This is a genomic window from Streptomyces sp. NPDC048349 (assembly GCF_040651925.1).
Lineage (GTDB): Bacteria > Actinomycetota > Actinomycetes > Streptomycetales > Streptomycetaceae > Streptomyces.
On sequence record NZ_JBEZLA010000040.1, the window covers coordinates 29926 to 71402 of the forward strand.

General features: G+C 68.6%; 39 protein-coding genes, 3 pseudogenes and 2 CRISPR repeat arrays. Of the genes and pseudogenes, 19 read left to right on the top strand and 23 right to left on the bottom strand.

The window, feature by feature from the left end; all coding sequences use genetic code 11:
• Positions 1-231 precede the first annotated feature (231 nt).
• Both AB0D44_RS21870 and AB0D44_RS21875 read left to right on the top strand, forming a co-directional pair.
• On the top strand, positions 232-1527 hold the full coding sequence (locus AB0D44_RS21870; protein WP_362593502.1) for an ISL3 family transposase: 1296 nt from the start codon (positions 232-234) through the stop codon (positions 1525-1527).
• Positions 1467-1886, top strand: coding sequence for a transposase (locus AB0D44_RS21875; RefSeq protein ID WP_362593504.1), 420 nt, complete (start codon positions 1467-1469; stop codon positions 1884-1886). Before AB0D44_RS21870 ends, AB0D44_RS21875 begins: the two co-directional genes overlap by 61 nt.
• Before the next feature lie 82 nt (positions 1887-1968).
• Here the strand turns inward: AB0D44_RS21875 and AB0D44_RS21880 are convergent, their stop codons facing one another.
• The 5 genes from AB0D44_RS21880 to AB0D44_RS21900 form a co-directional block, all read right to left on the bottom strand.
• Complete coding sequence (locus tag AB0D44_RS21880; RefSeq protein WP_362593506.1) at positions 1969-2310, bottom strand: hypothetical protein; 342 nt, start codon at positions 2308-2310, stop codon at positions 1969-1971.
• Between the two features lie 188 nt (positions 2311-2498).
• The gene (locus AB0D44_RS21885) at positions 2499-2873 is read right to left on the bottom strand and encodes a hypothetical protein (RefSeq protein ID WP_362593509.1); all 375 of its coding nucleotides are present in this window, start codon (positions 2871-2873) and stop codon (positions 2499-2501) included.
• 306 nt (positions 2874-3179) lie between these two features.
• Positions 3180-4289: a glycosyltransferase family 4 protein gene (locus AB0D44_RS21890; protein ID WP_362593512.1), complete on the bottom strand. Its 1110-nt coding sequence runs from the start codon at positions 4287-4289 to the stop codon at positions 3180-3182.
• 87 nt (positions 4290-4376) lie between these two features.
• Positions 4377-5672, bottom strand: a complete 1296-nt coding sequence (locus AB0D44_RS21895; RefSeq protein WP_362593515.1) for a hypothetical protein — start codon at positions 5670-5672, stop codon at positions 4377-4379.
• Positions 5673-5716: 44 nt separating this feature from the next.
• Complete coding sequence (locus AB0D44_RS21900; RefSeq protein WP_362593518.1) at positions 5717-6973, bottom strand: nucleotide sugar dehydrogenase; 1257 nt, start codon at positions 6971-6973, stop codon at positions 5717-5719.
• Positions 6974-7039: 66 nt separating this feature from the next.
• On the opposite strand from AB0D44_RS21900, the gene AB0D44_RS21905 reads away from it, so the two are divergent.
• Positions 7040-7813: a glycosyltransferase family 2 protein gene (locus AB0D44_RS21905; RefSeq protein WP_362593521.1), complete on the top strand. Its 774-nt coding sequence runs from the start codon at positions 7040-7042 to the stop codon at positions 7811-7813.
• Between the two features lie 142 nt (positions 7814-7955).
• Here AB0D44_RS21905 and AB0D44_RS21910 read toward each other — a convergent pair whose 3' ends face one another.
• The 5 genes from AB0D44_RS21910 to AB0D44_RS21930 all read right to left on the bottom strand — a co-directional run bounded on the left by AB0D44_RS21910 (position 7956) and on the right by AB0D44_RS21930 (position 11434).
• Positions 7956-8858 carry a TauD/TfdA family dioxygenase gene (locus AB0D44_RS21910; protein ID WP_362593524.1) on the bottom strand — a complete coding sequence of 301 codons (903 nt, stop codon included), beginning with the start codon at positions 8856-8858 and terminating at the stop codon, positions 7956-7958.
• Positions 8859-9211: 353 nt separating this feature from the next.
• Positions 9212-9787, bottom strand: a complete 576-nt coding sequence (locus AB0D44_RS21915; protein WP_362593527.1) for a hypothetical protein — start codon at positions 9785-9787, stop codon at positions 9212-9214.
• 355 nt (positions 9788-10142) lie between these two features.
• Entirely contained in the window at positions 10143-10727 is a 585-nt protein-coding gene (locus AB0D44_RS21920) for a class I SAM-dependent methyltransferase (RefSeq protein WP_362593530.1), read from the bottom strand.
• Positions 10724-10897 (bottom strand): hypothetical protein, encoded by a 174-nt coding sequence (locus tag AB0D44_RS21925; RefSeq protein WP_362593533.1) that lies wholly within the window; start codon positions 10895-10897, stop codon positions 10724-10726. The genes AB0D44_RS21920 and AB0D44_RS21925 overlap by 4 nt, the downstream gene beginning before the upstream one ends.
• Before the next feature lie 147 nt (positions 10898-11044).
• Positions 11045-11434 (bottom strand): hypothetical protein, encoded by a 390-nt coding sequence (locus AB0D44_RS21930; protein WP_362593536.1) that lies wholly within the window; start codon positions 11432-11434, stop codon positions 11045-11047.
• Positions 11435-11917: 483 nt separating this feature from the next.
• Here AB0D44_RS21930 and AB0D44_RS21935 point away from each other — a divergent pair, with 483 nt between their 5' ends.
• Together AB0D44_RS21935 and AB0D44_RS21940 are read left to right on the top strand one after the other, a co-directional pair.
• Positions 11918-12760, top strand: coding sequence for a helix-turn-helix transcriptional regulator (locus AB0D44_RS21935; RefSeq protein WP_362593538.1), 843 nt, complete (start codon positions 11918-11920; stop codon positions 12758-12760).
• Complete coding sequence (locus AB0D44_RS21940) at positions 12757-12969, top strand: DUF397 domain-containing protein (protein WP_362593541.1); 213 nt, start codon at positions 12757-12759, stop codon at positions 12967-12969. The genes AB0D44_RS21935 and AB0D44_RS21940 overlap by 4 nt, the downstream gene beginning before the upstream one ends.
• Positions 12970-13044: 75 nt before the next feature.
• Here the strand turns inward: AB0D44_RS21940 and AB0D44_RS21945 are convergent, their stop codons facing one another.
• Both AB0D44_RS21945 and AB0D44_RS21950 read right to left on the bottom strand, forming a co-directional pair.
• Positions 13045-14160: a methyltransferase domain-containing protein gene (locus AB0D44_RS21945; RefSeq protein WP_362593544.1), complete on the bottom strand. Its 1116-nt coding sequence runs from the start codon at positions 14158-14160 to the stop codon at positions 13045-13047.
• Positions 14161-14169: 9 nt separating this feature from the next.
• A complete protein-coding gene (locus AB0D44_RS21950; RefSeq protein ID WP_362593547.1) occupies positions 14170-14322 on the bottom strand; it encodes a hypothetical protein in 153 nt (50 codons plus the stop codon).
• 222 nt (positions 14323-14544) lie between these two features.
• Between AB0D44_RS21950 and AB0D44_RS21955 the strand changes: the two genes are divergently transcribed.
• Positions 14545-15828 (top strand): helix-turn-helix transcriptional regulator, encoded by a 1284-nt coding sequence (locus tag AB0D44_RS21955; RefSeq protein WP_362593550.1) that lies wholly within the window; start codon positions 14545-14547, stop codon positions 15826-15828.
• A gap of 487 nt (positions 15829-16315) precedes the next feature.
• On the opposite strand, the gene AB0D44_RS21960 is transcribed toward AB0D44_RS21955, so the two are convergent.
• Positions 16316-16531, bottom strand: coding sequence for a hypothetical protein (locus AB0D44_RS21960; protein ID WP_362593553.1), 216 nt, complete (start codon positions 16529-16531; stop codon positions 16316-16318).
• A 933-nt stretch (positions 16532-17464) separates the two neighbouring features.
• Positions 17465-18646: a CRISPR direct-repeat array (repeat unit 22 nt; unit sequence CACCTCCGCTCGTGCGGAGAGG).
• 202 nt (positions 18647-18848) lie between these two features.
• On the opposite strand from AB0D44_RS21960, the gene AB0D44_RS21965 reads away from it, so the two are divergent.
• The 8 genes from AB0D44_RS21965 (at position 18849) to cas2e (ending at position 28337) form a co-directional block, all read left to right on the top strand.
• A complete protein-coding gene (locus AB0D44_RS21965) occupies positions 18849-21608 on the top strand; it encodes a CRISPR-associated endonuclease Cas3'' (protein WP_362593557.1) in 2760 nt (919 codons plus the stop codon).
• Between the two features lie 225 nt (positions 21609-21833).
• Entirely contained in the window at positions 21834-23516 is a 1683-nt protein-coding gene (gene casA / locus AB0D44_RS21970; RefSeq protein ID WP_362593560.1) for a type I-E CRISPR-associated protein Cse1/CasA, read from the top strand.
• Between the two features lie 34 nt (positions 23517-23550).
• A complete protein-coding gene (gene casB / locus AB0D44_RS21975; protein WP_362593563.1) occupies positions 23551-24285 on the top strand; it encodes a type I-E CRISPR-associated protein Cse2/CasB in 735 nt (244 codons plus the stop codon).
• 57 nt (positions 24286-24342) lie between these two features.
• The gene (gene cas7e / locus AB0D44_RS21980; protein WP_362593566.1) at positions 24343-25521 is read left to right on the top strand and encodes a type I-E CRISPR-associated protein Cas7/Cse4/CasC; all 1179 of its coding nucleotides are present in this window, start codon (positions 24343-24345) and stop codon (positions 25519-25521) included.
• Positions 25518-26372 carry a type I-E CRISPR-associated protein Cas5/CasD gene (cas5e, locus tag AB0D44_RS21985; RefSeq protein WP_362593569.1) on the top strand — a complete coding sequence of 285 codons (855 nt, stop codon included), beginning with the start codon at positions 25518-25520 and terminating at the stop codon, positions 26370-26372. Before cas7e ends, cas5e begins: the two co-directional genes overlap by 4 nt.
• On the top strand, positions 26369-27037 hold the full coding sequence (gene cas6e, locus AB0D44_RS21990; protein ID WP_362593572.1) for a type I-E CRISPR-associated protein Cas6/Cse3/CasE: 669 nt from the start codon (positions 26369-26371) through the stop codon (positions 27035-27037). The genes cas5e and cas6e overlap by 4 nt, the downstream gene beginning before the upstream one ends.
• Before the next feature lie 65 nt (positions 27038-27102).
• Positions 27103-28029 (top strand): type I-E CRISPR-associated endonuclease Cas1e, encoded by a 927-nt coding sequence (gene cas1e / locus AB0D44_RS21995; protein WP_362593610.1) that lies wholly within the window; start codon positions 27103-27105, stop codon positions 28027-28029.
• Positions 28026-28337 carry a type I-E CRISPR-associated endoribonuclease Cas2e gene (gene cas2e, locus AB0D44_RS22000; RefSeq protein WP_362593575.1) on the top strand — a complete coding sequence of 104 codons (312 nt, stop codon included), beginning with the start codon at positions 28026-28028 and terminating at the stop codon, positions 28335-28337. Before cas1e ends, cas2e begins: the two co-directional genes overlap by 4 nt.
• Before the next feature lie 18 nt (positions 28338-28355).
• Positions 28356-29421: a CRISPR direct-repeat array (repeat unit 29 nt; unit sequence GTGGTCTCCGCGCGAGCGGAGGTGTCCCG).
• Positions 29422-29463: 42 nt separating this feature from the next.
• Here the strand turns inward: cas2e and AB0D44_RS22005 are convergent.
• A pseudogene (locus tag AB0D44_RS22005) lies at positions 29464-29637 on the bottom strand (IS5/IS1182 family transposase); the annotation flags it as partial.
• Positions 29638-29914: 277 nt separating this feature from the next.
• Complete coding sequence (locus AB0D44_RS22010; RefSeq protein ID WP_362593578.1) at positions 29915-30409, bottom strand: ATP-binding protein; 495 nt, start codon at positions 30407-30409, stop codon at positions 29915-29917.
• 289 nt (positions 30410-30698) lie between these two features.
• On the opposite strand from AB0D44_RS22010, the gene AB0D44_RS22015 reads away from it, so the two are divergent.
• Together AB0D44_RS22015 and AB0D44_RS22020 are read left to right on the top strand one after the other, a co-directional pair.
• Complete coding sequence (locus AB0D44_RS22015; protein WP_362593581.1) at positions 30699-30935, top strand: DUF397 domain-containing protein; 237 nt, start codon at positions 30699-30701, stop codon at positions 30933-30935.
• A gap of 192 nt (positions 30936-31127) precedes the next feature.
• Positions 31128-31925, top strand: a complete 798-nt coding sequence (locus tag AB0D44_RS22020; protein WP_362593613.1) for a helix-turn-helix transcriptional regulator — start codon at positions 31128-31130, stop codon at positions 31923-31925.
• Positions 31926-31944: 19 nt separating this feature from the next.
• On the opposite strand, the gene AB0D44_RS22025 is transcribed toward AB0D44_RS22020, so the two are convergent.
• From AB0D44_RS22025 to AB0D44_RS22055, 7 genes are all read right to left on the bottom strand, one after another.
• Positions 31945-32793 carry an SAM-dependent methyltransferase gene (locus AB0D44_RS22025; RefSeq protein WP_362593583.1) on the bottom strand — a complete coding sequence of 283 codons (849 nt, stop codon included), beginning with the start codon at positions 32791-32793 and terminating at the stop codon, positions 31945-31947.
• 129 nt (positions 32794-32922) lie between these two features.
• Positions 32923-33360, bottom strand: coding sequence for a hypothetical protein (locus AB0D44_RS22030; protein WP_362593586.1), 438 nt, complete (start codon positions 33358-33360; stop codon positions 32923-32925).
• A gap of 118 nt (positions 33361-33478) precedes the next feature.
• Positions 33479-34453 (bottom strand): helix-turn-helix transcriptional regulator, encoded by a 975-nt coding sequence (locus AB0D44_RS22035; RefSeq protein WP_362593589.1) that lies wholly within the window; start codon positions 34451-34453, stop codon positions 33479-33481.
• 306 nt (positions 34454-34759) lie between these two features.
• Complete coding sequence (locus AB0D44_RS22040; protein WP_362593592.1) at positions 34760-35026, bottom strand: hypothetical protein; 267 nt, start codon at positions 35024-35026, stop codon at positions 34760-34762.
• 766 nt (positions 35027-35792) lie between these two features.
• Entirely contained in the window at positions 35793-37283 is a 1491-nt protein-coding gene (locus AB0D44_RS22045; protein WP_362593594.1) for a helix-turn-helix domain-containing protein, read from the bottom strand.
• 580 nt (positions 37284-37863) lie between these two features.
• Positions 37864-38076, bottom strand: a complete 213-nt coding sequence (locus tag AB0D44_RS22050) for a DUF397 domain-containing protein (RefSeq protein ID WP_362593597.1) — start codon at positions 38074-38076, stop codon at positions 37864-37866.
• A complete protein-coding gene (locus AB0D44_RS22055) occupies positions 38073-38945 on the bottom strand; it encodes a helix-turn-helix transcriptional regulator (RefSeq protein ID WP_362593599.1) in 873 nt (290 codons plus the stop codon). Before AB0D44_RS22055 ends, AB0D44_RS22050 begins: the two co-directional genes overlap by 4 nt.
• A gap of 291 nt (positions 38946-39236) precedes the next feature.
• On the opposite strand from AB0D44_RS22055, the gene AB0D44_RS22060 reads away from it, so the two are divergent.
• The 3 genes and pseudogenes from AB0D44_RS22060 to AB0D44_RS22070 form a co-directional block, all read left to right on the top strand.
• Positions 39237-39746 (top strand): recombinase family protein, encoded by a 510-nt coding sequence (locus AB0D44_RS22060; RefSeq protein WP_362593602.1) that lies wholly within the window; start codon positions 39237-39239, stop codon positions 39744-39746.
• Positions 39747-40085: 339 nt separating this feature from the next.
• Positions 40086-40754 (top strand): class I SAM-dependent methyltransferase, encoded by a 669-nt coding sequence (locus AB0D44_RS22065; protein ID WP_362593605.1) that lies wholly within the window; start codon positions 40086-40088, stop codon positions 40752-40754.
• A gap of 172 nt (positions 40755-40926) precedes the next feature.
• Positions 40927-41259: pseudogene (locus tag AB0D44_RS22070) on the top strand (DUF2637 domain-containing protein); the annotation flags it as partial.
• A 6-nt stretch (positions 41260-41265) separates the two neighbouring features.
• On the opposite strand, the pseudogene AB0D44_RS22075 reads toward AB0D44_RS22070, so the two are convergent.
• Positions 41266-41477, bottom strand: a pseudogene (locus tag AB0D44_RS22075) (IS5/IS1182 family transposase); the annotation flags it as partial.

Genomic DNA, 41477 nt, shown 5'->3' on the forward strand with positions numbered 1-41477 from the left:
CCCGACGGGCCCCGCGGGCGCGACCGGTGCCACCGGAGCCACGGGCGCGACCGGTGCCACGGGTGCCACCGGAGCGACGGGTGCCACCGGCTGGCCTTGACCGGCTCCTCGGCTCGGGCTCGGGCGCTGGCGAGGCGGTAGGAGTATGGACGATCGCGTAATTCGGCTCTGTCGGGGATCTTGTGATGTCGCAGGGTTGAGCTGGGCAGTCTTCGGGTGTGCGGTTCAGGGGTGTTGGGGCGGTTGTTGCCGCATTTGTCCGGTGTTGTCATCGAGTCGATCAAGAGAACGGGCAAGGTCATCACGCTTCGGGCGGGGTGTCAGACCCTGCCAATGAGATGCCCACAGTGCGGGATGCCGTCGTGGCGGGTGCACGGCCGGTACGTCCGCCTGCTCGGCGACGCTCCGGTTGCCGGCAACGCGGTGGTGATCGAGCTGGTGGTGCGGCGCTTCAAGTGCCTGAGCGATCGGTGTCCGTCCGTCACGTTCGCCGAACAGGTCGAGGGACTGACCAGGCCGCATGCGCGGCAGACCACGCTTCTGAGATCGATGCTTGCCTCGATCGCCCTGACACTGGCGGGCAGGCCGGGTGCCCGGTTGGCCGCGATGCTTGGCATCCGCATCGCCAAGGACGCGATGCTGGACCTGCTCCGCTCTGTTCCGCAGCAGCCGGCCGGCCAGGTCAGGTATCTGGGAGTGGACGACTTCGCTCTGCGCAAGGGCGACTCCTACGCGACGATCCTGGTTGATCTGGAAGCCCGTCGGCCCATCGATGTCTTACCCGGCCGGGACGCCGAACCGCTGGCCGCATGGCTTCGCCAGCACCCGGAAGTGGAGGTCATCTGCCGCGACCGGGCCGGCGCTTATGCCGAGGGAGCCAGAACCGGAGCCCCGCAAGCGATGCAGGTCGCTGATGCCTGGCACCTGTGGCGAAACATCGCCGAGGCCCTGGAGAAAACGGTCGGCTCGCACCATGGATGTATCCGGGAGGCGTTCGCCGAGTCCCTGGTCACGGCGGAGAAGATCGTCCAGGCCCCGGTCGCGACGGAGCAGCCCGAGCCGGTGCCCGTGCCGTTCGTTCCGCCTGACGGCACGCTTGACGTGCTGGGCCAGCCCCGGCGCCTGGTGGCCCGCACGGCCGAGCGTTACGCGGCGGTCCAGAAGCTCCTGACCGAAGGGAAATCGCTGGGGGCGATCCGCAGGACGCTGCGGCTCGACCACTCCACCGTCCGCCATTCGCCCGCGCCAGCAGCCTCGACGAGCTCTTGGTCAAGGCAACCGGACGCCATTCGGTACTGGACGAGCACAAGCCGTACCTTCACGCCCGCTGGCTGGACGGCTGTCACGACATTCCCCAGCTCCACCGGGAACTGCGAGAGCGTGGATTCACCGGAAGTGTCCAATGCGTCCGCCGCTACTTCCGCTCCTTCAAGCCGCCCCGCCAACCAGGGCGGAAGCACCAGCGGGTGTCCCGACCACAACCGAGGCCGGCGCCGAAACCCCGACGCGTCGTCCGGTGGATCCTGACGAACCCGGAACACCTCACCCCCGCAGACGCCGCGGAACTCAAGGAGATCCGTACCGCCTGCCCACATCTCGACGCCGCAGCCCGTCACGTCCACGACTTCGCCGAGATGCTCCACCACCTCCGGGGAGACCAGCTCCCCGACTGGATGAATCGGGTCCTGGCCGACGATCTCCCAGCACTTCACTCCCTGGTCATCGGCCTGCGGCGCGACTTCGACGCCGTCACCGCGGGGCTCTCCACATCATGGAGCTCGGGCCAGGTCGAAGGCCATGTCACCCGCGTCAAACTCCTCAAACGCATGGGCTATGGCCGAGCCAACCTCGACCTCCTACGCCAGCGCGTACTCCTCAGCCCATGACCTTGCGACATCGCAAGATCCTTCAGGCGGAGCTCGGCTTGCCCCGAAAGCCCGTCTGGCTAGGAGCTCGTGACTCGTCTCGTCAGAGGTCGACGCGATGCTCCCCAGCCGATGGGTCATCGACGGAGCCGTAGCGCAGGACGACGTGCGCCGGCCGGAACGGCAGGTCCTTCAGGATGGGTGCCATGACGGCGAAGAGTGCGTTGGCGTCCGATCCGTAGGCGTAGAGGACCACCTCGCCGTCTCCGTACTCGTTCCCGTCGAACTCGCCGACGTCAGCTTGCTCGATCGCCTCGCTCAGAAGGGACTGGGCCTGGCGGACGGCCTCTCGCTGGGCTGGATCGCCGAGGCCAGCGTCGGCCAGGCGGTAGTGAGCGATGACGGCATGCTCAACGTCGTTTTCTGCTTCGTCTGTGTCGGCCATACGGGAAACGTTCTCATCCCGGACCGACGTCCTCGCCGGCCTGGGCCGCCCCGCACGACACGGAGACCTCGATCTCCTACACCAACATGTACTTCCCGGCCCGTGACCCTGCGACATCATAAGATCCCCGACAGAGCCCGTAATTCCCCAGGGCTGCGGTCACATAATTCCCCAGGTGCTGCCGTCTTCTATCTGTCGACCAACCACGTTGTGTCGCCCGGTGGGGCGCCTGCTGCGAGGATGTGGTCGACGATCCGCAGTGCTTCGGGCAGCGGCACTGTGTCCTCGTCGAGGTACTCGTCGTGCTGGCCGTTGGCCAGGATGAAGCCCTTGCTCCGGCCGGCTGCTTCCGGTGTGACGGCGTGCTCGCCGGGATCGCCTTCGTCATCAAGCAGCATCACCATCGCGCGCTTGGTGTTCGTGATGACGGCCAGAGAACGACCACGTGAACTGGTGAGCCATGTTTCCAGCTGCCCAGCATCGATTCGCTCTCGAAGCACCGCCAGCGCCGCCGCGGGCGACGCTGGGACGGTGCCATCGCTGAAGATCCAGGACTCGGCCATGCGGATGACCTTCTCATATGCCGCGAGCGGCCTGGCCTAGCTGGTCGACGTTTTGGCAGCAGGGGTCCTGGGCCGCTTGTTGGGGCGGTAGCTGGGGTCGTTCATGATGACTGGTGGCTGGTGTTGATGAGTCGGTCCAGGGGGGACTCGGCGACGACCGGGTTGGGGAAGAGGGGATACCAGTCGCTGGGCGCCCGGTTGCTGGTGATGATCAGATCTCTATTTGAGTGCCCCGGGTCATTCCTGTAGACGTAGTGACCCCGTCAGGCGTTACACACACCCATGAGGTGGCTTGCGTCACGGCGGTCAGGAGGCAACGCGGAGCGTTAGTTCGCGAAGCCGACGGCCGGTGGTTTTGATGTCGTATCGGCGCGCGTTGATCAGAGCCGCTTCTGACAGCGCCTTGCGGTGGTGGGCGTCACGGCCCAGCTCGTCCATGGCCGTGGCTAGCGACTGTGGGTCTCCGGGGGTATAGGGGACGCCGGTGTTTCCGAGGATCTCCCTCACCTCGGGAAGGTTGGAGTAGGCCACCGGCAGTCCGTGGGCTTGGGCCTCGATGAGGACGAGCCCAAAGGCCTCAAGGCCCCTGGTCGTGCCGACGAAGGCGTCGAAGTGTGGCAGGCGGCGCCACAGCTCAGCGCGGGGCAGGAACGGCTCGAACTGGACGCGATCCCGTACCCCGAGCTCCACGGCTTGTTGTTCCAGATGTCCCCGTAGAACTCCGTGGCCGATCACGGTCAGGTGGTGCGGCTGGTCGGTCAGGGCGAGGGCTTCAACGGCGGTGATCGTGGATTTGTTGTCGTCGAGTCGGCCGGCGTGTACCAGAGCCAGGGGTCCGCCTCCGCTCGCCGGGTGATCGCGTACCCGGGCATCGCTCAGATGGATACCCCACGGGATGACGGTGAGCCGGTCGGTGAACTGGTGTCCCGTGAGTCGGTCGATGCGGTCCGCGAGGGCGAAGGTCGGTGCCACGATCGCGGCGCTGGCAGCAGCGACTTCGTTCAGGCCTTCGCGCTCCCACGCGCTGCGCTCGGCGACCATCACATCAGGGCCGTGCGCGATGGCGATGATCGGGATGTTGCTGGCGGTTCGCGTGAAGGCCTGGCTGAGAGCGAACCCGAGGTACTGAGCGTGAATGACGTGCGGCTGGATCTTCTCGATGAGCGCACCGACCTCACACGTCAGCTCGTCCATGTACGCCTCGAAGTGGGGGCCATGGGGGCGCTTTATCGTGGAGAGGGCAATCAGCTGCCCGAACACCGCCTGCCAGGCCTGATCGACCGGTTCCCTGCCTAGGAAGGTCGTGTGGGTCTCAGGCATTACGCCGTAGAGATCGTTGACGAGAATCATGCTTCCGGACGAAGGCGCGGAAGGGCGGTTGATGCCGGTCAGGATGTTCAGGAATTTGGCGGTCATGCGGAACCCCAATCTACGGTAACCGTTGGGTTGGAATTGGAGATCGCGCCTCATGGCCGACTCGGCTCGTGAACCGTTCGGCCGTGCCTAGATCGTGTCCTGGCGGGGAGGTGCCCACCAGGACGCCAGGTGCGGTGTGACGACGGCCATGACTTCATCGACCGGATGTAAGCGTCCCTTGCCGTCCTGCTCTGCGATCCAGACCCTGACCGATGATCGGGGGTAGACGGGATGTATCCCGATCTCTCCCTTCGGGAGGACTCCATTGAATGGTGTGGGTATTCCTTCGCCGTTCCAGTATTCCCACGCTTCAAGAGCCTTGGATTTCTCGAAGCAGTGGTACAGCTGGCCGTAGCGCTTCATGTACCGGATCTCGCGGAATACCATCTGGCCGATCAGTGCCGGAGCGGCCTTCTGGAGCGTATCGAGCTCAGCGCCCTGGAAGGTGAGCGATGACGCGTCCTGGGACGGGTCCAGTGCAGTCCGGGCGAGCAGGTGGGACAGCCTTCGCCGGACGTACTCGGCGACCCCCGGACCGAGATCCGCTTCCAGGCCTTCGATGAGCTGGACGAGCCGGTGGTGGCGCGGATTGAAGCGGGCCAGGTCGAACAGCTGGTCCATGCCGTCCACGGCGGCGAATGCGAGTCGCTTGTAGAGCCAGTTGTTCAGCTCCCCCTCCGCAGCGTAGGTCTTGGTCTCGGGCGTGGTCGAGTGGAGCATCAGGTATTCGGACAGCACCTCGAAGTACAGGTAGCCGAGGAAGGGCACGTGGGGGACGGCGTCGGCCAGCTGGTCGATGAACTCGGGTGATGGCGTGGCGTGGCCGGTGGCGTTGCGCAGGGCGAGGTCGAGGAACGGGGCCGCAGCGAGCAGGCCGGCCAGGACGGCGTGTTCGAGCTGGTCGGTCTCGGCGGGGGTGAGGAGGTTTTGGTAGCGCAGGTAGGTGCGCAGGTGGATGGCGCCCAGATGCAGGTAGTCGATGCCCTTGGGCCGCACCGGGGCGTCCGGGGTGACCTCGAAGACCAGGGGGGTGGTGGACGGCTTCGTCTGCATTAGGTAGGCGCCGAGGTTGTGGGGGCGCAGCCCCCCGCGGTGAGGGGTGAGGGGCGAGCAGTAGAGGGCCCCGACGAGGCAGCCGGCGGAGACGTGCACCTGCCCGCTGGTGCGGATGGCGTCGATTCCTCTGGTGAGGTGCATCAGGTGCAGCGGCTTTCCGCTGACGAGCGCTTCGGTCATGGCGCTGTTCCGGATCAGCCAGCCGTTGCGGGTCGAGTGTTCCAGGTAGTGGCGCCAGTCGGTCTCGCTGTCGGCCAGCGAGGCGGGGCTGCGGCGCTGCGCGGGCAGGGTGTAGGCCGTGTGGGCGTGCTCCCATTCGTCGCGCAAGGAGAACTCCTGGGGTGGAGGGTCGGGGCCGGTCAGGGAGAGTGCTAGAGGACTTCGACATTCGTGCCGGCCATGCGGTTGCGGCAGTCGAGAACCCAGGTCGCGTGCTGCTGGATCATGGGGAGGTCGAAGCGTGCGTGGTCCATGAGGAGCACGACGGCGTCGGCGGCCGCGACCTCCTGGGGTGTCGCGTCGACCCTGCGGACTGGCAACTCGGTGTCGGCGCCGTCCGGGATGTTGGGTTCGGCGCCGCGGACGTCGGCGCCGAGGTCGGTCAGGAGTTCGGCGACACGTGCCGAGGGTGAGTTGCGGAGGTCGGTGGCGTTGATCTTGTAGGTCAGGCCGAGCAGCAGGATCCGGGCTCCGGCCACGGGCACGCCGCGGTTGTCCAGCGCGGCCACGATGCGCTGGACGACGTAGTCAGGCATGTGGTGGTTCACGTCGGCGGCGAGTTCCACGAACCGGAAGGGGACGCCGAGCTCTTCCTGGATCTTCCAGGCGAGGAACAGCGGGTCGACGGGCAGGCAGTGTCCGCCGACTCCCGGCCCGGGGGTGAATCGGGTGAAGCCGAAGGGCTTGGTGCCGGCGGCATCGATCGCCTCCCAGATGTTCACGCCGAGGCGGTCGGTCAGCGTCGCCAGCTCGTTGATCATGGAGATGTTGACGAGCCGGAACGTGTTCTCGATCAGCTTGGCCAGCTCGGCGACCTTGGGCCCGGACACCGGCACCGTGGTGTGGAAGATGCCGTCGTAGAACCCCTTGATCACTTCGAGTGATGTGGCGTCGATTCCGGACACCAGTTTCGGCGTCCCTTCGAACGACCAGCGCCTGTTGCCCGGGGCGATGCGTTCGGGGCTGAATCCGACCCGGAAGTCCGCCCCGGCCTTGAGACCCGAGGTCTTCTCCAGTTTCGGCAGCAGCAGTTCCTCGGTGGTGCCGGGATACGTCGTGGACTCCAAGACCACGGTCGCGCCGGGGCGCAGGTGCTCGCCCAGGGTCCGGGCACAGGCCTCGATGCAGGTCAGGTCGGGCACGCCATTCCGCAGCGGGGTCGGCACCGTGATCACCGCGATGTCGTAGCCGGCCAGCGCGCTGTCGTCGGCGGTCACCGAGTACGCGCCGGTCTCCAGGACTGTGCGCAGCCGCGAGGAAACCACGTCCTCCACGTACGGATCGCCGGCGGCGAGCTGCTGGACGCGCCTCGGATCCACGTCGTATCCGACGACACGGTGACCCACCTCTGCGGCGCGTACGGCCAGGGGAAGCCCTACGTAGCCCTGACCAGCGACGACTATCTGCATGGCAGCTCCTACTCGATTGCGGTGCTTGAATGGACCGTCGTTCCTGGTCTGGCAAGGAGAAGCGCTGTGCCCCTGGTGTCTGTCGTGATGCCCGTGTACAACTCGGCAGCGACGTTGAGCGCAGCGGTTCGGTCGGTGCTCACGCAGACCCACAGCGATCTGGAGCTGCTGGTCACCGACGACCAGTCCACCGATGGCTCCATGGACCTGCTCCGCGAGTTCGCCGAGCAGGACGAGCGGGTTCGGCCACAGTCGGCACCCGAACGGGGTGGTGCGGGCCGGGCCCGCAACCTGGCGATGGAACGGGCCTGCGGGGACTACATCGCCTTTCTCGACAGCGACGACATGTGGCTTCCGGAGAAGACCGAGAAGCAGCTCGCCTTCGCCGCGGAAGGCGATGCGCCGCTGACGTTCACCTCGTACTTCAAGATGGACGCCGACTACGACGGCGAGAGCACCGACTGGCTACCGAACGGTCGGGTGGTCCGCGCGCGGGGGCACGTGGACTACCGCGCGATGCTGGTCCGAGACCACATCGGTGCTCTCACTGCCATGTACGACCGCAATGCCCTGGGCACGAGGCTGATGCCGGAGATGCGCAAGCGCCAGGACTACGCCCTCTGGCTGTCGATCATGCGGGACGGCGCTGCCGCCCGGGGTCTGGCTGAGCCGCTTGCGGTGTACAGGGCCGGCCAGGCGGGATCGCTGTCCTCCAACAAGCTGTCGCTCGTGCAATACAACTGGACTTTGTACCGCGAACACGAGCAGCTGTCATTTCCGCGGGCGACCCGGGCGCTGACCGGCGCTGTGTGGCAGTCGCTGCGCAACTCGCGCATCTAGATCCGTACGCGCGTCCGCAGAGCCCGGTGCGCCTCCCGTTTCTGGGGGTGCCCGACCGGGTCCGTGCCCCGTGGCAGTGCCGCGTGCTCAGCCCTGGACCTGGGGGCGGCACTCGGTGGGGCACCGGTGCCGCCGGGCCCCGCTACGCGGCCGAGCCGTCGCCAGACGGCGCACGCAGAAACAACTGGAGGAGCAGCCGTCGCTCGGCGACCGGGATGGTCTCCTGACCGCTGTGGAGCGCCTCCCGGCCGTGCAGGAAGCGGCGCTGGTTCACGATGAGGTAGTCCCCGGGCTGGAGCATGAAGGAGACATGCCCCCGGACGAGCTCTTCGGAGAGCTCCCGGGCGGCGTTGGCGTGTTCCTGGCCGAGCTGGGACCTCTCCAGCATCTTGGCCGTGAACCGGACGAACCTCTCACCCGGGCCGGAGCCGTCCAGGATCGGGAACGGCTTGCACTCCTCGCCCACGCCGTGCAGGTCGAAGAAGGTCCCGTAGTGGTAGGCCGACTCGGCCAGCAGTGCGCGGCTGTCCTCCGACAGCCGCGCCACCGCCGCGTGTGCGTCGGAGAGGATGCTGGGGCCGCCGCCGAGCGGGTCGGGACGGACGCACAGGAGCGTGGTGTATTCCGGGGGCAGAGTCGCGTTCACCAAGTCCATGTGGAAGGCGTTGTACCCGATGCCGCTGGACTTGCCGGGGTCCTTGTCGACCTTGACCCCGATGTCCTTCCACAGGGGCCACCACGGGAAGGGCGAGAAGGGGACCGCAACCTCAGCCGCGAAGCCCGTCGCCAGCCGCAGGAACCGGTCGCCGTCGGTCCCCAGCGTCTTGGCGAGGTTCCCCAGGCGCAGTACGGCGTAGCCGCCGCCCTCCCCGGTCAGCGCGTGGCGCAGCGTGGCGGCGGTCTCCTCGAATCGTGGGGTGGCCGTCAGCTCGGTCCGGTACCGCTCCATGGTGGACTTCGCCAGGAACGAACCGTCCAGCTCCCACTCAGGGAGAGGGAGGTCGATCAGAGCGGCTTCGAGTTCGCTCGGGATGTCGATGAACACGGGAGCTTCCTGTCTCTTGGGGGTTTCCGACGTTCGCTGCACGAGGTGGTTTCGGTCGTACAGGTGGGTGCCTTTGGGGGACGGCCGGCCGCGCGAACGGGCGGCCGGGGCGCCTGCGTACGGCTGGACACGGGCGCCGGCCCTTCCGGAGGAGGAGCGGCACCGCACCCTCGCGCGGCGGGGCCGCGGGATCGACGGGCAGCACGGAAGGGCCCCAGCATGTGAGCACCGGCGAGTTAGGTGCCGCTGGCCGCGTGCCGGCCGGCTGGTGCAGACCGGATTGCAGGAGACTGCCTTACGCGGAAGGTGCCTCTTCGGCGCGGTGCAACGGGGCCGAGCCCTCGATGTGGGTGCTATGACGCACTGCCCCGTTCCGCTTCCAGGTCCACGGGGGTGGCACCTACAAGCTCGGCGCGGATCTCGCCGACCAGCATCCACGGCAGCCGCGGATCGGTGTACGCGATCGTGGCCGAACGGTCGAGTACCCGAATTTCGCCTGGGTGGTGAGGCTGGGGGTCTGCCGCGCAGAGCACTCCTGTGACCCCGACGAGGCGGACCTCGGGGACCCGCAGGGCGACATAGCCCTTGCTGAGTTCCGGACAAACCCTGACAGCGATTTGGGCACAGGGCAGGCAGACGGGCGGCTGCCTGAACCCGACGTCGAACCCCTCGGCGGCCACTGCGGCGTACGAGGGGGTGTCGATCACCCACAGGGTGCCCGCGGCGGTGCGGCCAGCCGGCTGGCCGCACACCTGGCACAGCAGGTAGCGCATCGCGCGCCGCTGCCGCCGGTTGTTGACGCGGGCGAACAGAGGCTTGCCGCGGCCGCCGTGGGGGGCGGGCCCGAGGCCACGCAGCAGGAGTTCCCCGTGCGGGCCGCGGTCGGCGAGCAGTTCGTCGGTGTAGGCGAGCCCGTGGGGGCGAGCCACGACCTCTCCGAGGATTCGTGGCTGGCCAGTCCAGGGCACGATCCACGGAACTCCGGGCACTTGTCCCTCGGAAGGGCGCGCCCTGACGGCAGGGGGGCTGGTCCTCACGTCGGATCCCTTCGCCTCGAATGAGGGGTTGGACGGCGGCCCCGCGCGGTCAGCGCGGGGCGGAAGCCCGCCCTCTGCCGGGCCTTCCGATGTTGATCCACCGGCAGAGGGCAGGCGTTCAGTGACGGTCCCCGCCGGTGATCAGAGTCCCGGCGGGGACCGTTCGCGGAGCAGCCGTCCCCGCCCTGGGTCACCTGGCCGCCCGCGTACTCACCCCCCGCACATCCATCCGGACCGGGGGAGACCTTCAGTAGCCGACAGGCTCGCGCAGCACCATCACCCAGTGCATGCCGACCCGGTACGGGCTGGCCGAGCACCAGCCCTCGACGAGTTCGTCGAACTGGTCCGGGTTCAGCCCGCGCTCCAGCGGATCGAGGGGATCCTCCTCGGTGACCTTCGTCATGACATAGGCCAGCCCATCGGGCCGCAGGATCCGTCTCACGTCGCCCATCAGCCGGTACCGGTCCAGGTGCTCCAGGCTCATGCGCATCGACACGATGTCCACCGAGCCCGGTTCAACGGTCACGGGAATGCCCTCGGCGTTGAGGTCGCACCGCTCGAAGGAAACCTGCCCGTAGTACGGGCCGCCGGCGCGCGCCGCGGCCAGGGCGACCGGGCTGTAGTCGTAGCCCACCGTGCGGATCCCGTACCGGCCCATCTGACGCGTCCACGCGCCGCGGCCGCACCCCAGGTCGAGGGCCTGCATGCCCTGCCGGGGGCCAGCGTGATCGAAGAACTTCTGTATCTCCGCGTTCCCCAGGATGCGCGCCGAACGGCCCTCCTGGTGGTAGCGGTCCCAGTCCTCGACGCTCACGGCACTGCGGCCCTTCATCGGGCGTTCTCAGGGAAGTGCAGGAGGCGGTCCCGGCCGGTCCCCTGGCCGGACGGTGCGGCGCCCGCATCGGCAAACAGGTCCGGCGTCTTCTCGTGCTCCTGGTCCGGCCCGCGGTCCTCCACGGGGTTGGGCGGCCGGCTGTCGCTGTACGCCTCGAACATGGTCATCCTCTCCGTTGTTCAACACGGCCACCGCATAGGCGGCCGTCAACGCCAGCACGCACAGGACGATCAACAGCTGGAGCACCCACTGGCGCCAGCCAAAGCCGTCCCGGTCGACCGGCCGTTCCTTCAAGATCCAGTCCACTAAGCCGGTCACAGCCCGGCCGTCGTCTCCGGGTCGCTCAGCGCCACGAACCATCGGCGGTGAGCCGTCGTTCGCAGCACGCGCTCGTACTCATCCAGATGCGGGCTGATGTGTTCGAAGGCCGGGCACAGCAGGCCATCCACGAACCCCTGCCTTACCTGCTCGAGGGCCTTCAGCAGACCCGTCCGCTGCGCAATCGCGGTCGGCCCGTTGCCGTCGGTGAACTCCGCCCCGGCCCGCATCCCCCGCTGACTCGCGACGGCGTACAGCAGGTCGAACTGCTCTGCCGGGTCCGGGTCATACGACCGGGTGCAGAGATACAGCGCGACCCGGGGTGTCCTTCCGTTACGGCGCAACGCGTGCGTCGCCTCGTTCAGCATGTTCTGACGCAGGTACATCAGCCGTCGGTGAGGATCGGCGGCACCCGCCGCCCATCACCCCCGGCGAACCAGGACTGCCAGGCGTACGCCGCGTTGTCGCGGTCCATCCACTTCTGAACAGCGCTGTGCACGACATGCCTCCATCCGTCTGAGTCCGTGCGGGACCTGGGTCGCTCTGGGCAGGGAGGAGCCCGGGTCCCGCACGGTGGGGCCGCCCGGAGCCGGTGCGCGGGGGGTTGGCCGGCGCCGTTGGGCGGTTCGACTACGGTCCTACCAACGGGAGTTCACGTGCAACCGACTGTGCCGACTCAATTGCCTAGGAAAGTGAATTGGTATATGACGGGAAGCGCACAGGGGCCCGTAGAGCACCAACAGGAAGCACGAGCGGACAGACAGGGCCCTCGATGAAGCGCGCAGGGGCTGTCACCATCGGAACAGACAGCCCGAATCGGAGGGGAGGATCACTTGGCGGCACACGTAGGGCCAACGTTCCTACGCATCATGCTCGGCGCCGAACTCACCCGACTACGGGAACAAGCTGGGTTGACGGGTGATCAGGCGGCGAAGGCGATCGGACTCCGGTCAGCCTCGATGATCAGCAAGGTCGAGTCCGGGCATAGCGGGTTCGAGCGCATAGACCAGCTGATGAAGCTCCTCGATGAGTACAAGGTGCCGTTCGAGGGCCAGGAGATGCTCGCCGACTGGTACCGCAACGCCAAGGGGGGAGACTGGTGGAGCCCAAAGTCGTCGACCATGCCATCCGGCATGAACCTCTTCCTCGCATTCGAGTCCGGGGCCAAGGGTGCCAAGGTGTGCACTACGCAGGTGGTGAACGGCCTCCTCCAAACCGAGTGGTATGCGCGCGCGCTAATCGAGTCTGCGCGGATCGCGGATGATCGCACGACCGAGTTCGTGGAGAACGCGGTCGAGGTCCGAATGACCCGAAAGAAGCGGATCACCGAAGAGGGCATGGAACTCGTCTGCATCATGGACGAATCCGCACTGCGGAACATGGTCGGCAGTGTGGAGATCATGCTGGAGCAGTACGAGGAGATTGGGCGTCTCGCCTCACTGCGCAACGTCACCGTGCGGATCATCCCGTTCTCCGCGCCCACCTACCGAGTTTTCGGAGAGTTCCACGTTCTGGACTTCGACCGGAAGGAACTTCCTGACCCGGTCGTCGTCGCGAGCAGCACCGTCGACCAAGGCGTCAAGTGCCTGTCGAAGCCGAGGCCGGTCAAGCAGTTCGTCCGGCGCTTCGACTACCTCGCCCAGGGCGCCCTGCCTGCCCACGAGACCCCGGCCTTTCTCCAACGACTAGCCCGAGAGGTAACAACAGCATGACCAGCACCGATACCAACCGCCCGTACGGGCAGTGGTTCAAGTCCTCCCACAGCGGCGACCCCAGCGGAAACTGCGTGGAGGCGTGTCCGCAGCCGGGCGCCGTTCACGTCCGGGACTCCAAGCGCCTCGATGACCCGCAGGCGCCTGTCCTCGGCTTCTCGAACGCTGCCTGGGCTGCGTTCACTGGCCACGTCGGCAACCGCCGCTAGTTCCGTGGGTGTCCTCCTCGCTCACATCGAGGAGGCCACCCCCCCGGCCAGCTTGCCGTAGGGCACCGACAGCCGTCAGGGCATGTACGGTCCGGCCTCGGCGGTACCGGACCAGACGTGCTGCCCGTCGGGTGTGACGGTCATTCCGAAGTCCCACAGCTCCGGGGAGCCACGTTCCTCCCAGTGCCGCCGCCCGGCGTCGACCTCCGCCAGCAGGTGGCGGGGGCCGCCTTCGTACGCCGCCAGGGTGCCCGTCTGGTCGGTGGTGACGGTGGCCCAGGAGCTGACGCCGTCGTGTAGCCGGACCGTGAGGCTTTCCTCCGTCTGGCCGGCGGCAATCCGGATGTCCGGGTGGGACACCCTGAGCGCAAAGAGCAGATGCGCTTCGGTGAGCGGCCGAAGGTCTTGTTCGGCGCGGACCGTGCGGTCAGGTGGGCCGTCGCCACGGATGGCGTGGTAATCACGGCCCTGGTCGATGCCGCGGCGGGGCATGAACATCCCCAGACCCTGCACCCAGCCCGTCGCCGACTTGCCGTCATTGGCGACGGTGAGCGCCACGTGCCCGAGCCGGCCCCAGGGGATGACGAGTCGGCCGCCGGGCCTGGTCTGCTCGATCCAGGTCCACGGGACCTCGTCAACGGCATAGGTGGCGATCACTCGGTCATACGGCGCGGCTGTGGGCCAGCCGGCGTTGCCGTCTCCGGTGTGCACGGCGACATCTAAGCCGGCCGCGGTCAGACGCCGATCGGCGGCCGCCGCGAGTCCGGCGTCGACCTCGACGCTGGTGACCAGCCCGGCCCCAGCGCGCGCAGCCAGAAGTCCGGCGTTCCAGCCGGCGCCGGTGCCGACTTCGAGGACCCGGTGGCTGGGCTCCAGGATGAGGGAGTCGAGCATGTCCGCGACGACGGCGACGCAGGACAGACTGGAGCTGGGCAGACCGTCGAGGATCTGGGTGATGGCCGAGTCCTCTGGGGCCGCGTACACGAGTCCGGCCCAGGCCTCCGGGTCGCGGCCGCGTTCGACGGGCACGTACTCGTCGTGGCCGTTCCACGTCCACAGCCGGTCGGGAGCGAACTTGTGCCGGGGTACCGTCTCCAGGATGGCGCGGCGGACCCACGCGGAGTCCGCCGGCCACAGGCCCTGGCTGTCCATGGCCTCCGCCAATCTGCGCTGACGGTCATCAAGATGCATGTCGTCGCGCTACTTCCTGCGCTTGCCCGAACCGGAGCCGGGGTTGGGAACCTGGCCGTCGCTGTTGCCGGGCGGCGGGGTACCACCGCTCAGCGGCGGGTTCGGCTTGGAGTGGCTCCCCCCACCACCGTTGCCGCCGTTTCCGCCCTTGTCCTTCGGCATGATGCGCTCCCCTCACATTCGAGTGATGGTGCTCGAGGCGGCGGCCGAGAGGCTGCCTGCCGCGTGTGCTGGTGACCACGACACCACGCCGGGCGACCCCCGCCGACGACGTTGCCCACGTCCTGCATCGCGTATGCAGATTCTGCATACGCAGTGCGCATGCCCGATCACAGCCGCTAGAGTTGCGGCGCCAGACCGAGCGCTTACCCGACGGAGGGCGCCGTGAGCACTGACCCGCTCTGGAGCTCCCGCCGCGTTCTTGAGCTCGCCGAGCGCCGGCATGCAGGCTCACTCATTCGTGTCGGCCGTCAGGCCCGCGGCTGGCGGCAAAGCGACCTCGGCGTCCGCCTGGCCTGCTCGCAGTCCACCGTCTCGAGGCTTGAACAGGGGCGGTTCCACGACCTGCCTCTGCTCAAGCAAGCCGCGGCTGAGGTCGGTGTCCCCTTGTCACTCCTCAACACGTCTTTAGGCCTAAGTCCCCCACCAGCCTCTACAGTTGTCGTTGACAGGACATTGGCCGAGGAGGATCCCATGCGCCGCCGCCCCCTCATCACCGCAGCGGCGCTCGCCGTCCCCCTCAGCCTGCTGACCCGGCTGGACTCCGCGCTCGCCTCGACCCCTGAGCCCAGTGGCGCCCCCGCCCGCACGCTCGACGCCCGCCTGGCTGCCGCCCGGGGGCAGTTCGACGCCGCCGCTCACGCTGGACTTCTGCGCACGCTGCCGACCCTGCTCGCCGACGCCCACCAAGCCGCATCCGAGACTCGGCGCGACCTCGACTACGCGCGCCTGTCTTCGGCCTACACGCTCGCCGCCCAGCTCCTGAACAAATTGGGCCAGTACAAGCAGTCACGGCTGACCGCGGACCGCGCCACCCTATACGCCGAGGTTTCCGGCTCCCCGCTCGCTGCAGCCGCCGCCACCCGTGAACTTGCCGCGGTGCTCCGCCACCAGGGCCAGGAAGCCGCAGCACAGGGGCACATCGAAGCCGCTGTCGCCCGCGTGGAGGCCACCGGCCTCACCACGGAAGCGCAGGCCTCCGCCTTCGCGCAGATGCTGTGCAGCACCGCATACACGGCGGCCATCGCCGGAGACCGCGACCAGGCGCTGGTCATGATCCGGGAAGCCGCCCGCGCGGCCCGCAATCTACCCGACGTCGCCCCCGCCGGACGCCTCTTCCCGGTCACCCCGGCGGCCGTCGATCTCTACGCCGTCGGCGTCCACTGGGCCCTTGGCGACGCCGGCACCGCGCTCGAAGCCGGTCGGAACCTGCACGCAGATCAGTTTCCGACCATCGAGCGCAAGGGCCGCATGCACACCGATCTCGCACGCGCCTGGTGGCAGCGGTCCAAGCCCGAGCAGACAGTCGGCGAACTACTCGCCGCAGCGCGGCTCGCCCCTGGCGAGGTCCGCGACCGCCCCGCCATCCGGAAGATCGTGGACGACCTCTACATCAAGCACCCCTACATCAGCGGAGTCCGTGAGCTCGTTGCCGTCAGCGCCGCTTAGCTGCCCCGTCTACGCCGGTCACGAAGCCTCCGAAGTGGCCTCGTCGGGCGGGGCGGCGGACCGGGCCTGCGCGACTGCGGCGTGGGCGGGGTCCGCCGTACAGCGGCACCTCGGCGAGGGGGTCGCGGGCGCCGGGCTCGGTCGGGTCCTACCAGCCGTCGGCGGCGGCCGCGTGGGCCAGGCGCTTCTCCTCCTCACGCGCACGGAGAAAGGCCGTCCAGCCTGCGGGCGACGTCACGGGTTCGTTCGCCTTCTTCTGATATTCAGTGGAACACGCGCCCCGGCCGGGCCGGACGCACCGGTAACAGCGGAAACGGAATGTGCGGCGGGAGCTGCGAGGACGGGAAGGGCGCAGAGGGCGCGCCGGCAGACGGCGCAGTATCAGGTTCTTGATCACATGGGTGGGTCTAGCGGGTCCGTCACCCGCGCCGAACAGGCCCTCGGCGGACATCTCACCCGTGCGGGCGGCTGGACCGCAGAAACGAGCCTACGCCTTCCGGCCCGTCAGTTCCAGAAAACCGCCCTCGCCGACGGCCCTGTCGACGTCCGCGTGAACGAGGACCCGTACTTCGTCCTCGCCGGGTGTACGCCGCAGCAGGCAGGGCCCACTGGACAGGAACAGGGTCGAGATCCGTTGGGCCGCTTCGAGGACGGCCTTCTCGTGGCCTCGAGTTTCGATGGTGATCATGCTCTCATCGCTCATGACCAGCCAACCTCCGTGCTGGTCGCCCGGTTCCGCGACGGGGTGAGGTCCACTCAATCGAGTACCGGTGGGCCTCGCGGGCTTGGGGCTGAGGGGGACGTTCGACGACGGGACCGGTGTCCACCATCAGGCGGCTCGCCTCCACTCGCGCGGAGAGGACGTCTTTCTGGCTCAACCGCGCCTCGTCCTCGACGGCTCACTTCCGCTCGCGCGGAGAAGTTCTCAGGGCGCGAGCTATGCCCGTGCGCTTCGCGGTTCACCTCCGCTTCCGCGGAGAAGATGAAATCCTATTGCGCGGGATCTTGAGCGTGCGGGGGTAAGGCTCGGTGCCGGCGTCCGTGAGTAGCCGGCTCACCTCCATCCACGCGGGGAGGACGTCTGGGCCAGTGAGCGATGACGGATACAGGCGCGGCTCACCTCCGTTCGCGCGGAGAAGGCCTGGCTTCTCGGTGTTCGCGGTGATACCCAGCGGTTCACCTCCGCTCGCACGGAGAGGACAGCACGCTCACGCGTGCGACGTAGACGATCGCCGGCTCCCCTCCGCTCGCGTGGAGAGGACGACGACACGGACACCCTGATCGACACGGAGTCCGGCCTTCCTCCGCTCGCGCGGAGAGGACACCTTGGGGGTGCCGTTGTTGTACTCGGCGTACGGCTCACCTCCGCTTGCGCGGAGAGGACGAGACGAGCCTCGACGTCAATCTAGGCGTGATCGGCTCACTTCCGCTCGCGTGGAGAAGACATCACGCGATAGACGCGGCGGTCCTGCTCCAGCGGCTCACCTCCGCTCGCGCGGAGAGGGCGCCCCCGAGCCGTTGGTCGTGAACGTCATGAACGGCACACCTCCGCTCGCGCGGAGAGGATGGAGCTGGTCCTCGTGCTGCTTCTCGATGTCCGATGGTTCCGCTTCGGCCTCAAAGCGAAAGCTTCCTCACCCTCCGCTCGCGCGGAAAGGACGTACACACTCCTCAGTCCGGCTTGCCCGAAGGCGGCTCACTCCGCTCGCGCGGAGAGGACGGCACAGCGGTCGGTGCTCACACATGGCACTCCGGCACACCTCCGCTCGCGCGGAGAAGGCGGGGCGGGGTTCCGCCATAGGACGCCGTAGGGCGGCTCACCTCCGCTGGCGCGGAGAGGACGTGCAGCGTGGTCGTCGACTTGCCCACGCCGCCGGCACACCTGTGCTCGCGCGGAGAGGGCGCGGCCGTGCTGCAAGCTACCTGACAGCAGACCGGCTCACCTCCGCTCGCGCGGAAGGGACGACTAGGACCGGGGGCCGACGGTGGAACAGGCCGGCTCACCTCCGCTCGCGCGGAGAGGACATGATTCCGCTCTTGGCCTGGACGGCCGCGGGCGGCTCACCTCCGCTCGCGCGGAGAGGACTTCCCATGTGGACGGCATGAACTGCGAGATTCCGGCTCACCTCCGCTCGCGCGGAGAGGACCCCATCGACCGCGCCACAAGCTTATGCTCGGCCGGCTCACCTCCGCTCGTGCGGAGAGGACGTGGTGCCACTCCTGGCGGGAGCCGATGATTCCGGCTCACCTCCGCTCGTGCGGAGAGGACCACTGCCAAAACGTGGACGCTGCGGGTTGACACGGCTCACCTCCGCTCGTGCGGAGAGGACTACGACGCAAAAGCCGTCCGTTGAACCTTGCCCGGCTCACCTCCGCTCGTGCGGAGAGGACTGGTTCTCGCAGGCCGGGACGGCGGTCCCCTGCGGCTCACCTCCGCTCGTGCGGAGAGGACGCACCCCCAGCGGCTCCATCCACGTCGAACAACGGCTCACCTCCGCTCGTGCGGAGAGGACGCCATCCCGCTGGCGCCCGGCCGACGCCAGGCCGGCTCACCTCCGCTCGTGCGGAGAGGACCCCCGCGCCGAAGGGGACCCACAGCACCTTGGCGGCTCACCTCCGCTCGTGCGGAGAGGACCGTCATCGCGAAGTCGACGACAGCGCCGCCGGCGGCTCACCTCCGCTCGTGCGGAGAGGACACCGGATCGGCCGCCCGTGCCCCCGGAGCAGGCGGCTCACCTCCGCTCGTGCGGAGAGGACCTCGGGACGCAGACGCGCGCCGACGCCAACTACGGCTCACCTCCGCTCGTGCGGAGAGGACCCTTCGCGACCTGCTGTCTTGTCAGGGCTTTGCCGTTGCTTTGCTGTTGGCAGTGCTGGGTGTGTGGTGCTGGCGGGGGTGGTTGTCAGTGGTGCCTGCTATGTCTGTGGGTGTGATGGATGGTGAGCGCATAGTAGTGGGGTCGGGTTGTCCTGATGGGCGGCTTTGGGGGAAGGCCCGGGGCTTGTCGGGGGAGTATCCAGTGTTGTGTCATCTGCTGGATACGGCGGCGATGTGCGGGGTGTTGTGGGATGCGCTGCTGGGGGCGGGGACGCGGGCCCGGATCGGTGGGGCGTTGGGGTTGCCTGTGGGGGATGCGCGGTCGGTGGTGTCGTTCTGGGCGGGGCTGCATGATTTAGGGAAGATCACTCCGGGGTTTCAGGCACAGGTGCCGGGATTGTTTTCACGGTTGAGCTCGGATCCGGTGTACGCGCTCGCGCGGGGTGTGGAGCATCTGCCGGTGTTGCGGCATGAGGCGGCGTCGCATTGGGCGGTGGCTGCACTGCTGGCGGAGGCGGGGTATCCGCAGGGGCGGCGCAGGTCGGGAGGCCGCCGGTCGTTGCAGGGTGCGGTGAGTCATCAGGTGGCGCAGTTGCTGGGCGGTCATCACGGCCTGTTCGCCGGGGTGCTGGCGGCGAGGGAGTTGTCGCAGGCTGCGGCGTATCAGCCGGGCCTTGGGGGTGGGGGCTGGCAGGAGCAGCGGCGGCTGCACTTCGAGGAGTTGCGGCGGGTGACGGGGGCGGGGCCTGTTCCGGCCGGGGGGCTGCCGGCGGAGCTGGCAGTGGTGGTGTGGGGGTTGGTGGTGGTGTCTGACTGGCTGGTGAGCCAGTCGGCTGCGGTGGAGTCGCTGATGCCCTCGCGATGGGGTGGCTCGGCAAGTGAGGTCGACGGGCACTGGCGGAAGACGCAGGCTGCCGCCGGGGGAGTAGCGCGTGCGGCGGGCGTCGGGCGAGCGCGGTTCGCGACCGGGGAGTTCGAGGGAGTGTTCGGGTTCGCCCCGAACCCTTTGCAGCAGGACCTGATCGGGGAGCTCCCGGCCCTGGTCGAGGAGGGCGGGCCAGGGCTGGTGCTGGTCACGGCGCCGACGGGGGACGGGAAGACGGAGGCGGCACTGTTCGCGGCGTCCGTGCTGGGACGGGCGGCCGGCTGCCGGGGGCTGTATGTGGCGCTGCCGACGATGGCGACGGCGGACGCGATGTTCCCGCGGGTGGAGCGCTTCGCCCGATCGGCGCTGGCGGGGGAGAGGGCGCTGGCGCTGCTGCACTCTATGGCATGGCTGCGCCCTGCGGCCGCCGCGCCCGTGTCGGGGGCGTCTGAGGTGCGCGCGGATACCCCGACGGTCCTGGAGGCGGAGGCCTGGCTGCGGGGCCGGCACCGGGGGCTGTTGGCGCCGCTTGGGGTAGGCACCGTCGACCAGGTGCTGACCGGGGTGCTGCCGGTGAAGTACGGGCCGCTGCGGCTGTTCGGACTGGCGGAGAAGGTCCTGGTCGTGGACGAGGCGCATGCATATGGGCCGTGGATGCATCAGCTGATGGTCCGGCAGCTGGAGTGGCTGGGGGCTCTGCGCGCGCCGGTGGTGCTGTTGTCGGCCACGCTGACGGGCCGCTCGGCCACCTCGCTGGTCGATGCCTACCGCAGGGGAGCCGGCTTCACCGACGGCACAGTGGTCGAGCCCCGCTATCCGGGCTGGCTCTTCGTGAGCGCTGCGACCGGCACAGTCTGCAGGCCGCGGCAGGTCGCCAGCGGGCGCGAGCGGACCTTGGAGGTGGCCGTGCGGCCGGTGGCGTGGGACACCGCCGAGCAGGGGAGCGTACGGGCGGGCGGGCGACGGCAGGCGCTGCGGGAGGAGCTGGCGCCCGTCGTGGAGCAGGGCGGCACCGCCATGGTGTGCTGCACCACCGTGGCCGAGGCGCAACGCACCTTCCGCGACCTGCAGGCCGCCTTCCCCGATCTCGCGGTCAGCCCGGGCGGCTTGCGTCTGCTGCACGCGCGCTACCCCGCCCGGGTGCGGCAGACCATCACCGCCGAGTGCGAGGAGGCGTACGGCAAGCCGCCCGCCGGGCAGGTGCCTGGTTCGCGTCCCGCTTCGATTCTGGTCGCGACGCAGCTGGTCGAGCAGTCCCTCGACCTGGACTTCGACCTGGTGATCAGTGATCTGGCGCCGCTGGCCCAACTGCTGCAGCGGGCGGGCCGCTGCCGCCGCCACGTGCGCGGAGCTGACGGCCGGCCGGCCTGGGCCGCCCGGGAGGACACCCCGAGACTGGTAGTGCTCGACCCGCTGGCCGGCCAGGGGGCGGGCAGCCGGCCCCCGGCGACGTGGGGTCGTATCTACGACACAGGCCTGCTGAAGCGGACCTCGCTGCTCCTGGCCCGCCACGGTGCCGGGATCGCGGTACCGGGGGACGTGCAGAAGCTGGTCGACGAGGTGTACGCGCCGGAGTTCGTCGACACTCTGCAGGAATCGGTACGCCGGGAGCTGGCCCGGCTTGATGGTGAGCGGCAGGCCGGTGAGGCCGCCGAGGCCTGCCTCGCGGAGCTCACGGCGATCTGCGCCCCGGCGGACGTGCGGGGGGACCTCTCTGCGCTGAGCCGCCGCGAGCCCGGGGTGAGCGAGGAACTGCTGGTGACCCGGCTGGGGGCGGACTCAGGCCGGGTGGTGTGCGTCTACCCCCGGGGCGACGGCTCGGTGACATTCGACGAGGCCGGGACGATGCTGGTGCCGGTGCCAGCCGGGGCACTGTCACGGCAGGACGTCGCCGAGATCATGTCGCACGTCGTGCCGGTCCCCGGCCGGTGGCTTGCCGCAGCCAAGGAGCATCCCCAGCCGGCCGGCTGGAGCAAGCACGCGGTCCTGCGGGACGTCGTGCTGCTCCCCATGGAGCTGGCCCCGCAGGGCCTGCGCCTCTGCCGTCTCGACGGGCGCACCCTGACGCTCGGCGACGCCGGCCTCGAAGAGATCTGACACCGGCTTTCCGGACTGCCCCACCACCGGTGACGAACTTCGCTACGGTGCAACTACCGCAACATAAAGGGTAGTTAGGCATTTTCCAGGCCTGGTTGGTGCGGCAGCTCGTCATGTCCGCGCGAAGCCGAGTCCCTGGGGATGCTCGTGAGCAGCAGGTCGGCACACGCTCGCTCGCGCGGGCCTGCGTCCCCCGCTTCAACATCTACGGATCGGATGGATTCCATGCCAGAGGGCATCTACAGCCTGATCGAGGAGCCGTGGATCCCCATCCGCTGGCGCCCCGACGCGGCCGGGGGACCCTTACCGGAGCGGCTCGGCTTTCAGGAGCTGCTGCTGCGGGCCCAGGACATCGCCGGGCTGGCCGTCGCGGACGCGCCCGCGCACGCGGCGCTCCTGCGGGTGCTCTACGCACTGACGGCCAGGGTCACGGGCCTGGATGCTGGCGGTGCCGACTGGAACGAGCGGCGCGAGGACGTCCTCGATGAAGGCCACCTCCCCGCCCGCCTCGCCGGCGGGCAGGGCGGAGTGGAGGGGTACTTCACCCACTGGCGACAGCGGTTCTTCGTCTTCGACCCGGCCGGCGGCCGGCCGTGGATGCAGGACGCACGCCTGGCCCGGCAGTGCGACCCAGCGAACACAGCCGGGGTGAACAAGCTGATCGTCACCCGGCCCGCTGGCAACAACCACGCCTGGTTCCGGCACGGCAGCGATGCCCGCCCCGACCTTCCGACCGTCCCCGAAGCCGTGCTCAACCTGCTGGTGTGGCACTACTGGGGACCGTCCGGCCGGTGCTCGTCCCGCGAGGTCGCCGGAGTCAAAACCGCCAGCGGCACAGCCGGCCCCCTGCGCACCGCACTGTCCTACCACCCCGAAGGCGACAGCTTCTTCGAGACTCTTCTGGCCGGGTTGATGCCGCCCCGGAGTTCCGATCGTCCAGAGCGGGACCTGTGTCCCTGGGAATGGGAGGAGCTCCCGGACCCCGATGCGCTGCCGCCTCTGCTGCAAGGGCCGTGTTCGCGCCTGACAGCCCGCTCCCGCCACGCACTCCTGCTGGTACCCCTCGACAACAGCCCCGCAGCAGGCACGCCGTCCCCCTCAGCTTCCACTAGACACACCGCGGCACCCTCCCCACCGGCGGGCCTTCCGTCCGGTCCGGCCCCAGCCCCGGAGCTGTTGGTGGCCGACGCCTACATCACCTGGGCCTACCGCCTGCCTGGTACACCGCGCGACGACGATTTCCTGATCTGGCAGACCAGCCAGCAGGGCAACCGCTACCCCCGGCCCGCCGACGCCAGCCGCGGCCTGTGGCGGGACCTGGACGCTCTCCTGCTCCTCAAGCCGGCCGGGAGCGCGCAACCGGTACGGCCCGCGGTGTTTCACACCGCCCAGGAAGTCACCGACCGGCTGCGTGTACGCGCTCTCGGCTTCGACCAGGACGGCCAGGCTAAGGACCACCAGTTCATCGACGCCTCCACCCCTCTGGTCTTTCACTTGGTCGAGGAACGTGCCCCGCACACAGCCCCCGCCGTGGGCCAGCTGCGTCAGCTGGGCGAGACCTACGGATGGCGCCTCGAACGCGCGGTGCGGCGCGCCTGGACCGCCTACATGAACGACCTGAAATCCGATGCCACCTCCTGGCTTACCGACGCGGCCGGACGCTACTGGCCCCGCGCCGAACGGGAATTCTGGGACCGCTTTGCCGGCTTGGACCGCGGTCAGAACCCGCAGGATCCCGGCCTGGACACAGCCCAGGCACGCAAGGCGTTCCTGCGTCTGGCCGAGGAGGCCTACGACGCGGTCACCGCGATCGTGACCCGCACCCAGCGCGGAGCCAAAGCCGTCAGCGAAGCACGCATCGAGCTCTACGGCGGCACCCGCAAGACCGGCAAGAAGAAGCAGCCATGACGCCACCGAACAGCAGGGCGAACGGAGCGACGCGATGACGACCACCACCCCAGCAGACCTTCCGCCCGACAGCCACGAACCGCTACCCGCGTCCGTACCGGGACAGCGCACCGCCGAGCGGGCAAGCCGCGAGAGGAACTTCGTGCTCTGGGTCCAGCAGCTGTGCGCCCAGGACCCCGGCGCACGGGCCGCCCTGCGCAGCGGCCTGCGCAAGGACCTGGACGCCGTACCGCGCATGCACCGCTTCATCGCGCCCTATCTTCCCGACGACCGCACCCCGCGCGAGGTGCAGCAGGCGTACTACGCGATCGCCTCGATGATCGCCGCCCAGCCCCGGCCCGCCCCGCCCGGCAACCCGACCCCCACCGACGACCAGGACGTCCCCGCCGGCCCCAGCGACCCTGGCCCAAGCGCCGCGACGGCCCCCGCCGGCTCGTCGGGGTGGGGCACCAGCCTGGGCGCTGCGTTCGCGGCCGCCGTCGGACCGGGGCGAGAGGGGCGCATGCGGGAAACCTCGGCCGAGAGCCGCCTGAACCTGCTCACCCGGCAAAGTCTTCCGGGCCTGCACCGCCACCTGCCCGCCGCGGTCGCGCACCTGCGGTCCCTCGACGTGCCGGTGGACTTCGCGCAATTGCTGTCCGACCTCGCCCACTGGCCCCGCCACTCGGGCCGCATCGCCCGCCGATGGCTGCAGGACTACTACCGCATCCGCGCCCGCGACGACCGCGCCGACGCCGAAGCCCTCACCGACCCCACACCCACCACCTAACCCCCCAGCCACCGGCACACAACCCGCCGCACCGCGGCCCCGCCAAGGAGACCAGCCATGCCCACAGCACCCGCACGCTTCATCGACATCCACATCGTGCAGTCCGTACCATTCGCCAACCTCAACCGCGACGACACCAACTCCGTCAAGACCGTCCAGTACGGCAACACCCTCCGGACCCGCGTCAGCAGCCAGTCCTGGAAGCGGGCGATCCGCACCGTCTTCCAGGACCACTCAGGCGACAGCGCCCTGCGCACCCGCCGCATCGCCGAACGCGTCACCCACCTGCTCATCGAACGGGAATGGCCCGAGCAGCTCGCCGCCCGGGCCGGCGGGCACCTCGCCGCCGCGTGCAGCAAGTTCGAACTGGCAAAGGACCCCGACAACCCCAAGCAGACCCTCCCGAACAAGGTCCTGACCAACGCCATGGTCTACGTACCCGAAGCAGCTGTCGCCGACCTCGCCGACCTCGCCACCCGCCACCGCGACCAGCTGCAAGCAGCGAAGGACATCACCAAGCCCACCGACAAGAGCATCCTGCCCAAGCCAGACGTCGACACCATCCTGCGCAGCCGCAACGGCGTCATCAACCTCTTCGGCCGCATGCTCGCCGAAGTCGACGACGCCGGCGTCGACGGCGCCGTCCAGGTCGCCCACGCCATGACCACCCACGCCACCGACGTCGAACTCGACTACTTCTCCGCCGTCGACGACATCACCGCCGCCTGGGCCGACTCCAGCGGCAGCGGCCACATGGGCCACGCCGAATACAGCGCCGGCACCTTCTACCGCTACGCCACCCTCGACCTGCGCGACCTGACCACCAACACCGGCGGCACCCCCAGCGAACTCCGAGACCTGGCACACGGCTTCCTCCAGGCCTTCATCACCTCCCTGCCCCAGGCGAAGAAGAACTCCACCGCCGCCCACACCATCCCCGACCTCGTCCACGTCAGCGTCCGCTCCGACCGCCCCCTCTCCTACGCCGCCGCATTCGAGCAGCCCGTCACCGCCGCCAACCAAGGCGGATACGGCGCCCCCACCCGCGAAGCCCTCGCCGACTACGCCCGCGCCGCCAACACCATGCTCGGCACCCGCCACATCGTCCACGCAGGCTGGACCAGCCTGGAATCCAAGACTCTCCAAGGCCTCGGCACCCGCCTCGACTCCTTCGACGAGCTCCTGACCACCGCCTTGGACACCGCCCTCACCCAGCCCGACGGACCCCGAGCATGAACACCCCCACCCGGCCCGCGCCCGAGCACGGCATCCTCCTGCGCCTCACCGGCCCCCTGCAGTCCTGGGGACGCCTCAGCCACTTCAACGAACGCGACACCGCCCCCTTCCCCACCCGCTCCGCCCTCATCGGCCTCCTCGCCTCCGCCCTCGGAAGACACCGCGCGGAACCCATCGACGACCTCGCCACCCTCACACTGACCGTCCGCACCGACCGCCCCGGCATCCCCCTACGCGACCTGCACACCGTCGGCGGCGGCCTCCCGGCCCGCTCCACGGTCACCACCGCCGAAGGCAAAAAACGCAGCGGCGACACCACCACCCTGCTCACCCACCGCACCTACCTCGCCGACGCCGCCTTCACCGCCGCCCTCACCACCACCCCACAAACCCCAGACACGCTGCTCGAAGACGCAGCCGCAGCCCTCACCCACCCCAAGTGGCCCCTCTACCTGGGCCGGCGCTCTTGCCCGCCCGAAGGGCCCCTCCTGCTGGGCACCAGCGACGACGCTCTCTACCACCTCGTCCACCTGCCCATCGCAGCCCCACCACCCCTCGCCCACCAGCACCCCCCCACCGCCTTCACCTCCGACCAGCCCCTGAGCCGCCTCCCCGCCCCCACCCATCAGGACGCCGCGGACCACGCAGACGGAGACACCCCTGCAGGGCAGATCAACGACCAGCCCGCAACCTTCCACCCCCGCCGCCGCAGTTACCGCGCCCGAGCGGCCTACCACCGGAGCCTGCATCTGCCCCCCGCCCAGTACGCAGGCCTCGGCACCCCTCAACTCCACACCCTCGCCGCATACACCACCACGCACCTGACCCACCCGGAAGGCAGCATCCGATGACCGCCGCCTACCTCACGCGCATCGTCCCCGACCCCCGCTCACCCGAAGCCCGACGCGACGCCCGCACCGCCGTTGACCTCCACCGCCGCCTCATGTCGCTGTTCCCCGACAACGCCGGCCCCGACCCCCGCGCCCGCTTCCATGTCCTGCACCGCACCGAAGACACCCCCACCGGCCCCCACCTCCTCCTGCAAAGCAGCCACCAGCCCGACCTCACCAAACTCCCCACCACCTACGGCACCGCCACCACCAAACCCCTCGACGCTCTCCTCGGCGCCCTGCGCCCCGGCCTGACCATCCGCTACCGCTGCGTCGCAAGCCCTGTACGCAAACCCGGAGCCACCACCCGCGCCGCCTACAACCTGCCGGCCGTCGTAGCCCTCACCGGTACCGCAGCCGACGAATGGTGGTACCGCCAAGCAGACACCGCAGGCCTGAAGATCATCAGCCTGCACGCACAACCCCTCGACAACGCCCGCGGCACCCGCAACCCCAACACAGGCGACCGCCAGCGCATCCACCATGCCCGCACACGCTTCGACGGCACAGCCGCCGTCCTCGACCCCGGACAGCTCCGCACCGCAATCCTCGAGGGCATCGGCCGCGGAAAGTCCTACGGATGCGGCCTCCTCAGCATCGCCCCCGCCAAGCCGGGGCCGACATGACAACAAGCCGCACCAACCGACCGGCGTCCGACGCCCGTCGGCGACTGGCCAAGCCCACCGTGGCGATGCTGCCACGCATCGCCGACTCCCTCTCCTTCCTCTACCTCGACGTGGTCCGCATCCACCAAGACGACACCGGCGTCCGCGCCGAAGTAGCCACCGAACGCGGACCAGAGACCGTCTACCTCCCCACCGCAGCCCTCAGCTGCGTACTCCTTGGCCCGGGCACATCCATCACCGCCCGCGCCCTGACCACCTTCGCCCGCCACGGCACCACCGTTCTCGTCACCGGCTCCGGCGGAGTCCGCTGCTACGCCGCCGCCCTACCCGACTCCCTCAGCACCACCTGGCTCGAACGCCAGACCCGCGCCTGGGCCGACGACACCCAACGCACAGCAGTGGCGACCGCCATGTATGAGAAAAGGTTCGGAACCGGCACCGCTCCCACCGGAAGCTCCCTCGCACAGCTACGCGGAATGGAAGGCCAGCGAGTCAAGGCCCACTACCGCCTCCTCGCCCAGCAATACCGCATCGGCCGCTTCCGCCGAACCTACGACCCCGCCGCCTGGGACACACAGGACCCAGTCAACCTGGCCCTCTCCGCCGCCAACACCTGCCTCTACGGCATCGTCCACGCCGCCATCCTCGCCCTGGGCTGCTCACCAGCCCTCGGCTTCGTCCACTCCGGCAACCAGCAAGCATTCGTCTACGACATAGCCGACCTATACAAGGCGCAACTCACCATCCCCCTCGCCTTCTCGCTCCACGCCTCAACGAATCCCGAAGCAGCAGCTCGCAGGTCATTCCGCGACGGCCTACGCCTTTTCCGCCTCCTACCACGGATCGTCACCGACATCCAGGACCTGCTGGCGCCGGACGCGCAGGGTCCCGTGCCGGACCTGGACGAAGAACTTGTCGACCTGTGGGACCCGGTCACCGGAGCAATCCGTGGCGGAACGAACCACGGCTTCTTCACCGGTGAGGCCAAATGACCTCGATGATCGTTATCGCCGCCACAGCAGTACCACCCCACCTTCGCGGGGCACTGAGCCGTTGGCTTCTCGAGGTCACCCCAGAGCTCTACGTCGGGACGGTCTCCGCCCGCGTCCGAGACGAGTTGTGGTCTTCAGTAAGCGCCGCCTGCCGGAACGGGTCCGCAGTCCTCGCCTACCCAAGCGACAATGAACAAGGGTTCGCGTTGAGGACCAGTGGTAGCCAACGCCGCGCGCCGGTCGACTACGACGGGTTGACTCTGATCAGCTTCCGGCAAGACGGTCAAGAAGATACAAAGATGTTCTAACGCTGCAGCTCAGAAAGTGTGGTCTCCGCGCGAGCGGAGGTGTCCCGGCCCGCACCTTCCGGTACGGGCCTTGGCCTGGGTGGTCTCCGCGCGAGCGGAGGTGTCCCGCCGCGGAGCTCCTGCGCCGCGCGGAGGCCGCCGTGGTCTCCGCGCGAGCGGAGGTGTCCCGGCGCCACCGGACACCAGCACCCGCGCGCGCCCGTGGTCTCCGCGCGAGCGGAGGTGTCCCGTCCAGGCCGGCCAGCGCGCCCTCCGGCTGGACGTGGTCTCCGCGCGAGCGGAGGTGTCCCGCGACAGGTCCGGAGCCAAGCGCGCGCCGGAGAGTGGTCTCCGCGCGAGCGGAGGTGTCCCGCGACAGGTCCGGAGCCAAGCGCGCGCCGGAGAGTGGTCTCCGCGCGAGCGGAGGTGTCCCGGCTGCAGTGCCAGCCGTCTCGCTCCGCAATGGGTGGTCTCCGCGCGAGCGGAGGTGTCCCGCGCCCCAAGGTCTTCTGCTCCGAGGCGTGCAAGTGGTCTCCGCGCGAGCGGAGGTGTCCCGGCTCCGGCCAGTCCGCGGATCTTTGTCAGGGCGTGGTCTCCGCGCGAGCGGAGGTGTCCCGCCCGTCTGCTCCTCGCACTCCTGGGCGTTGCCGTGGTCTCCGCGCGAGCGGAGGTGTCCCGGTTGCCGGGGGAGCGACTATTCTCCGCTGGGCGTGGTCTCCGCGCGAGCGGAGGTGTCCCGACAGCCTCACCCATCGACAGTCGCTCGCGTTCGTGGTATCCGCGCGAGCGGAGGTGTCCCGGAAGCGGCGCTGCGGCTGGACCCGTTCATCGGGTGGTCTCCGCGCGAGCGGAGGTGTCCCGCCCAGGGGCTCGCCGACGCCCGTGCCGGACATGTGGTCTCCGCGCGAGCGGAGGTGTCCCGCTGAGGGCGTCGAGGAGCCCGTTCAGCTGCTTGTGGTCTCCGCGCGAGCGGAGGTGTCCCGCACGTTCCTTGCGAAGAGCCGCAGCCCCATGAGTGGTCTCCGCGCGAGCGGAGGTGTCCCGTCTTTGAGCTTCCGGGCGTTGCCGAACCGGGGGTGGTCTCCGCGCGAGCGGAGGGGTTCCGTACAGGGACTTGACGGGGGTCGGCTAGGTTCTGTCTCCTTGGTTAGCGTCGGGTCCGGATGAGGATGCCGGCGAGGTGGAGTGCGGTCTGGTAGGCGATGGCGAGTTTGTCGGTTCGTGTGGCCAGGCCGCGCCACTGCTTGAGGCGGTTGATGCAGCGTTCGACGGTGTCGCGCTGCTTGTGAGCCTGACGGTCGAAGCCGGGTGGGCGGCCGCCTCGGGGCCTCGCCGTTGGCGGTGGCCGATCTCGGCCCATCTGATCAGCCGTTTGTGGGCGGTCTGGAACGATCCGAGCTCTTCGGGCAGGTCCCGCCAACCAACGACCGGATGTGATCGCGTCTCGTCGGGGTGCGAATCTTAGGGGTTCCTGCCGTAGAGGGGGCGCATGACCGCCCGGGGTTCATCAGGCGGTTGACGCGAATGCGGCGCGAAGGAAGGGGTAGGGCACAGACCGGTGGGCCGTCTCCTGAAGGTGGCGATGCCAGGCGGCCTGGTCAGTGTTCTCTCTCTCGCAAGCGTGGGGTCATTGCGGGTTGTGAGGGGGCGGGGATTTTGGCCCAGACGGTTTTGCCTTGGGGGGTGGGCTCGGAGTAGCCCCAGGCGGAGCTGAGGCCGTCGATGATGATCATGCCTCGTCCGTGTGGTTTCAGGAGGTTGGCGTAGGTCAGAGGCGGAGGGATGGTTGGGGGGTGGGGACTGGGGTCGGAGACGGCGCATATGACGGCTTCGTCTTTGCGTAGGAGTCCGAGCCAGGCGGTGGTGCTGCCGGTGGTGAGGCTGTGCATGACGGCATTCGCGGCTAGTTCGGCGACTACGGCGATGACTGCGTCGGCGTGTTGGGGCAGGTTCCATTCGTCCATCACCTTGCGGGTGAAGCGGCGGATCCTGTGGAGGATGTCGGGTTCGTTGGTGATCGCGCGGGCGGTGAAGCCGGCGGCGCTGATACCGAGTTCCAGTCCCCAGTCGATGCGGGTACCGGGGTGGCTCATCCTCATTTCGAGTGGAGCTGTTTCGGCCACTGGTGGCGTGGCCGTGCCGGTTTCTTCGTGACCGTCGGTAGTTGGTGCTCGTCGTTGCATCGTACGTCCCCCCGCAAGGCATCCAGGAGCGCGATTCCTGGTGGCTTGATGCCGGTTAGTATCCTCGCCGCCCGCCGCTTCATGCAATTGCATCGGGTGGTGGCGACTCGAAAGAAGAAGAATTCGAACGTGCATCCAATTCGGGATGTTTCGGCGTGTCGTGGGCGGTAGTGGAGCGGCGTGAGTTAGGGGCAGTGCGGTGGAGCGTAAGGGCAGTTCGGTTGCGGCGGATTCGATCGAGGGTGTGGTGTGGGTGAAGAGCGGTCGAAGTGCCGCGGACGGGAACTGTGTGGAGGTCGCGGGGTTGCCGGGCGGGGGTGCGGCGGTGCGAAACTCGCGTGACCTGCGGGGCCCCGTTTTGTTCTACACGAGCGGGGAGTTCGCTGCGTTCGTCCAGGGCGTGAAGGACGGCGATTTCGATCATTTGATCGGCTGATCGGGATAAATCCGATTGTGGGCTCGTAGCGGGCTCCGGGAGTGGGACACTCGCGGTGAGTAGCCGCACCGTCCTCTGCAGGAGCCTGCCTTGTCTCACGACGATCCCCCTCCGGTCCCTGTCCGGGTTCCGTCGGTTCAGGAGTACCTGGGTTTTCCGGGCCGCCGCAGTCCCACGGCGCTGAACCTGGTGGTGGGGCACAGGCTGAGGGAGATCCGTCAAGGGGCGAGGCTGATGCAGAAGGACAGTCGGCGGCCTGCGATCTCCCCGTCGAAGCTGAGCCGGATGGAGCGGGGCGTGCATCGGGTGCGGGTGGAGGACATGGTGCGGCTCGTGGAGGGCTACGGGGTCGGGGAGGCGGAGGGCGAGCAGCTGGTGCAGCTCACCAAGCTTGCGAATGAGCCTGGCTGGTGGGCGCGGCACAGGAGAGTCGTCCCGCCGTGGTTCGATCGGTTCATCGGCCTCCAAGAGGCCGCGACATGGATCCGCACCTACGAATATCAGATCGTGCCCGGGCTCCTGCAGACCGAGGAGTACGCCCGCGCGGTGACCGAGGTGAAGTACCTCCTGGCGGGCGCGGCCGAGGTCGAGGCGCGTGTGCGGCTGAGGATGGAACGTCAGGAACTGCTGGCGTCGCCCGCTCGTCCCCACCTCCTGGCCATTCTGCATGAAGGTGTGCTCCACAGCCGGTTCGGCGGACCGGGGGTGATGCGCCGCCAGGTCGAGCACCTGATCGACATGTCCGCCAGACCCCACATCACGATTCGTGTGCTCCCGTTCACCAACCCGTGTGTCCTGGGCTCGCCGGTGACACTCCTGAGGTTCGATCAGTACCGGTTGCCCGACCTCGCCTACATCGAGCGGGGGAGTCGCTCGGAGTACATCGGGGAGCCGGGGGAGAGCGACTACTTCTCCGCCCAGATGGCCCAGCTGGTGGTGCATTCTGCTTCCGTCGAGGAGTCCCTGGCCATCCTGAAGTCCGCTCTCTAGAGCCGAATCCGCCCCGTGCCTACGCAAGCCGGGCTAGACCTCCGTACTCGCACCAGCCCCGGTCCACGGGCGGGGTAGGACGTTTGCCTGCCGGGTGCCAGGCGGTGACGTCGCACAGGCCGGGGGCGTGGACCTCGAGGCCGACGAAGACAGCGTCGATCTCCTCGCGGGCACGTACCCTGCCCCATCCCGCCGCCTGCCGCAGGTATCCGCTCAGCTCCTCGCCGGCGGCCGGGTCGTCACAGATCAGGTGGCTGACCGCCAGGAAGCTCCCTGGCGCCAGGTGCGACAAGAGCTCGCGTACGGCCTGGGCAGGGGAGTCTTCGTCGGGGACGCAGTGCAGCACCGATACATACAGGCACGCGACCGGACGACCGAAGTCGATGACAGAGGCCAGCCGTTTCTGACGTAACAGGGCGGAAGGGTCGCGCAAGTCGCCTTGGACGACCGCAGTTCGGCCGTTGCCTTCCAGCAGCGCCTGCCCGTGCGCGACGACCAGTGGATCGCTGTCCACGTACACGTACGCCACCTGCCCGCCCGCGGCCGCCTTGGCGGCGATCCGGTGGGCGGGCTGAGGACTGGGGAACCCGCATCCGACATCCAGGAACTGCCGTACCCCCAGCCGGCCCGCCAAGTGCGCGACAACCTGCCCCAAGAACTCGCGCTGGGCGCGGGCCAAAGCCCGTACAGGCGCCCTCGCCATCAACTCCGCGCATGCTGCGCGGTCGACGGGATAGTGATCGCGCCCGCCCAAGAGGAAATCGTGCATCCGGGCCATGCTGGGCCGCTTGAAGTCGACGGACCCGGCGAGCGGGTAATCGCGGTCCATGATCCCCTCACCGCCGTCGGCAACGTCCTGCGGCAGCATCCCATCTCGCAGACCCCGCGCGGACCAGGAACCGCACACCCCTGCAACGCCCGGGGCGCACGTGATATAGCCCGCATGCACCGTGCCGGGAGCACGCCCGGCGCGAACCTCACACGATCGAGGCGATCTTCACGCCCCCTGGCGAATGCAGCGCTCGACGGGGGCGGCGAGCCGGGGCGGAAGACTGCGCCCGGCGCTGCGCAGTCTTACGGCCACGGTCGGCTCTTCCAGCCCCATCACGTGGGCTGTTTGGCCGGCGGTCAGCGCCATCCGGCAGCGCAGGACGACTACGTCGGCCTGCGCGGCAGGCAGCTCACGGTAGACCTCGTCCTCCTCGAAATCCGTGCAGGAGTGCACGCCGTGCAGCGTTGAGTCGACCAGCCCGCCCAGCACAGCCCAGGCGACTGCCTCGGGACGGGAACTGCTGATGACCGAAGGCCAAATGGCTGCCAGCGTGGCGAACGCGGTCGCGGCGATCGCTTTACTGAGTTCGGCATCGCGGACACGGGCCTGGATGTACCGGCTGTAGGCCTCACAGTGGAGCTCACGGAAGGCGGTGTACTCCATCGAGGGCATTTCATAACCGTCAGCATGCGTCATGGAAGACAGGCCAAAGCAGCTCGAGGACGGACGATGGGACGGCGGCCGCCGGCGGAATAGCTCCGGCGGCCGCCCCGGGTGAGCGTCACCCCTGCCCGCCCGATGGGCGGGGCACGACCGGCGGGTCATCGGGACGCTCTCCCACCGAAGGGTCCCACTGGTTCAAGAACCCGTAGTGCACCGCCTCCCACAGCGGACGCACATCTGCGGGATGCGCGCCTACCGACTTGACGAAGGCACCCGTCATCTCCCACGTCGGCACCAGCCGCTCCTGCAACAGATCGATGATGTCCTGCCCGTCGACACCACTGATCGCGGAGAGCCGCTCTACGGGTGGGCTGCCCGCCGCCAGGTACAGACCTCGAAGCGCTGCGTGCAGACGGGCCTTGGCCACGTCGAACGAGGGCCGGCTAGCTGGGATGCGGCCCTGCGAGAGATCCCACAGAACGCCCAGGTCGTCCACGGGGTGCTCGAAAACCGCGGCCAAGGCCGCGACCACATCCCAACCCGGTGAGCGCTCACCGCTGAGAACACGCGAAAGGTAGGAGGGCGACCATCCTGTCCGCTGGGCGATGTCCTTGATGGCCATGCCGCTGCGTGAGTGCAGATGAGCCAGGGCATCGGCCAGCAGGGACTGTGCCCGACCGGGCCCGTCGCGCAGCGGTCCCGACTCACCCTGCCTGCCGGCACGGCCCTCCTCAAAGGGGGCGCCCTTGGGAGGCGCATTGCCCAGATGGGTAGCCGCTGAATGCTCCCTGGCCCGCCGCTCCATCTGCCGCTGGACCTCTTGCTCGCCCCAGCGCGAGCGGGCCGTGGGAACGCTGACCTGCGCCGCCTTGGCCACTGCTGCCCAGTTCTGGCCCGTTGCCTTCGCGTCCCGTACTGCAGCAGCCACGTAGTAGTCGATCTCCCGGGCCAATTCGCGAGCCCGCTGCAGCAGTGCGGTCAACTCCTTGCGGTCCTCGTACTCCGCGTTCAGCAGCCCAGTCGCCATCAGCTGCAGATCCTCAGCGATGTAGCGGCCAAGCGGCAGACCGGCCCGCGGGCGGGTCAGGTCCACCTGTCCGTCCCGCTCACGCTGGGCCCGGCTGCGGCATTCCGTGCCGCAGTACTCGGGTTTGCGTCCGACACGCCCCGCTACATGAGGGATGTGCGAGCCGCATCGGCGGCACTTTCCAAACCCGTTCTCGCTCGTGACCACGTCACGGCCACCCTTCCTGTTGTGCGGTCAGTTTCTCTCCGGGATGTACAAACCCGCCCCGCCGAACAAGCGGACCAATGCCCTCCGCATGCCGGGCCGGGAATGTGCCCCACCCGGCGGCCGGCGCGGTCTCCCGCGCACGGCCGCCGGACAGGACGCAAACCCCTAGGAAGAGCTGGCCCGCTGGTAGCTGACGCGAGAGCGCGACGCAGCAGACAGCAGAGTCAGCACCATGGCCACCCCCATCGGCGCCTCCCACGCACCCGACTGGAACACGAACGGAGCCACCACCACCGCGGCCAGAGCACGCACCTCGAGCGTGACGGCCCAGGCACTGCGCACTTGGCCGCCTTCACCTGGAATGGCGCTGCTGTTAGCGTCAAACCCCGACGCGGCCCCCAAGGGGATCGCGGGCAGGAAACGGTCGGACATTACAGATACCCACTTTCTGTGTCGCTGACTGAGCAATGAGGGGGCCCCGGCGTAACTGGTGGCCACCGGGCCGGGGCCTACTCGCACAACGACGCTAACGGGCGCAGACCCCCCTCATCCATCCCATCCGCCAATCGTGCAAATCATCTAGCAGTTGGTGATGAGAAACCGCGTCAGCCTCCACCGGAGGGGCCCGCTGCAATTTCACAAGGCGCTCTCGAACGCCACGAAATCGACACAGAGTCAACATGCCTCGCCGCGCTACGATCAGAATCGATCAGAAAGCATTCCACGCGGCCCCCTTTAATTCAAATGATCATTTGATGTGCGCGGCAGGGGTGTGCCGAAGCTGCCGAGAAGGCGACAATCCGTCCGTCCACCGGGGCCGACTCCGGCGTGTACACTCCTCCGCTCCTACCACCCCCGCGTCGGCTGGGAACACATCGCCGGTGACGCAGGGGAGGTGGGTCAGACCGTCCTCCCCGCCGACAAGGGGTCGGTGTGATGCCGCGGCGGCCCCATGGTCTTGTGCAGTCGGTGCTCTCCACCTGCTGTCTGCAATGGCTTGAGGTGCTGCGCCCCCGGTGTCCGGCACCTCGGCCAGCGGCGGGCGGTTGACGTAGTAAGACAAGCGCCTGCCGGGTGACCGGGGGGCGCAGGCTTCTTGATGTAGGCCCCTCTTTGACTGCGGTGGGCACTGCTTCCCCACTGCCGTGTACATGAGGTAGGGGCAGGCTGAGTTCGTTCCGGCTGAGGGTGAAGCCGGTCATGGGCGTTGGACGTAGGCCGCCAGTTCGGGGTGTGCGCGGAGGAGTTGTTCCCGTAGGCGCTGTACTTCTTCGGCCTCGGCAGCGGCATGTCGTTCGGCTTCGGCTCGGTCTTCGGCTGTGCGGGTGTGGTGGGCGTGTTCGGTGTAGGCGTCGTCGAGCATGCGTTGCCATCGGATTGCCTGTCGGAGCCGTTCGGCTTCCTGGACTGCCTCGGCTTCGGCCCTCAGGCCTGCGGTTGCCTGTTCGATGTGGGCCTGTTCTGCCCTGTCCCTGCAGCGCGGACACAACCCGTCGCCGGGACGGGGCCCTTTGCCCACGGCGGTGCAGTGGTCGCCGACGCATTCCCACCAGTTGGGCTGTGGGCATGTCTGCCGTTGTGCGGGGACGTGGGTGCGACGTCGGTCTGCTCGGCGTTCCGTGCATTTGGGACATGGGCCGCCGAGGTGGATGGTCGTGCCGTCCTCGCACATCGGATCCGGGCAGTCCGTGGACGGGCGCACCAGTCCCACTGCGACACCGACGGGGGAGGAAAGTTCTCCTTGGGCCAGGGCAAGGGCGTAGCCATGGGTCCACCATCGGCGCTGGATCCGCTCGAGGACCTGCTGGGGCGTCCGTCCGCCGTCTAGGGCTTGCAGGATCGCCTCGCGCAGCACGGCCGGACGGTGCGCCGGTAGCAGTCCTGCCAGCTCGGGCGGCCACCCCGCTTCCACTGCCCTGACCGCGCCTGCCTGCCCCTGCTGCATCCGGCCGCGGGCGGCGTCCCGAGACCTGGTTGCCGGGGTGCGCGCGCCAGCGCCCGGGGGCGCGGCGCAGCCGCCGGCCTCACGCACGCTACTGCCTGCAGTAGCCCTGCGGGCGTCATCGGCGCTACGCGCCGCAGGCGCTGTCGGGGTTTCTTTGACGGGGAGGGTTAGAGGAGAGGGTTGGGGGACTGGCAGTCCCCCCTGCCGGGACTCTGAGTCCCCCCTGCCCGGGGACTGACGGTCCCCCGTCCCCTCGGCGTCGGCGCGTGGTGGGGGAGGGGACTGACAGTCCCCTCCCCTCTGGCGCGGCTTGCCCTTGTCACTGCGCTCGGTGCGTGCAGGGGCGGGCGGCAACGCCGGACGGGTCTGCTGTGTGAGCGGCTGCAGACCGCGCTGCGCCCGGTCCTCGTTCACCCGTGCGAGGCGCTCCGGGCCGTACCAGGCAGCTGGGATCTGCAGGTCGTAGACCTTGGGGCGGGCGTGGGCGGGGATGTACCGGGCGGCTGCCTGGTCGCCGAGCGTGATCACACCCCGTTCGGCGAGAGACGCCAGACGCCGTTGGACCGTCTTGACATCACAGAGCGCGATCCGCGCCAGCGTCCGCCGTGAGGGGAAGGCGTTGGTGCCGTCCGGGTCGGCTTTCTCGGCCAGTCCGGCCAGCAGCATCCTGTCCGTCGTACTGTTCACAGGGCTGTCGTGCAAGGCCCACAGGATGGGCTCAAGTGCCATGGCGCACCACCACATCCAGGGTGAGCCGGGTGGTGTCGTGGGAGGGGGCCTGTGGCGCCCTCGGGATGGTTCCGCATAAGCTCATGGCTCAGCGCACCTCTCAGTTCACGCAACTGGGTGCTCTTCCCCGCGCAGGCGGTCCAGGCCTGTACGAGGACCTGCGAGCCCCGCCACCTGTGGCGGGGCTCGTTCGGTTCGGGCGAGTGGTCATGCCCTACACAACGGCAAACGTGTCACCGTCCTGATCACCGGTGTGCCCCGTGTGGCATCACAACTGGGCGACGGCGCAGGCGGTGAGTCACCGGTGAGGTTCCACCCGCCGCTACGGCACGTTGCCGGCCAGTGGCAGCCCCCCGTAGTGGAGCTGGCTGCGGCTGCGCACCACGGCGTTCGATACACAGGACCGGTACCCGTTCCCCGATGCCGGGCTCTGTTGCCTCGGCCTTTCGTCGGCGGGCTGTGACGGTCTCGTCGGCGGTCTAGGGATCCAGCCCGGCCGCGGTTATGGCGCCGAAGACACCGCCGATGACATTGCCCGGTTCGTTGTGTACTGATGCCTCCTCGTCGGTGTGAGCGAGGAGGAAACGGACGGTGGCTAGCGGCAGCCGCCGGCGTGGGCGGTGAATGACGACCACGCTGCGGGCGTGAAGCCGAGAACCGGTGCCTGGGGCTCGTTGTTGCGCTTGGAGTCCCGTACATAGACGGTGCCCGGCTGGGGGCAGGTCTCCAGGCAGTTGCCGCTTGCGTCACCGCTGTAGGAGGACTTGAACCATTGCCCGTACGGACGGACGGTGTTGGTGCTGCTCATGCTGATACCTCTCGTGCTGCTTGTTGCAGGAATGCGGGGGTCTCGTGAGCGGGCAGGGCGCCCTGGGCGAGGATGTCGAAGCGACGGACGAACTGTTTGACCGGTCGCTTCTTCGACAGGCACTTCATGCCCTGGTCCAGGGTGCTGCTCGCGACGACGACCGGGTCGGGGAGTTCCTTGCGGTCGAAGTCGAGAACGTGGAACTCGCCGAAGACTCGGTACGTGGGGGCCGAGGACGGGATGATCCGTACGGTGACGTTGGGCAGCGAGGACAGGCGCTCGATCTCCTCGTACTGTTCCCGCATGATTGCCGGGCTGCCGACCATGTTCGTGAGCGCTGACTCGTCCATGATGCAGACGAGTTCCATGCCTTCTTCGGTGATCCGCTTCTTCCGGTTCATCCGTACCTCGACCGCACTCTCCACGAACTCGGATGTGCGGTCGTCGGCGACCCGGGCGCTTTCGATCAGCGCAAGGGCGTAGCGCTCGGTCTGCAGGAGTCCGTTCACCACCATCGGGGTGCACGCCTTTACGATCTTGGCCCCCGACTCGAAGGCGAGGAAGAGACTCATGCCGGACGGCAGCACCGGAGCGCTCGGCCCCCACCAGTCGTCAGCTTTGGCGTTGCGGTACCAGTCGGTGAGGACTTCCTGGCCCTCGAAGGGCACCTGGTAGGCATCGAGGAGCTTGGCGAACTGCTCTATCCGCTGGAACCCGGACGTACCGTTCTCGACCCGGCTGATTGCTGATGGTGCGCACCCTACGGACTTCGCGGCCTGCTCTCCCGTCAACCCCGCCTGTTCGCGAAGACGGGTGAGTTCGGCGCCAAGCACGATCCGAAGAAACGTAGCCCGTACGTTCGCCGCCATTCCTACTCCTTCCTCTCCGGTTGGGACCGTGTGAGCCGCGGCTTAGATGGTGGCAGCTTCGGTTCCAGTTGCGCGAGCCGCGGTTCGTCGCCATCGGTCTTCGGTCCGCCCCTGCCGGGGCCCGGTTCGCCTCAAGTCATATACCAATCCACTTCCCCTCGCAATTGCGATGGCGATTCTGATTGCACTTCAAGTTGGTCTGGCGGCACGGTAGTCAGGCCGCCCCAGGGGTCTGGGCCAACTGTCGTACACCGGTTCCAGGGCGGCCCTGTCACCCTCATGCCCTGCTGAATGGAGCACGCGTTGACGGCCTTGACTCAAGTGCAGTTCGGCGACTGGACGGACCGGAACAACGCCGAGCAACGGCGGGTGTCGTTGGACGCGCGCCCGGCCGGTCGCAGCGACCCGCTGGAGCGCCTGCGGGCACTGCGTACCGGTGGGGTGCGGCGGGCCGGGGAGCGGGCTGGGTACAACGGCCGGATGCTCAGAGTGGTCTGCTACGTGCAGGCGCCCCGACAAGAGGCCGACGCCCAGCTCGAGCTGCTGGAACTGATGGCTAAGGCGCGGCACTGGATTGTTCGCGACGAGAGGTGCCTGGACTCGGCAGGTCCTGCGCTCCTGGAGTACCGGCCCGGCCTGTCGGCCGCGCGTCGGCTGTTGCGCGCGGGCTACGCGGATGGGCTGCTGGTGCCGCGGTACGAGCACGTCAGCCCCAATCTCGCCGAGTACGAGCGGCTCCTGCTTGAGATGGATCAGCGGGGCTGGTTCATGGCGCTGGCGCTGTCGGAGACGGGCCGGTGAGTGGCTTATGGGCGCGGATGGACCGAAGGCGCTGGATGGATGAGCGCGGCATGGGCTGGCGGCAGTGGGTGTTGCAGGCGCTGATCGTGCTGACGGTGCTCGGCCTGATGGCCGCGTACTGGTACGCGACGGAGAGAAGGGGATGACGACCGTGGAGCACAGCAGAGCAGCAGAGCGGAACGAACTGCCGGTGCGTACACAGCAGCAGGAGCCACGGTGGACCCGGCTTCTGAAGAACTTGCAACCGCCTGCGGAGGACCTGCGCGCCGCGGCCGCCCGCGAGTGCCTCTCGGCGCCGCGCGCCGGTGAGAACCGGCCGCAGTCGTCAGGTGGTGGAGTGTGAACGACCAGAGCCGCGCCGTCGAAATCTCCGAGCGGGGAAGGGTTCCCGCACAGCAGGGTGCGTGGACCAAGCGCCTGTACTGGGACGTCTTCTACTCCACCGACGAGCCGAAGGAGAACCTGCCGGTGACGCATGCGGAGATGGAGGGGTTCCGCCGCCATGTTCTTGCTGCTGGTGCGAGGACCGCGATCGATGTGGGCAGCGGCTGGGGTCTGCTGGCGACGTTGATGGCCCGGGAGGGCCTGAGGACCGTCGGCTACGACTGGTCGCCAGTCGCGGTCGACCGCGCCCGGACATTCTGGGGCGAGGAGAAGCGGCTGTCCTTCGAGGTGCATGACTTCCTCACTCAGACCCCGCCGCGCGAGCTCGTACCGGGTACCGTGGATGTGGTGGCCTGCCGGCTGACACTGCCGTACCTGGACCGGCACATCGCGATGGCGGATTTCCGGCGCTGGCTCAAGCCGCGCAGCGGGGTGCTCTACCTGGTCGTGCAAGTGCGGGAACGACAGCAGCCCGGCAAGGAACGCGGCTTTCCGCACTCCGTCGTCGAGGAGCTGCGGCACGGCTGGCGGCATAGCGTCCGCTGGGACCTGGACCTCCCACATGCGTTCACGAGCGTATTGGGCGAGTTCACGGCCCTGGCCCTCACAGGGCCCGAGGGCTGACTGACCACACGTTTCCCCCGCTCCCTGCCGGTGGCCGAGATCAGTATCGCCTCGCAGGGAGCGGATGCCCCCGGCCAGTCGGCGGCCGCTATTTCCGGACCCTTCGTCACACCCGCGTGAGATCGTGACCGTGATCAGGAACCACACCTGACTAGGAGGTGCCGTTCATCCCATGCAGCTGACTCGTACGCACCGGATACTCATCGGCGTCGTGGTCGCCGGAGCCGTCGTCATCGCGGGCATCGGCTTCGCGGGCTCGTACTCCGCGGTGCGTGCCCTCGCCCTGCAGAAAGGCTTTGGGAGCTTCTCGCTGGTGTTCCCGATCGGCATCGACGCGGGCATCTGTGTCCTGCTCGCGCTGGACCTGCTGCTGACCTGGATCCGGATCCCCTTCCCGCTGCTGCGCCAGACGGCGTGGCTGCTGACGATCGCGACGATCGCCTTCAACGGCGCCGCGGCCTGGCCGGACCCGCTGGGTGTGGGCATGCACGCGGTGATCCCGATCCTGTTCGTGGTGACGGTCGAGGCCGCCCGGCACGCGGTGGGCCGGATCGCGGAACCCGCTGGTCGTCCGGCTGCGCGATCGTTGCCTTGATCCCGCGTTTGCGCAGGTAGACGCGGTTCGCGCGACTGGAGTAGGCCTTGTCGCCGCGGGCCCGGTCTGGACGGCTGCGGGGGCGCCCGGCTCCGGTTCGGGCCACGTTCAGAGCCTGCATGAGCGGG

Coding starts and splice junctions, on each gene's coding strand:
- AB0D44_RS22060 (WP_362593602.1), top strand. CDS start 39,237: ATGGAGCACGCGTTGACGGCCTTGACTCAAGTGCAGTTCGGCGACTGG.
- AB0D44_RS21885 (WP_362593509.1), bottom strand. CDS start 2,873: ATGGCCGAGTCCTGGATCTTCAGCGATGGCACCGTCCCAGCGTCGCCC.
- AB0D44_RS21900 (WP_362593518.1), bottom strand. CDS start 6,973: ATGCAGATAGTCGTCGCTGGTCAGGGCTACGTAGGGCTTCCCCTGGCC.
- AB0D44_RS22050 (WP_362593597.1), bottom strand. CDS start 38,076: ATGAGCAGCACCAACACCGTCCGTCCGTACGGGCAATGGTTCAAGTCC.
- AB0D44_RS22025 (WP_362593583.1), bottom strand. CDS start 32,793: ATGCTGCCGCAGGACGTTGCCGACGGCGGTGAGGGGATCATGGACCGC.
- cas7e (WP_362593566.1), top strand. CDS start 24,343: ATGCCCACAGCACCCGCACGCTTCATCGACATCCACATCGTGCAGTCC.
- AB0D44_RS22055 (WP_362593599.1), bottom strand. CDS start 38,945: ATGGCGGCGAACGTACGGGCTACGTTTCTTCGGATCGTGCTTGGCGCC.
- AB0D44_RS22040 (WP_362593592.1), bottom strand. CDS start 35,026: ATGTCCGACCGTTTCCTGCCCGCGATCCCCTTGGGGGCCGCGTCGGGG.
- casB (WP_362593563.1), top strand. CDS start 23,551: ATGACGACCACCACCCCAGCAGACCTTCCGCCCGACAGCCACGAACCG.
- AB0D44_RS22045 (WP_362593594.1), bottom strand. CDS start 37,283: ATGTGGTGGTGCGCCATGGCACTTGAGCCCATCCTGTGGGCCTTGCAC.
- AB0D44_RS21940 (WP_362593541.1), top strand. CDS start 12,757: ATGACCAGCACCGATACCAACCGCCCGTACGGGCAGTGGTTCAAGTCC.
- AB0D44_RS21890 (WP_362593512.1), bottom strand. CDS start 4,289: ATGACCGCCAAATTCCTGAACATCCTGACCGGCATCAACCGCCCTTCC.
- AB0D44_RS21880 (WP_362593506.1), bottom strand. CDS start 2,310: ATGGCCGACACAGACGAAGCAGAAAACGACGTTGAGCATGCCGTCATC.
- AB0D44_RS22030 (WP_362593586.1), bottom strand. CDS start 33,360: ATGGAGTACACCGCCTTCCGTGAGCTCCACTGTGAGGCCTACAGCCGG.
- AB0D44_RS21925 (WP_362593533.1), bottom strand. CDS start 10,897: ATGACCATGTTCGAGGCGTACAGCGACAGCCGGCCGCCCAACCCCGTG.
- AB0D44_RS21950 (WP_362593547.1), bottom strand. CDS start 14,322: ATGCCGAAGGACAAGGGCGGAAACGGCGGCAACGGTGGTGGGGGGAGC.
- AB0D44_RS21920 (WP_362593530.1), bottom strand. CDS start 10,727: ATGAAGGGCCGCAGTGCCGTGAGCGTCGAGGACTGGGACCGCTACCAC.
- AB0D44_RS21930 (WP_362593536.1), bottom strand. CDS start 11,434: ATGTACCTGCGTCAGAACATGCTGAACGAGGCGACGCACGCGTTGCGC.
- AB0D44_RS21945 (WP_362593544.1), bottom strand. CDS start 14,160: ATGCATCTTGATGACCGTCAGCGCAGATTGGCGGAGGCCATGGACAGC.
- cas5e (WP_362593569.1), top strand. CDS start 25,518: ATGAACACCCCCACCCGGCCCGCGCCCGAGCACGGCATCCTCCTGCGC.
- cas6e (WP_362593572.1), top strand. CDS start 26,369: ATGACCGCCGCCTACCTCACGCGCATCGTCCCCGACCCCCGCTCACCC.
- AB0D44_RS21935 (WP_362593538.1), top strand. CDS start 11,918: ATGCTCGGCGCCGAACTCACCCGACTACGGGAACAAGCTGGGTTGACG.
- casA (WP_362593560.1), top strand. CDS start 21,834: ATGCCAGAGGGCATCTACAGCCTGATCGAGGAGCCGTGGATCCCCATC.
- AB0D44_RS22010 (WP_362593578.1), bottom strand. CDS start 30,409: ATGAGCCACCCCGGTACCCGCATCGACTGGGGACTGGAACTCGGTATC.
- cas2e (WP_362593575.1), top strand. CDS start 28,026: ATGACCTCGATGATCGTTATCGCCGCCACAGCAGTACCACCCCACCTT.
- cas1e (WP_362593610.1), top strand. CDS start 27,103: ATGCTGCCACGCATCGCCGACTCCCTCTCCTTCCTCTACCTCGACGTG.
- AB0D44_RS21960 (WP_362593553.1), bottom strand. CDS start 16,531: ATGAGCGATGAGAGCATGATCACCATCGAAACTCGAGGCCACGAGAAG.